Below are 57,671 nucleotides of genomic sequence, written 5' to 3' on the forward strand. Positions count from 1 at the left end.
GAGTTAGAAGAAATTCTGTTTGAGCGTTGTCAAGTTCTTTTAACACAGCAATTTGCAATCAAGGCTATAACCCAGTACCATTGGTGGCCGAAAATTCAGGTTTAATTACTCCGATGCTACCGGATTTGATATGACTGATGGTTTCTGCTTCTTCTTGTGTGCCTCCAAGGGGTAGAAATACGCGATTGGATAAGTCTATGGAACGGTAATTTTCAAGGGCGACTTTTTCTCCCTGTTGTTGATATTTTAGGTTGGCGATGACTAGGGGAGTTTGTCTGTTATTTTTGGGGTTTTGTCTGAGCAAGTCGCGTCCAGAGGTGAGATAGGTAATTTGATAATTTTCGACTAAATATTGGTTGTTTTCATCCACTAATGCTTCAAAGGGGATTAGGTTGAGAGCAGCATCGGGAGATAAGAGAATGGTTTTAGTATCTCCAAATAATTGCCGTACAGGTTGCATTACCATTTGGTCGAGTTTTCTTGCAGAGCGTTTGAGTTGTTTGAGACGAACTTTGGGGTTCCGGAGGTAGATAGAGAGGTTCCGCCTCTGTGTATCTCCCTTGAGATTTGTAAAGTCCTGCCAGACTATTCAGACTCGTTGCCACATCGGGATGATTATCTCCTAATTTTTCCTTCCAGATAGCTAAGGACTCTTTATAGAGAGGTTCCCCCTCTGTGTATCTCCCTTGAGATTTGTAAAGTCCTGCCAGACTATTCAGACTCGTTGCCACATCGGGATGATTATCTCCTAATTTTTCCTTCCAGATAGCTAAGGACTCTTTATAGAAAAGCTTGATAGGCAATTCCCAGATTTCCAAGCGCATATCCTTCTTCCATTCTATTTTGAATCTTCAGCGCGATCTCTAAATGTTTTTGATGATAATCAATAGCTGTGTTATACTCCCCCAAAGCTTGATAGACAATTCCCAGATTACTAAAAGCCTGTCCTTCTCCTCGACGGTATTGAATTTCCTGAGTGATCGCTAAATGCTGCTCGTGGTAATTGATGGCTTTTTTATATTGTCCTTGGGCATGATAGACAATTCCCAGATTTCCTAATACATATCCCTCTCCACGACGATCTTGAATTTGCTAAAAAAATTCAAGATCGTCGTGGAGATAACCGATGCCCTGATCGAAATCACCTAGAGTATAGTAAGCAATCCCTCTTCTTTGAATACCTAGTCTTCCCAGAATAGTTTCAAAAGTTGCTTCTACTCTATTAAGTGCTTGTAGTTGCTGATTAGCTATACCTGCAATGACTCCAGCAATTATTGCTCCAATAAAAGAGATAGCCAAAACACCAGAACCAAAACGAATCATGCGATTAGCTTTCTGATTAGCTTTAGCCAAGATACGATTCTTGTCTTCTGATGTCTCAAAAGCTACTTTAGCTTCTAGCTTTTCTCGTTCTTGACGTTTTTTTTCCTCTTTATCTCTATTCCGCTCTGTCAAACTCATTTGACTGCTTTCCAGCGAACAACCCTTGCCTTAAGAATGTTTCCCGATGCAACTAGGGGAACATCTAGATAAATTGCCCTATCTGGCAGATCTAGAGTATTTAGTTGTTTTCCCAGTGCTGCATTAACCACATGAGCGCAGGTGATAATGTGCCGATTAGACACTAGAAAACCTGCGCCAACAACGTTTTTGTTAGGTTGACGAATGCGAACGATTGCCGATGTCCATTGAAAAGTCATTGTTAACTACAAATCACTTCTTCCACTTCAAGGTAATTTCATAGTTGCCTTCCACATTTGTCGAGGCAATAATCGCTCCCATTTCTGCCGTCATCTTTAGCCCAAATTTTACCTCTACTTCATCAGGGGAGTCTTTTAGTTCCCGAACTTTGCCAATAATGTTGGTAGCAATAGGCTTAATTGTCTCCATTGCTTCAGCAAAGGAGGTTTGAGCTTGAGCAACAACTTTTTGGCCAGGATAGTTAGCAACCAGTTCCTCATCTACCTCGGAAACTGGTAACTCCTCTACTTCTACAAGAATAGACTTGTCACCATCTAAGGGAAATTTAATTAAGGGTTTCACAGTTTACCTCTGCTTCTAAATTGAAGTTCTAATTAAAAAAATTTTACTATTACTATTATGTACAACAAGCCACCCCTGGATTCCGGATATGTTCCTGGTATTTAGAATTTTTAGCAATACCCATTTCAGGCAAAAGATAGGCTACATAATTATCATATAGCTTTAGTGCTTTTGCTTTAGGATGTGCTTTAGCAGGTATAGATATTATGAAATAAATATCAAAAACGAAACTTCTTCCTTTTATCCCAGATGCAATTTATTCCTTACAAACTGAGGTTGATAAATGTCGAAATGCCATAGAAGAAGCCAATAAAAATCCTAATACTGATTTTGCCGAAAAACTCCACCTCAGAGCAACAGCTATTAATTTAGCCCAACGTTGTACTGCTGCTGCTGTTACTGTTTCTAGTGGCGCAGCTAATCACAAAAATCATGGAGCACAACGGGTTTATCGCGAGGCTTTAGTATACACAGTTTCAGGTCAAACTACAGATATTATGGAAGCTACTCTCAAATGTTATAGCAGGGAATAGGGAACAGGGAACAAGGAACGGGGGGAAAAACATTTCCCTGTCTGAGGTTCACCATCAGCACAAGTCCTAATGGTACTTAGGGTTTGCGCTCAAAAATCTTTTAGTAGGGGTAGGAGACAGGAGACAGGAGAAATGGGAATGAGCGAGGAGGTAGAAGTAAGAATTGTAAGAATGATTTTTCTGCCCAACTATGCGCCTAAAATACTAACTTTTTGAGCATTTTAGACTGAAACAGGCGCACTTTTTTCGACTCCAAAAAGGCACTTGTCTTTATATGTCAATGCTTTTAGATTTAATCAGCAACCCCTACTTAGACATTTTTTGGTAGGAAAAATGCTTCAAAGTCAGTCTAGACAAGGGAATTATTGTTTGGGTTGGCGATCGCCTCTTTCCCTAATCATAATAATCTGTAGGGACGTTGCATGCAACGTCCCTACCTGTTCCCTGTTCCCTATTCCCTGTTCCCTGTTCCCTGCTCTATTAAATAGAATCCAATGGCACTCCTAACCATTCTGCAAAATTTTCTAATTGTTTGAGTGTGGTGCTGCTCAATGATACCACTTGGTAATTACTAGGACTAGGAGCTGCTAAAGTTACCTTATGGGTCAGAAGTTGATCGTGATGAAAAACCGTTACTTCAATTGAATCTCCTGGTTGATAATCTTTGAGGCGATCGCTCAACTTATCAGCACTTACCCGAAAACCATCTATTGCCAATAACTCATCACCCGCATCCAATCCCGCTAACTGTGCTGGCCCTTGGGCTTCGACAAATTTAATTATTTCTTTGCCATTCTTAGTGACAACATTCATCCCTAAATTAGGCCATTTATTGTCTTCTCTCTTAAGTTGTAATCCAAAAGGCTTGAGATACTCGTCAAAAGGCAACTCATCTACACCATCAATATACCTCTCAAAGAAATCATCCAAATTTACTCCTGCTACTTCTTCAATTACACTTTTCAATTGTTCGGGAGTAAAGCCTATTTCTGGTTTACCAAACTGCTCCCACATTCGGCGCATTACATCATCTAGCGAGTATTGATTTTGATGTTTTTCCCTAATTAATAAATCGAGCAATAAAGATACCATCGCTCCTTTTAAATAATAAGAAATCTGGCAATTATTGCTATTAGCATCCCGACGATAAAGTTTAATCCAAGCATCCCAACTAGACTCACTTAGGGGTTGTACCTTTCGTCCTATTGTTGTTAGGAAAAGTGTAATTTCTTTCCCTAATCCTTGTAAGAAAGTTTGAACATCATAAACACCAGCTCTGAAAGGAATTAATAAGTCATAATAGCTAGTTGTACCCTCACAAAACCATAGAGAAGGAGTATAGTTTTCCTGTTCATAATTAAATACTTCTAGAGCTTTAGGTCGAATACGCTTAACATTCCATAAGTGAAAAAATTCATGGGCGACTAATTGCATAAAGCGATCGCGTTTTTCCTTACTCCTAAAACTGAATCTAGGATAATTTAAAGTACAGCTAAATTTATGCTCTAAACCACCAAACCCCTGTCCAGATATATGCAATAAAAATAGATATTTTTCATAAGGTAAACCACCAAAAAACTTGGCTTCTACATCAATAATTTTTTTAATATCTGGAATTAACTTTTCTGGTTCTGCATTACCTGTTCCCCAAATAGCTAACTGATGTGCTTTTCCTTGTACTTCAAATTGATATAATTGATGAGTACCTATTTCAAAAGGACTATCTACTAAAGTATCAAAATCTACTGCCTCAAATGTATTATCAGAACCTGGAATTTCTGGTAAAGAAGTCGCTACTTTCCAATCAGGTTTAGGTGGAATAATCTTTATCCAAATGGAATTTTTCTCAGCTCCAGGAATATCAAAAAATAAAGCTGCACCATTAAAATAACCATGTGTAGAGTCTAAATGATTAGTGCGTACCGTTAATTCATTTGCAAATATCCTGTACTGTACTATTACTTCAGAAGTTCCTGAAGTTTCTATTTGCCAATGATTTTTACTGAGCTTTTGCCAATCTAAAGAAGATTCATTTTCACTATAAGCACAAAAATCTTGTAAATGTTTAGCATATTCTCTAACTAAGTAAGACCCTGGTGTCCATACTGGCATCTTTAAATCCAGTTTTCCAGCTTTTTGAAATGAAGGAGATAGCTGTTCAAGTTGGACACACAAACTAACCTCAAACAGATGAGATTCTGGATGAGGCATAAATACTTGATATTGAATTGCTGGTTTTTTAATTGTGGGACTGAGGGATACTGTTCTAGCTTCAGTCATGGTTATTTATTTTTGATATTAACTATTTCCATTTGATTTTAGTATTATATATTTTCTGTTAATTCATCACATATTAATTAATATTATTTTTTAGACAAAACTTTTGATTAAGTTTTTAATGTTTAAAACATTATTATTTATCTAGTCTATTGACTTGCTAAATGCATTAAATGTTTGAGATTAAGTAAGTGAATTACCTGATGTTCTGTATATCTATTCATCCACCCCTTAGCCTGTAGTTTTTCCATGATTTTGCTAGTTTCTTCGATTGTTATATCTGTAACATCAGCTAAATCTTGGTCAGAAATATTAAATATTTCACAGGTTTTGTCTGTGGTCTGACCGTAATTTTCTACTAATTCAACTAATGTATTAGCCAGTTTGACTGCAGGGGGTCTATGACGCAGTTGATCACGAATATTTGTTTGCCTTAGACGCTTGACCATAAGTTGAAGCATTCGATGATGTAACTGAGGGTCTTTGAAGAGAGTTTGAATAAATCTTTGAGCTGAAATACTAATCAAACGTACTGGTGATAAGGCAACGACATCATTTGAGCGTGGTGACTCATCTAGAATAGCCATTTCTCCAAAAAAATCTCCTCTCCCTAGAATAGCAAGTGCAACTGAGTTGTCAGGGGACAATCTGCGTCTAACTTTGACCCAACCGGATACCACGAAGTAAACTGCATTACCCCAAGCATCCTCCATAAGGACGACTCTATTTGAGGGATATTCGTGTTTGACTGCAACTGAAAGTAGCCATTCCAAGGTTTCTGGGTTTGCTCCCTTAAACAGAGGAAAAACCTCGCTGAAAGCTTCTGTCTGCATGAAAATTACTGCTCTTTGTCGTATCTTGATATTGTTCAACTCTACAGCTATCATAACTGGAGTTTTTTAGTTAAGCCAAATTATGTTTTTATTCTTAATTATCTCAACTAAGTTTGATTAAATTAAAATAGTACTATCTTATCATTATTCTTTGCTTATTGCAAACTTAATTTAAATTGAATATTTAATATAGCCATTGAAGGAAAGGTTATACCATTTCTCAAAAACTTTTCAACCCGTATCTTGAGCAGGGGAGTGGGGGACCCACCCTTAACCACTCCCAGGAGGGGAATAGGGGGACAAGTAAATATAATAATAATTAATGCACTCCTAGGGTGCTAATGATCAAAAAGGTGATTATATTTGTGTTAATTACTGAATAATTGAAGTGCTACCTAAGTTAAGCATTAATGCATAGTAATTGGTATTAGGATAGGTCAAAAGCTTAAAATTCAGACAAAGCAATATTTTTCCTTCTTCCCTCTTCCTTTTTCCTTCTTCATTCTGCCAAAATAACTAAAAAAACGGGCTAACCCGATCTTGGTTAACCCGCAAACTTGGGAACGCGCAAATAGATTACTTCTGCACAACCAACTTGACATTAGCGTTTTGCAGACCGCGTTGCTTAACAGCAGCTAAAGTCTTGTTAACGGCATATTTCTGATTGATGGAGTTGATCAACTCAGTTTGATTGTGCTTTTTAGCAACACCCCACAAGTCAGCGATTAGGTCAAAAGAACCATCACTATTGGAAGACCAACCTAAATCATATTCACCTTCGAGAACAGCAACGATATCTGAACGTACACGTTGGCCATTGTAGCCACGAACATCAGCGTTAGTTTTAACTGTGATACCCAAGTCACGCAGAGAAGCTTTTAAGATTTCAGAGTCAGAGATCTTGGTACGCAGTGTGCTGAAGTGAGACATTCGAGTTTCCTCCTAAAATTTTAACTGAAAACAGAAACAACAACGGTTTTTATGAAAAATTACCACTGCTCATCATCGTTAAGTTGATATCGAGTCAAAGTGGTTTTTTTAGGCACTGCTAGTAACTCTATACAGATTACTAGCCTTTACTCCTGTTTGGACCAGGAGAAAGCTTTTAGAACTCCAGTCTTTGATACTCGGCGACTGAAGCTGCAGCAGGCCGCGCACGTTGTCTTGCCCAATCTCGTAGTGCAGTCACCTGCTCTGTCATGGTTTTCGACAACGGTAGTGTAGCTTTAATCGCGGCAATAATATCTAGCTGTGTAAATTCTCTATCTTGAGCAAATGCCTCATACATAGCAGCGATTATGGCTTGCTCTATTTCTGCACCTGAAAAGCCTTCGGAAACATTAGATAATTGATCGAGATCGAAGCGTTCAATTTCTCGACGTCTTTTTGCTAGGTGAATCTTGAAGATATCTTGACGTTCCTGTTTGTTTGGTAAATCTACAAAGAAAATTTCATCAAATCTACCTTTACGCAAAAACTCTCCCGGTAAACGTTCTACTCGGTTGGCAGTTGCCATCACAAATACTGGGGAAGTTTTTTCTTGCATCCAAGTCAGGAATGAACCGAATATTCTACTTGAAGTACCTCCATCAGAGTCAGCTGAACCAGTACTACCAGCAAAAGCTTTATCTAACTCATCTATAAATAGTATAGCTGGTGATATTGACTCGGCTGTTTTAAGAGCATTTCGTAAATTAGCTTCAGAACGTCCTACCATTGAACCATCGTAGACTCGTCCCATATCCAAGCGCAATAATGGTAAACCCCACAGGCGAGATGTAGTCTTTGCTATTAAAGATTTTCCACATCCAGGTATTCCCAAGATTAACATACCTTTTGGCTGAGGTAGGCCATATTCTCTAGCTCTCTCTGTGAAAGCATCAGAACGTTGTCTTAACCAGTGTTTAAGTTCCTCTAGCCCACCTACAGCATTAATAGTTTCATCCTCTTCGATGTACTCTAATATGCCGTTACGCTTGATTAGCTGCTTTTTCTCAGACAGTACAATCTCAACCTCTTGTTCAGTTAGACGTCCTGCTGTTACTTGAGCTTTGCGATATACCTTTTCAGCCTCATCTTTTGTAAGACCTAAAGCTGCTTTGAGGAGCTTTTCCCTTGTCTCTGTGGAAATGTTACGCTTCCCTAGATATTGTGAGAGGACTTGATTCAACTCCTTCATATCTGGTAGTGGAAAATCAAGTACAACTACCTCCTTTTCTAGTTCTATCGGAACATTCTGCACTGGGGACATCAATATAATTGTCTTATTTGTGCCCTTGAAACTAGCGATCGCATCTCTTAACCACCTAGTAACTGGCGGTGAGTCAATAAACGGATGTAAGTCTTTGAATATATATATTCCAGCGTTGTTGCTAGTATCTCGCTGTCTGATTACCCACTCTATAGCTGCCTCTGGTGAGACTGTATTATGCTGAGTGGTATTTTTGCTTTGACTATACTCTACTATTCCGTGAGTTACTGTCCAAACAAATACTTTTTTCTGAGACTGGGGCTTCAGTTGAGCTATAGCTACAATTGCCTGCTCTGACCGCTCTTCCTCGGATGTTACGAGGTAGATCAGAGGATATTGAGCTTGGATTAGAATCTTAATTTCTTCTTTCATAGTCCTCGATCCAATAGAAACGGTACAATAGATTACGGCTTAATTGAGTTTATGCTTGCTACCCTTAGCAGTATGATGAGCAATTATTTAGAGGTTTAACTGTCATCTCTACTACTTTGTAGTCATCAGATGTAGTCATTTCTACATTCATTAGCAGGGAACTAACTCTTGCTCTCCCGGTTGAGCTTTAGATTTTTCTGTTTCCGGGGTTTCATGTACTGGAATATTTTGGTCTGCCAATACACTTGGCTGATTTTTCAGGGATGCCAGTTCTCCTTCTCGCATTACAACTGAACTCGTACACTCTGGACAAGTGTATACCCGGTGGGTTTGTCCATACATTGAACTTAGTTCATCCACTACTTCTGGGTTTTCCAGATAGAAAAGGATAGCTCTTTCTGCTATTGATGACATTGGTTCCGAGTCAACTGCTGCTCTGATTTTGAGCTTGCGATGCAGTTCTGGTTGGATGTATAACGTAACTTTTTGCTTGTCTTGCATATGACAGTCAACTTGTTTACCCGGGTATGTATATTACATTAACTATTCTTCTAGGGAATGTCAAGCAGTTAAACCGTTTTGACTCTAATATTGTAACATATATTTACATTTTATCAAAAGTAATTTACTGATAAAAAAAGCTAGACTCTACTTTGCATAAGACTTACAGCCTTATATAGGCTATCAAATGTTTTGCTTTTTTGACTAAATAATTTAAACAAGAATCGAAATTAGATTACATATAGCAGGGGACAGGGAACGGACAAGAGTGGGGAAAAGTACTTCCCTGTCTAAGGTTCATCATCAGTCTGTGTCCTAACCAACTCGTTCCTTGCTATCTGAATTTGGATTAATTCCTAACATACATTCTGCAAAACAGTAAAAATAATTTATATTTTTTAATATTTTTCATGGTTAAGCGGACTGGATGTTAAACAGAGGTAATTTTTCTACTATGTGCCCACAATCAGAACAAAGCTTAGAACTGGAAAAGAATCGATCAATCTTGATTAATTTCCGTCCATACCATTCCGCTTTAGAGCTGATTTGTAAACTTAGCTAAAACCCTTATGTAATCTGACTCTCAGGGATTTATTTTTGTTTGGTTATCACTTCCAAAACCCTTGTATTGCAAGGGATTTAGCCTCTTAATATTCACTTGATAAATCAGCTCTTATACTCTAATTGTCTAACTAACTCGGACTAGTTGGCATCACTCCCACCCCTCTTGCTCCCCTACCGGGAGCAGGGCTAATTCTTTGTCGTCAGAGAATATTTATATGGATATGAAATATAGCAATGTGCGCTGGTATATTTACAAATTGCAGGAGGTGTCCAATAGCTAAAAGTCTTATATTATCAGCTTTTTATTCCCCCAAATGAGCTGTTGCCTGCGCGCAGCGCTATAATTAAAACTCACATTCCGCACTTCAATTTGTAACATTAAAAGTAGTAGAAGAATCCGTAACTTGGTAAGTATTTATACTATATAGCTCCTACATTATGACCTTTCTCAGCAGTCAGATTCTCAGGAAAATATTAAGTATAAATACTCAATTACTTACTCCTATTGACCACTATAATTGTCTCCTGTCTCCTATCTCCTATCTTTATACTACAAAAGTAGTATAAATGTAGGTTTCATTGTGCAAATATAAGAATCTCCCCATCTCCCCACACTTCCCACACTCCCTATCAATTATTCTATAGCGTGACAATAAATTAACCCTGTTTCCCGGGAGGGGATGGGGGTTGGTTATGATTCTTGACCATATTCTTTACTGCTAAATCCTCAACCACAACAGTTTGATTTTCTCTGATTAGTTGTAGGGAAGCCGTCGGATTGGCGACTTATGTTAGGTTGTGTGTATAGTCAAGCCTTGAATCTTTAATTTTGACGTGGATCTTTGCTATTTTAAGTCTGGCTTTTCGATCAAAAATTAATATCAGAAGAATTTAGTTAGCTATTTGCTATATTTAGTTTATGGGGTATTGCTGCAAACAATATCCTTAGTTAATCCCTAAATCCTTACTCCTATTCCTGCCTAGCGCTTAGGCAAATGGGGTATATTTGAGTTTTTTTTTGATGAATCAATACCTGTTATCTCTAGCTTGTGCAGGTTAGTAACCTATCAATTACTAGCAATAATATTAACAGCACAAGCTCAAATAGGCACTAACTATATATATCTAAGCCTAATATCATAGTAGTTCAAGAAAATAAACCTAAAAAGGCTCAAACGAGTATTTCTACTCACTCTCCTAATAGTCAAACTACAGGTTATAGTCGTCGTGCTATTAGATACCGATTTGAATGTAACTCAAATAATCAAACAGTTTTAGCTATTTATCAAGCACGACGAGACCGTAGAGGGAATATATTATCTTTGTGGAAAAAATTTACCGAACCAGAGGGAGGTTGTAATCAAAATAATGTTCTGTGGACTCTGAGACATGACAATCAAAATTCCAATGGTTCAAATTATTCGACATTCGACAATTACTGAGCACACTTCGAGGTAAAGCGAGCAGTAGCATAATTATGGAAAGTCAAAATGATGAAGAAATAGAAGCATCTTCAGAAGTTAACATGGAAAATATAATTGATGCCATTATTGAAGAACAAAGCGAAAAATTTGATGAGGAATACGAATTTCCTGAATAATAGAACAGAGAAAGGAAGGATGAAACAAACAGCAAACTTAAAGTTTTTGCTGAACCATAAGCTAGGAAATATTAATTATGGAACACCGAAAAATATTACCTATGGTCTGTGCAGTAGCGATCGCTGCTCAACTCTTAGTTATCAAAGTACAGTCCAGTTTTGCCCAACTCACAAACTCAAATACTACAGTTACTCAACTTAGTACATCTGATGACGAACCAGATAATAATCCCACTCCTTCAGTCAACCCTAAAAAGATACGTTACAGTCGCCGTTACGCATACAAATATAAGTTTGATTGTACACCAGAAAATCAAACTGCGCTAGTCATATATCAAGCACGTCGTAGTCGTCAGGGTGAAATAGTTACATCCTGGAAGGAAGCGACTAAAAGACCTCTAATTCAATGGACAAAGGGAGGTTCCGTAGAATTTGGTGACAAGTATACTCCGGAAGTTCGTTGTCAGGCAGTTACAGATAGATTTAATCAGCATTTTATACAGGGAGAGAAACCAAAGATGCCTCCTTTAAGTGAAGGAGTTGTTAATGGTATGGCTGTAGTTTGTGCTGCTAAAGCAGGAGGTTGTAACTCTAGTAATTTGTTGTGGACTCTCAGAAATAATAATAGAGCTACTAACGGTAAAATTCTGATGAATTTAGTAAGTTCTCTCAGAGGTAATGCTAGTGCTTCGTTAATAATTGAAAGTAGCGATGTTGTGGAAAATCAAGGCCTTGAATGGGTAGAAAAATTAGCAGTTATTGATGGGTTGAAAGCATCATCAGTGAATCAGGAAAAAATGCTGGAGGTGGATATGGAAAATTTGATTTATCAAGTTATAGAAGAACAAAAAAAAATGGAAAATCAGGAGTTTTAAGGCTGGAAATGAGAATTGTTAAACAAAAATTTTAGGGACAAAGAAACTCCTACTAACTCAAATGAAACAATTGATAAGTTTAATGGCAATAATTCCTACTTTTTGGGAACTTTGCCTTTCTCAGGTAGCATCAAACTCCTTCAGAGTTAATCTCCCGCAAATTCAGGCAGTTTCTGTTTCTACTATTAAGTATAATCCAACTGTGGAAGCGATCGCTAGACCTCTGACTGTTAGATTGATCGGGAAAAATATTGCTGGCTCAGGAGTGATTATTTCTCGGAAAGGTAGCGAATATTTTGTTCTAACTTGCGCTCATGTACTTGATTCAAATCAAGAAAATAAATTCGCAGTTTTAACTGTAGATGGAAAAGAATATACTGCTCATAAAGATACTAGATTTAATTTTAGAGAACTGGATTTGGCAATAGTTAAATTTTCCACAAATAATGAGTATAAAGTTGCTGTTGTCAATGCTAATTTTAACTTAAGTTTAGGAGAACAAGTTTATGTGGCTGGATTTCCTAACTATGAAAGGAAGGCAGTAAATTTAGTTACTACTGTAGATTTAGGAATTAAACCATATAATTTGACTAAGGGTAAGGTTATTCATCTACTTAATTTATCCTTGGAGAGAGGTTATAAAATTGGCATGAGTAATGAGATTGAAATTGGGATGAGTGGGGGACCAGTTTTGAATCAAAATGGTGAGTTAGTTGGGATTATTGGTCGGGCAAAATATGCTTTTGGTGGCTTTGATGCTTATCGATTTTCTGATGGTAGTCAACCATCAGAAGAGCTACTGGATGAATTCCTGAGTGCTAGCTGGGCAATTCCTATTGCTAAGTTGAATCAACGGGATGATTTTGCAGAGATAGTAAAGACAAATATTAGTGATTTATCGGGTGATTAAAATTAGTTATTTGAGATTTTTTTTGACACAAAAATTTGGAATAGGTGTGAAAAAATATGATAAAAAAAAGACATATATTTACTGCCTATCTGACTGGAATTATTCTCAGTATTGGTAAGGGAGTAGATGCAGTTCCTAGAAAATTAACAGTAGAAGAAATTAACTCCATATCTAAACAAACTACTGTTCTAATTGCCCCCAGGTTAAGTGAACGTGAAAAAGATGATTTATTAAAAAGAAAACCTGTAGCTAGATGGACAGTAGGTTCAGGAGTAATTATTGCTAAACAAGATAAAACATACTATATTTTGACAGTAACTCATAACTTTAGTCAGGAACAAGTAAGTCAAGATGCACATTATGGCATACTAACAAGTGACAAAAAAGTTCATCAAGTTACAAAAATCAACGATGGTAGAGAATGTACTAATAGATTCTTAGAAGCAATAAAAAATAAAAAAGTAGAAACCGCTTTAGTAAGATTTGGTTGTTTTAACAATCAAGAAATAAATGGTTATGATTTAGCAATAGTTAGTTTTGAAAGTAAAAAAAACTATCCTGTTGCGACCTTAGGAGATGCTAGTAAATTACAAGAAGAAGATATTGTTTATATTTCTGGTTGGCCGAAAATTGAAGCGGAACCGAAGCTAAAACTTGATGGAACTATGCAATTAGATTCCGAAGGAAAAATAATTTGTAAAGATCCTGCACCTGAAAGGCAAAGACACCTAGCATGGGGACCATTAAAAGCTTCTATTCCTGTTACTGAAAAGGATAATGGTTATAGCTTATATTATACAGATTATACTCGTCCAGGAATGAGTGGTGGTCCTGTGTTTAATAGTGGCGGAGAGCTAGTTGGAATTCACGGACGAGGCTCGACAAATAAACCTATTTGCGGACAAATATATGAACCAATATCTAATAATAATTCTACTTCAAAAAATAAATTTGAGGCAGAAAATAATTCAGACCCTTTTAACGTGTTTGAGTCTGAAAATACTAGGTTGAAAAATGAAGAGCAGAAGAGGCAAGGTGATTTCCCAGGATATCCAGAATTTGAATCTCAAAAGAACTTAGAGAATGGCTCAAATAAAAATCAAAATAATTCTACATTAGACTTGGATGATACTTCAAAATCAATTTATGATTTACAGAAAATGTATAGTAGTGCCCAAAATGTTAATTATTCTCGAAAGTTGATTCAGGAGATAGAAATGAATTTATCTTTTAAATTAGAGGCTCCTTCACAAAGGATAATTCAATCAGAAATAACAAAAATTCCTCAAATTAAGATTCCTGGTGTAAGTAGCCAAATCGAAAATTCTATGTCGAGAAATTCAGATATAACAAGACTAGAAAATCCTGAATTGATAACTCCAAACCAAACACCTGAATTGATCGATCCAAATCAAACAAAAGAGGGGTGGTTTGAAGACCCTAATGATAAGATAGACAATATATATGAAATTTTTAATTTTGATCTAGAAACTCGTATTCGGGATAAAAAACCAGATCTATTATAGGTAATTGAAACATCATAAAATATAAAGTAGGTTTAATGAAAAAAATTATGTAATAGATGCAGGCAGGGCAAATGCTATATTTTTTCATAAAAAAAACTCAAAAATTATCTATCTTTATCGGTGGAATCTTCCTTAGTTGTCTAGCATCAACTCCTGCTGTGGCAGAACTTTCAATAGAGGAAATTAATTCTATAGCTAGACAAACAACTGTATTAATTGCTCCTGCACTAACCCCTGAATTACGACAAGATTTAGAAGAAAATCGTAATAACCCATTACAAAAATCAGGGATTTGGAATCCAGGTTCAGGGGTAATTATTGCTAAAACAGGAAATAAATATTATGTCTTAACTGTAGCTCATAATTTTATACAAAGACACCTTGATAGTAAACAGTATTGGCAGCAGTTGGGAGGTATTCCTTATTATGGAATTAGAACTTATGATGGGAAAGTTCATATTGTTAAAGATGTTAATGACTACCGAGGGTGTCCTCTAAAAGGCAATCCGAAATTAACAGTATTGGTGAGATTTGGCTGTCGCGATCGCTTTATTGCAGGTACAGATATAGTTGAACGCAGCATTGGTACAGATCAAATAAGAGGTGTAGATTTAGCGATCGTCACCTTTAAAAGCACAAACAATTATACAGTTGCTCCTTTAGGAGATCCAGATAGTGTCAATATCAACGATAGAGTATATATTTCCGGTTGGCCTGACCCAGAAAGAGAGCAAGACCCGCAGACAGGTAGATGTCGTAACAGAGTAGCTCGCAGACAACGCCGTTTAGCTTGGGGTTTAGTTAGGGGAAAGATTAACCCTGCTCCTGAGCATCTGGGTTATAGTATTTTTTATACTGATGAAACTGCTGCTGGTATGAGTGGGGGACCTGTGTTTGATAGTAATGGTCGTGTAGTTGGCAGTCATGGGTTAGGTAGTCAGAGTAAACCTTTATGTGGCGGGAGTCTTGAGGCAGGAGGTGAATCTGATTCTAGTTCTGATTCTGATAATGTTTCGAGTGGTGATAGTCTTGATTTTAATAAGTTGCAAAAGCGTTATAGCAGTGGGCAAAATGTTAATTATTTTGAGAGTTTGCTCAAAGAGTTTGATTTTGATTTGACTTTCAGACGAGAGTTACCTAGACCTGAAGTTATAAAAGCTGGTATTACATACATTAAAAATTTAGAAGTTGCTAGTAGTAGTGGTCAAGTAGAATTTGACGCAAGTGAGGATGTATTTGATGACCCTAATGATGTTGTTGATGATATTTATAAACTGTATACGTTTGAGTTAGAGAACATGATTAGGGATGAACCTTCTGGTGGTCCTGAGAGTATATTGTTAGATTGAGAAGGAATCAGAAGGAAGAAGGAAGAAAGAAGAAGGAAGAAGGGAAATATTACGTTGTCTGAGTTTTACAGCATATTTCAGGTTAATGAGGTACAAGTATGAATGGTAAAGTGCTTGTAGTGCGGACATCTTGCCCGCGTACTGGTGTAGTAAATAGGGCTTGCTGATTAAATATCAAAGCATTGACATATAGAGACAAGTGCCTTTTTAGGTCTTTAAAAAGTATAAGGTTTTCGTTGTAGGCAGCTCAAAAAGTTAGGATTTTGGACTGACTATGGCAGAAAAATCAAGGGATAATTCTTACTACTGCCTCCTCGCTCCCGACCCTTTTCTCCTGTCTCCTGACTCCTACCAAAAGACTTTCCATAAGCAAACCCTAAATACCAAATCCAGTTATCATGCATGACCTTTTTCGCCAATGAGATATGAAATACGCTGGCTTCGGAGTGATATATATGATGACTCAATCACGGCAGCTATGATTTTCTTCTAAAATTCTGTCTACTGTCTCCTGTCTCCTGTCTCCTGACTCCTTCTTCTTCTTATAGCTTAACTCCTCGAATTGAATAATCTAATAACTCTATTGGATGCATTAAAATCATTTTCTTTCCTTGCAATTCTAAATGCTTTTTAATCTGCAAAGAACATCCAGGATTAGCAGAAGCAATTAATTCTGCACCTGTATTCAACAAATTTTCTACTTTTTGTTGCCCCAACTCATCAGCTATTTCCGGTTGCAACATATTATAAACTCCAGCACTACCACAACACAAAGAAGCATCTATTGGTTCGCGCAACTTCACTCCGGGAATTTTTTGTAATAGTTGTCTGGGTTGCAAACTAATTTTTTGACCGTGTAATAAATGACAAGCATCTTGATAAACTATAGTCAATTCTTCCTCTTCAGTTAAAGGAGAAAGTTTAGCTGTTAATTCTACATTTGCTAAAAATTCTTGCACGTCTTTAACATTACTAGAAAACTCTTTTGCTTTGTCAGAATATTCTGAATCATCTTGGAGAATATTGCCGTATTCTTTCAGAGTATGACCGCAACCCGCAGCATTAATAATAATGGCATCAACGCCAGTATTAGCAAAACTATCTATCATTTGTTTTGCCAAAGTATGAGCTTGTTTTGTTTGCCCTTGATGTTCTGGCAAAGCAGCACAACAACCTTGACTTTTAGGAATCAAAACTTCGCAACCATTAGCAGTTAAAACTCTAATTGTTGCCTCATTAACTGGTGAGAAAAATATTCTTTGTACACAACCTAAAATCAAACCGACTCGATAACGTTTTTCTCCTTGAGCAGGAATAACAGTAGGATAATTATCCTGGAAAGAATCAGCAGTAATTTCTGGTAAAATAGATTCCATTGCTGCTAATCTGGGGGATATTTTTTTCAGCAGTTCAGTGGCACGAAAAAATTTCTGGAATCCTAATTTTTGATACGCTAATAGAGGGATGAGTAATGGTCGTAATCTCTGAGGATATGGGAAAATATTAAAGATGAGATTGCGAATAAATTTGTCAGGTAATGAACGTTTAATATTTCGTTCTACTTGCGGACGAGTTGCAGCAATTAATTTGTCATATTTAACATTAGATGGGCAAGTAGTTACACAGGCAAGACAACCTAAACAAGTATCAAAATGTTCAGAGGTAGTTTCATTGAGAGGTGCTTCTCCTTTGTTAATAGCATCCATAGCATAAATTCTGCCCCTGGGAGAATCCATTTCTTTACCAATTACCCTATAACTAGGACAGGTTGACAAACAAAACCCACAGTGAACGCAAGCATCAATTAATTCAGGTGATGGTGGTTTTTGAGAGTCAAAACTAGGGTTATCTGTTAAAGATTTTAAATGTGGATTTTGCTGTAAAAAGTTGCTTTCTTTAGCAGGAATTTCTCGATTATTTTCGGTGTTTATGTCTTTTATCTGCATATCTTATATTCAAATATTTGTTGATACTAACTTTAAATTATCGTGCTATACATCAATCTTTTTGTCAATCAATAAATAGTAGGTAAGCATTTCCTACGGAATGCTGCGAAACAGGTGTCAGCTTTCAGCCATCAGCTATTAACTTAATTGCCCTTGAAGGAGGAATCAGAGTTGAAAGATTTAACACAATTAAAAGTCCCAAATAAATTAACTACTTGCTCACAACTCAATATTACTCAAATCCTCAAACTACTAATTCCGCCAAAGCTGACAGCTAATGGCTGTTTGCGCAGCATTCCGCAGGAAATGCTTACAATAGTAGAGAGCAATTACTAGCTCACTTGTAAATTTTTATTATAGCATTTAATAATATTTAATAAAACCAACTTGTTGTAGAGAATTTACCTATAAATAATGTAATTTATGAGTATAACTATCAAAATAAGACAAGCTGTCATATTTGTTTGCAAAAAGTAAGAATTATATACCAAAAAAATTTTATATTTAAAATAAATATGATTATTATAGTTTAGTATTAACCATACTGAAAAATTACAGAGATTAATAATGACTACTTATTTATTTGACAACTTCTTGGGGCTTTCTTTACCAATGTCAGAACTACAAGAAGTTCCCCCAATAGCAGATGGTCCAGCTTTAGGAAGTTTCAATGCTTTTTTACCAGGAAATACATTACTAATAGAGGGACTCTATGGTGGACTATCAAGCCCTTTATTTCCTGTAGGAGCAGCAGACTCAGAGGGAAACCCTCAAAGCGCAATTCATGTTCATCAGGCTGAAGCAGGTCAGAATGGAGGTATTATCCGCAACTTAACTGTATCAGAATTTGATGATACTACAGGTATATTTCATGGTGCTTTTACTCTCACAGATGCAGAAACAGAAGCAGCAGCAGCAGACGAGTTTTATATAAATCTACACACAGATAATAATCAAAGTGGAGAGCTACGAGGACAGGTTCTTTTAGACGATCTAGAAGCAACAGTTGGTCTAGGGTTGCCCATGTCAGAAGCTTTTGAAGTACCACCAGTAGCAGATACCCCCGCTGAAGGAATAGTAAATGCCATTCTGACTGGTAATAACCTATTAATACAAGGAACTTTTTCAGACTTATCAAGCGATTTATTCCCGGTTGGAGATGAAGACTCAGCAGGAAATCCTCAGAGCGCCATTCATCTGCATCAGGGATTAGCTAATTCTAATGGTGGAATTATTCGTAACTTCGATGTAATTGATAATGGTGATGGATCGGGTGGATTTTTTGGTGATTTTACTTTAAGTCCCGATGAAATAGTAGCTGCTGAGTCTGGAAATTTGTACGTCAACCTCCATACAGAAAATAATCAGAGTGGAGAATTACGCACCCAAGTTCTGCTCAACGAAATAGACCCAACAGGAAATGATCTAGCAACATTTTTACCGATATCAACCGTTCAAGAAGTCGATCCAGTAGGACCTAGTGACGGTTCAGGAACTTTTTATGCAGTTCTCTCTGGCAATACTCTCAATATATCCGGTGATTTTTCTGTTGTATCAAGTGATTTGTTGAATGTCGGACCCTCCGAGGACTCAGAGGGGAACCCTCAAAGTTCAGTTCACCTTCATTTGGGTGGACTTGGTGAGAATGGCGATATTTTACGCAACTTGACTGTGGTTGAAACTGATGGTGTTGGTGCAGGTTTCTTCTCTGGTAGTTTTACTCTGGATGAAACTGAAGTTGCAGCAGTAGAGTCAGGAGGAGTTTATATTAACCTGCACACAGTAAATAATCCGAGTGGTGAGTTGCGCGGACAGGTGATTTTAGAAGATTTGGATACTGTAATTCCTCTTGATGATGTAGTGTTCAATGGAGACAACCGGGATAACAATATTGATGCAGGTTTTGCTAACGATATAGTAAGAGGTTTTGCTGGAGACGATCGATTAAATGGACTCGCAGGTGACGATCGCGTCATTGGTGGTGATGGTAATGACAACCTGATTGGTGCTAGAGGAAACGATACTCTATTAGGCCAGGATGGTAATGATGTTTTAGAAGGTCGCCCTGGGTTCGATATATTGCTTGGTGGAGACGGTAATGATATTCTCAATGGTGGTCAAGGTCGCGATCGCCTGAATGGTGGTGCTGGAGACGATGAATTGATAGGTGGGGCAAGTATAGACCGATTTATTTTTAACACCAACGAAGAATTTGATTCTCAAGATATAGGTATAGACCAGATTAATGATTTTAATAGTGGGCAAGATAGAATTTTGCTTGACTTGAGAACCTTTACTGCTCTAGATAGTTCTCCTGGTATTGGTTTATCTACAGATGATTTTGCAATTTTCTCTAGTGAAGTTGATGCTGCAACTGCTGAGGCTAAAATTGTTTACAACTCTGCTAGTGGAGCGTTGTATTATAATGCCAACGGTACTGAAGATGGGTTTGGTAGTGGCGCTCAATTTGCCACATTAGACGGCAGTCCAGAGTTAGTAGCTAATGATTTTCAAGTTAGATAGATAGGAATTGCCACTCTACCTGTACGCTCAGTTGCAACGCACCTTACACCATTCCTGCCTGTTTGATCTGAAAACTAATTCATATCATGTCCGGATAATTAGCGATCAAAAAAAACTTTCTCCTCTTTCTTTTTCTTTCTTCCTTCCTGACTTCTGACTCCTCCGTCGTTTATTTATAACTGTTCAACCGGACATGATATCATATTATACTCCCTGTTAAATTCCACCAACAAAAGAATGAGGATTAAAAATATTTTGTGGGTCAAATTGTTGTTTAATTCGGCGCATTATCTCAAGACCATTCTGATTATAACCCCAAACATCTAGTTTTTCTTTTATCTCTAATGGTGCTGCTAAAACTGTGAGAAATCCACCTTTAGATTCACACCAATGCCGTAATTCTAGAAGAGTTTCGGGAGTAACAGAATTAAACTTTAATTCTCCCAAACCACTCCCTGCATGAATTAATCCGAAACCAGTTTCTATGGCCGATCGCTCTAAAGTTTCTACAGCTTCGGTAGGAATAACTCCTATTTTACAAATTATTTCATTTGGCTGAGAATGCCATATTTGTTGTTTTAATTTTTGCCATAATTCTGCTTCATAATCATTGTAACGGGTGGAATTTAAACCTAAGCTGTCTCCCACTTTTAATAATTGATTAGATTGCTCTTCAACACTCTCTATTATGCTTTGAAATCTAACCATTAATCCCACACCTTTACCTAAGTCTAATTGTTCTACTAATTTAGTTGAAAGTAAGTCAATAGCAACGGGTGTTAATGCTGAAGATAATAAAGTTTGAGTTGCTTTGGCAATGTTATTTTTTTCTCCTACTAAAACAACGGTACCGGATGCTTGTTGTTGAGGATAAACTCTCAGAGTAACTTGACTAATGATACCTAATGTGCCATAAGAACCTGTAAATAATTTCATTAGGTCGTAACCTGCCACATTTTTAACTACCCGTCCTCCCGCTTTAGCAATTTTTCCATCCGATCGCACAAAACTTATACCCAGTAGCATATCTCGTACACCCCGGTAGCGTTGACGTAGGGAACCTGTATCAGCAGTGGCAATGATACCGCCAATAGTAGCAGTTTCTGAATAAGCAGGGTCGATAGCGAGAAATTGACCTGCTTTTGCTAAGGTTTCCTGTAATTCTGCATATTTCATCCCTGCTTCCACAGTAACAGTTAAGTCACCCACAGCGTGTTCGATGAGATGGTTGAGGCGATCGCTACTGACAACTATTATTCCTTGTTTGTGAGTAGTTCGGTCTACTTTCATTAACCCTCCCCAATGAACTTTGCTACCGTTACCACAAGGTAATATTGCCCAATTATTTTTAGCACAGCAAGTAACTATGGTAGAAAGTTGTGCTTGAGTTTCTGGATAGACGATGCAGTTGATGGTAGTGTCGGGAGCGATCGCCTGTGATATTTGTTGTTTTTTTGTTTGGTCTATATCTTGCCACAAACTAATATTGTCTTTGCGGACAATAGTTTCTAATTCTTGTATGTTAAATGTATTTTCTTGGGAAATCACTATGATTAATTATGAATGGTATTAAGGAACAAGGAACAGGGAACAGAGAACAGGGAATAGGGAATGAATAAAAATTCTAGACTAACCTAAAACTGTACCTCACGCTTCCTGAAATTTGCTGTATATGCTGAACTACTTATTTTTATCATACTTTTAGATTTATATTTATTGCGAACTTCAATTTATTCTTTTTTAAAAAAAGCAAAGAACGAGTTGGTGTTTGACATAGACTGATGATCAACCTTAAACAAAGAAGTGCTTTTCCTACTGTTCCCTGTTCCCTGCTATATAAACTATAAATGTGCAACCCCCCTTTCCCGACTATAGTCTGATATAGTATCAAATTGTTTAACCCCATAGTCTGATAAATCCTGATGGGAATAAGGACAAATCTAGGTTCAATTATTTGAATAAAGGAAAACAAAAATATGCTGACAGAATTACAAACAAAAAAATGGACAGGTCTGTTTCAAGTCTATGATGCCGATCAAAATGGTGTAGTAGAAAAAGACGATTTTGAGGAAATATTCCAGAATCTTGCTAGAGCGGGTAATTTAACTCAGGGAACACCACAAATTATTAGAGATTATCAGAGAAGATGATCTGGTAGGAGTTAGATAGTTAAAGAAAATGTAAGTAAAAAAAACTTTATTTTTACCTATAAAAAATACTTATTTAACTTACTAACTACCCCCTAAAACCGATCGCTTAATACTAAACCTGACGATAAGCAATTACAGCATAAAAAGGGTCGCCTCCTCCTAAACCGAACATCTGTAAAAAACTAGGTACATTTGACTTCTGATAAATTACCTCTACTTGACTAAAACCTGGAATTTCATTAGCACTTTTTACACTGTCAAAATAACGCTTAACTAACTCTACTCTTGAGGTTTCTGAACCATCTCGCCAAGCACTAATAGCCTTTTGATAAAACATCCGATTAGAAAAGCTAATAATTGCTATCCCGCCAGGTTTCAAAATTCGATAAATTTCATAAAATATAGCATCAGGATATTGCAAATATTGAATAGAAACACAGTTAACAACAGCATCAAAATCTTGATCGGGAAAAGGTAGTTTTAAATCCTTATTTAAATCTTGAACAAAGTAATGATTTAATTGACGATTTTTAGCCAACTCCTCCTCATTCATACCATGTCCTTCAACATGAGCAAATTCCATATCCTGTGGTAAGTGAGAAACCCAACTACTCATCATATCCAAAATCCGAGTATGAGGTTTCAGGCGATCGCGATATAAATTTGTCAACTGGTCAATAAACCCTTCATCCACATGAGTAACAAACCTAGGGTAAGAATAAAACAGGCGATCGTCAGAGTCATCTAATTTCGTGCGTTGATTAGCTTGTAGTAACATAAATAGTCAAGGTGGGTTTACACTACATAATTATTTTATCTGAATATTACGAATTGTAAAGTAAGCTATAGAATAAAATATATATAGCAATAGTTAGAGCGGTTAGAACAGAGACTGATAATAATCTTTAGACAGAGAAATGTTTTTCAATCTGTTCCCTGTTCCCTGTTGCCTGCTATGCAACTTCAGCAAATCAAATATTCAACCAAAATATGACAACAACAACCGCAGAAAAAATTACAACTAAACTCCCTCCCCTTATTCCCCGTGAAATTTTGTTTGGCAACCCCGAACGTACCAGTCCCAAACTTTCCCCCGATGGCAAATATCTGGCATATATTGCTCCAAATGAAAAAAATGTCTTGCAAATATGGGTACGAACAATAGGTCAAGAAGACGACCGCCAACTTACTGCCGACAAAAAACGGGGCATTCGGATGTATTTCTGGACTTACAACGAAGACCAACTAATATATCTTCAAGATGCTGATGGGGATGAAAATTATCATCTCTATCAAGTTAATATTCAATCAAATATGGTGCGCGACCTCACCCCATTCCAGGGAGTCAAAGCAGAAGTAATAGATTTAGACCATAATTTCCCTGACCAAATATTAGTGGGTCTGAACCTGAAAAATCCCCAAACTTTCGATGTTTACCGCATCAACCTCAATAATGGTGCAGTAGAATTTGACACCCATAACCCAGGTAATATTGTTGGTTGGACTGCTGATGCAAAATTCCAAATCCTGGCTGCAGCAACCATCACAGAGGATGGAGGTTCGGATTTACTGTATCGCGAAACCACAGAAAAATCTTGGGAAACTATCCGTCACTGGGGGCCAGATGAAGATGGAGGCCCGAGTTTCTTCTCCAATGATGGCAAAACTCTCTATATATCAGCTAACCATGATGCTAATGCTATACGTTTACTTGCTCTCGATCTTGCCACTCGCGAAGAAAAAGTAATTGCTGAAGACTCCCAATATGACATTAGTGGCAGTTTAACTCATCCTATTACTCGTGCTATTGAAGCAGTGGGTTTCTACAAAGATAAATTAGAATGGCAGATTCTAGATGATAGCATTGCTGCAGATTTTGAATTTCTCAAGCAAGCGCACAAAGGCGAGTTTCGCATCGTTAGTCGTACCCTCGAAGACAATAACTGGTTGGTAGCTTATTTTACTGATGACGGACCTGTTTATTATCATACTTACGACCGCACTGCTAAAACTATAACTTTTCTCTTTAGCAACCAACCCCAACTCGAAGGTTTACAGTTGGCACCAATGGAACCCATTTCCTACGCTGCTAGGGATGGTCTAACTATTCATGGTTATCTGACTAAACCTGTAGGTGTTCCAACTCCAGCACCAGCAGTGCTTTTAGTTCATGGGGGACCATGGGCACGAGATACCTGGGGTTATAGATCGCAAACTCAGTGGTTAGCTAACCGAGGTTATGTTGTATTGCAAATTAATTTCCGAGGTTCGACTGGTTACGGTAAAGATTTTCTCAATGCTGGTAACCGGGAATGGGGAGCGAAAATGCACGACGATCTAATTGATGGAGTTAACTGGTTAGTTGAAAAGGGTATTGCCGACAAGGATAAAATTGCTATCATGGGTGGTTCTTATGGTGGTTATGCAACATTGGTAGGGTTGACTTTCACCCCGGAAGTGTTTGCTGCTGGCGTGGATATTGTCGGACCGAGTAACTTGATCACTTTAATGCAAACTATCCCTCCTTATTGGGAACCTTTGAAGAAAGTCTTTTTCCATCGTGTGGGAAATTTGGAAACTGAAGCAGAGTTTTTGCAGTCGCGATCGCCTCTGTTTTTTGTAGATAAAATTGAGAAACCTTTATTAATAGGTCAAGGAGCAAATGACCCACGGGTGAAAGAGTCAGAAAGTACGCAAATTGTTAAGGCCATGGAAGACGCGGGTAAACCGATCGAATATGTACTATATAAGGATGAAGGACATGGTTTTGCCCGTCCAGAAAATCGTTTACATTTTTATGCGATCGCCGAGGAATTTTTAGCAAAATATCTGGGTGGAATATTTGAACCAGTAGGGAATATAGAAGGTCACTCTGGTTTAGTTCATTAGAGTAGAGGAGCGGGGGAGATGGTGATTGGGGGAGTAGGGGAGTGTTGGGAGATGGGGAGATGGTGATTGGGGGAGTGAGGGCGAACTAAAAGTTTAAAACTCACACAACGCAATATTTTTCCTTCTGTTCTAGATAACTAAAGCTTTTTTCCTTAAAAAAATACTAGGCACGTAAGCAAGATGCTCCCACTGCCATCTCTGGTAACAAACATTGCCGGACAATGCACAACCATCCAAAAGTTTCAAACTAACACAACAGCAGATTTTTCCTTCTTCTTCTTTCTTCCTTCTGCCTTTTGCCTTCTTTAAATTATTAAGAGACTTCCAAGAAATAAATTATCCCAAGGCTATCCAGAATTAGTATCTATCAGGACTTACGCAAAGACACTATATAGAACCCCTAAGTGTATCTTCATAAATATTAAATTTTTTTAGCTAGGAGACAGGAGACAGGAGACAGGAGACAGGAGACAGGAGACAGGAGACAGGAGACAGGAGACAGGAGACAGGAGACAGGAGGGAAGAGGGAAGAGGGGAGATGTGGGGGGAAATAATATAAAAAATTCAACACTCCTTTTCAGATTTTTCTGAGCTCATTGATGCGCCAAAAGACTTGGCTACCATAATTATATAGCGATCAAATGGGTTCTATATAGGGCATGGCAAATAGAGCGATCGCTAAAAAATTAAGCGATCGCCCAGCCTTACTGATGATAAACCAATACGATTCAGTTCAGGATTTTTTTTGCAGTTCTGTAGTCTGAAAAGCCTATCTAATCGTTCCATATCATAGGAGTTTTCGTCTTAACTGAACCGTGCATAGCTAGAAAATTAAAATTTAATTTATATTTTACCATTACTATGGAGGACTACCGTTTTTCAATTAGTTATAATATTATCAATGTGATATTAAAAAACAATTTGTATCCACTATATGGACATTCCATGACTGCTTCAACTATTGATATTTATATTGTTGTTTCTATTACCAAATACTTACTTGGGACAATTGAAAAATAGAATATAAATTTTTTCTAAAGTTCTAAAAATTTGTATCCCTTGTAAAAGATTATGAGTTTAGTACAGTTTAATAAATGCTTTCATACTTGACTACTCCCCGGACTTAAGTAATAATAACACAGGACAACTAAAGTTGTCTAGTCTAAGCGACTCGCTTGTTTTCATCCCCCGGTTAAAACACGGGGGCCTTCAACGTCGCTTTTCGGTAATAATTATCAAGGAGAATGGGTTATTGGAGATATTCCAGGATATGGTGCACCAGAAACTAAAATTTGTGTTCGAGGAACAGCTAAAAAGTCTTCTGATGACTTTTTCGTTTCTAAAGGAGATTATTGTTATAAAAAATCAGAGGATAACAAGTCTTATCTATCTAATGTTATCGAAAAAGATGGAATTTATGGTTGTGGATACTCTGAACCTCAGTATTTTTCTAGGGTAACTTCTGTAGATGATGATGATATTGCAGTTGTTTCTCCTAAAAATTCTGTAGAACAATCTTGTCTTAAAAATGGTGGTTATGTTTTGTTTGCAGATGAATCTATAGTGCACTGTCAATTTTCTCCAGATCCTACAAAATATGATTTATCAAGTTCATTTGAAGAGGCTTGTGCAAAAGTTAAAGGTGAAGCACACGCTTTTTATGGTGAAGCTGTTTGTTTATTTGATTAAAAAGTGAAAAATTTTTACTAAAGTAATAAAATCAGTTACCCTAACTTTACAATAGTTAGGGTAATTTAATTTATAGTCATTTTAAATAAGAGATAGTGTCTTTGCGTAAGTCCTGATAGATACTAATTCTGGTTAGCCTTGGGATAATTTATTTCTTGGAAGTCCCTAATTATTCATTATTAATTATTCATTATTAATTGTTAAACCCTACTATTCTTCTTCATAAAAACTATAAAAAAGATATTCATTTTTAAAATCATGTCTATCTAAGACATGATGAATTAACCCACGGTTAATTAATAATTGACCAATCGAAATTGCTTCTTGTAAATTCAAATTTTGAGTCCTCATTAACCATTTTACTGCCTCAGAACCAACAAAACATTTTGGGTAAATACCCCACCGATGTCGGCGGTCTTTTATTGCTACTCCATGAGAACCACGCATTTCCTGAATCAAGGTATCTATATCTATATTATTAAGAATTTCACTGTCGATATTATTGATGGTTGATACAGTTAAATTATCCTCTTCATCTAGCTCTAAATCAGAAATTTTTCTTTCCAGTTTATGTACAAAACTATCAGGATAATAAAGTTCTGCAGATTGGGTAGTATTTTTCTGAATCCAAGTCTGAATCATTTGCTCTATTTCTGGAGATTTTAAATGCAAATCTCGCTGAGGAAAAGGAATTTCAATTCCATATTTTCTTAGACTTACTTCAATACGGTAATTTAGTTCACTTTTGAGCTTACTTTTTTTCTGAGGTTCTCTAATCCAAACAAGCAAATCAAAGTTTAGAGAACTATCACCAAATTCTTGAAACCATAGTTGCGGTGATGGATGTAATAATACTTCTGGATGACTTTTAGCTACTTCTAAAATAGCTTTTCTAACTAACCTAATTTCAGAACCATAGGCAACTCCTATGGGAACTTTTACCCGAGAAATCGGATTATTATGACTCCAATTTAAAACTTCATTTTCTAGAAAACGAGAGTTAGGAACAATTAAAGAAATCTTGTCTAAAGTAGTAATGTAAGTGCTGCGTAAACCAATCCGTTTAACAATACCTTCTAAATTTCCAACTTGAATAAAATCACCCACTTGAATAGGCCGCTCAAAAATTAGAATAATGCCACTCATAAAATTGTTAGCAATATTCTGTAGACCAAAACCGATACCTACACCAAGGACACTAGCAATAATTGCTAAAGAACTAACATCTACCCCCCAAAGTTGCAGAATAATTAGTATACCTAAGAAAATTAAGCCATATTGAACTAAGAAACTAATTGTATCTTGAATGCTCTGCTCTGCTCCTGTTAAGCCAATAATTTTACTTCTGAAGATGCTAATAAAATATCCTACTCCTTTCCACATTGCAATGGTTAATCCGACTAAAAACATTATGTCTAAAATGGAAAAACCTTTGTTACCTAGATTAAAAATAGTAGAAGTAAAGCTCTCTTTTAAAATATTTAATACTTTGTCGCGATAGTTGCTAAGAAATGGTATTAAATCGGTTATATAGAGGACAACTACTATCCAGACTATGACTCTAACAGCAATTCCAGTTAATGGCAAAAGTGTAGGGAAATAATTGACAAGTTTAGGATATCTTTCCTCAAATAAATTGCTAATTTTGAATTCAAAAAAACCATAAGATAACTGTAGAGTAAAAGCAGTTAAAATTAGAATAATACTGATGATTAATACTTGGAAAATATAACGTGGCTGACGTTCTGTTTGAGCTAATTCCAAAGCTTCTTCAATTCTATATTTCCAGATTACTGCTTGCTCTTCTATCTTCATTCTTCCTTTGACATCTGTCGCAGTTACTGTGAGTAGATATTTACTATTAACACCCAGAATTGTTTCTTCATTTTTCTGGTCTATATCTACCTCTATAGATTCACCTGAGCTTAAGATATTTTCTAATGTTGAACTGATGATTTCAGCTCGTTTAGTAGCTGTCAAATTTTTATCATCATTACCTGATACTTTAAATAATATTTTACCATTAAGTACTACTGGAGCTGTTTTGAAATTATTATTAGTAGCAGTAGATTGCCCCCAAGCTGGTACTATGAAAAATAATAAAGGTAGCAAAAAAGCAATTATTAATATTTGAATAATTTGTCTTTGAGCTATTTTTCTCCTTAGTGGAAAAATCAAACTATTCTTTGTTGCTAGAGAGCAATTTGTTCGTTCACATCTTGCTACTTTTCTCAACTTTAGCCATAAATATTCATACCACATAGCAACCTTTTAAAACCTCAATGAACATTTAATTATCGACTGATTTGCTGTGGAAAAATTGACGCACTAAATTTGTTAACTTATTGGTACTTTCTATTACTGCTAAATTTTGTTCTAGCAGATTTACAGCGCTTTTGCCGCTAACGCCCCTACTGTGGTCTACTGAAATGAAAACCGCTGTAAGTTTTTTTATTAGGACTTACTAATTTTTTAATTTTAATATGAAATACTAAAAATTATGTTATTTAATACTCTCCTTATCTCCCTTACTAATTATTGATATCAAAACAACTTTTGCAAGAGATTATAGTTGTAACTTACTATCATATAAGCTTTTGGCTAAGTTCTCTGAATGGTATAATTATTGTTTGAAAAACGCAGAAGGCATAAGGGAAAATTGCTTATGGATAGTCTTCGACACACCACTCCCTGTCTTATAACCCCAAACAATTTTAAGCATCACCGTTGACGGTGGAGTATTAAACCCGCCACAGAAAAGATAATATCATGAACTTTAAAGTAATGAGGAAAAATGAAATTATTACTCAAGCAAACTAGAGCTACTATTCGTAAATCCCTAGGAGTTATTCGTAAGGGTTTATCGTTTGGAGAAATTTTAGATAATAAAGCTTTGATTGGAACTCACCACAAAACAGGTACTGTTTGGATGTTAACTATATTCAGTGCTATTGGTTCTGATTATGACTTAAAATTTTGCCGGGAGAAAAATAAGGCAGCTCTTAGGGGTTCATCTAAGAACTTTGGGCATTGGTGAAAATAGGTATGACATTTGTCCGGATCAGAGCGCAATAGAACTCTATTCCGCTTACGCGACCAAAAAACTTTCTCCTTCTACTCGGGGTTTGTTCTTCTTTCTTCCCTCCTGACTCGTGAATTCTGACCTCCTGGGAGGAGTTAGGGGTGGGTTGACTCCTAAGTAATGCGCGATTAATATCATACACGCTATTCAGCAACGCCGAACTTTGATATTTTTCTTGACGATCATTCAAAGTTTGATTTTGACATACTTTCTAATTACAAAGGATTACATATTATCAGAGACCCAAGAGATGTAATTGTTTCTACTTGTTTCTATCATACAAAATCATCAGAAAAATTGTTACATATTAACAGAAAATATTTTTGTGGATTGACTTATATCATGTCCGGTTGAACAGTTATAAATAAATAACGACGGAGGAGTCAGGAGTCAGGAGTCAGGAGTCAGGAGGGAAGAAAGAAGAAGGAAGAAGAAGAACTGGAGTTGAAGGAGAAAGTTTTTTATCACTAATTAGCCGGACATGATATTACCAGGAAAAACTAAATTATTATTCATCCTGTGATGATCAATTGATATTTGAAATGGAGAATGCAACTAGGAATGTAATTGAAGATATCAAGTGTTAGAATTATGATAATCCTGACTTTATAGAGAGAAAATATGAGGATTTAATTCCAGATACTAACCTAACTTTATTCAGAGATTTTTTTCAGTTTCTATGGTTCAAGGAAAGAATTATTCCTAGTCTATTCAGAATAGCCTAAAGAAAAAGTTTTTTTCTGGACGGGTTTCAAACAATAAGCATATCAGAACGGGAAAAAAACAGCAGTGGAAAGAATATTTTAAGCCCATTCACGAAGCAAAAATTTTCGATCTATTTGATGATGTTTTACTCAAACTAAATTATGAGTAATCATTCAATAATTTATCGACTAAATTTGCTAATCTCTTAGCACTATCATTTACTGCTAATTTTTCCGAACCCTGATTCATTTTTTCCAGTTTTTCTGGTGAATTTAATAACTCCAAAACTACTGTTTCAAGTTTTTCAGAAGTTAATTCTGATTGAGGAAAAACTATTGCCGCTTCCTGATTTGCAAATACATTAGCATTATAAACTTGATGATTATCAGCAGCATAAGGATAAGGAATTAAAATAGAAGGTGTATGAGTAACTGCTAACTCTGTTAAAGTACCCGCCCCTGCTCTACCAATCACTAAATTTGCCCGCTGAAATAAACCAGCCATATTATGATAAAATGTCATGGGAAAATATTGGGGATGTTCTACACTAAAAGCATCTCTGTCATTTTCCCCAGTTTGGTGAATAATCCAAGCACCAGCATCAACCCATGCAGGAACACATTCTCTCACTAATTGGTTAACCGAAACTGCTCCTTGAGAACCCCCAACAACTGCAATCACAGGGACATTATCTGGAATAGGTATATCTAACACTTGAGGAGACAAAAATTGCTCTCTGACAGGAGTACCTACATAAACCGTCTTACCATTAGGGAGATATTTTGCTCCTTCCTCAAAACCCACTGCCACTACATTACATAAACGACTAAACCAGCGCGTCACCTTCCCAGGCAAAACATTAGACTCATGGAGAATAACTGGTAAACCCAAGGAACGAGCAGCAATAATGGCCGGAGCAGCAATATAACCGCCAGTGGTAAACAATCCTTGAAAGTTTCCCTGCTTAAGTATATGTCTTACCTTTAGAATAGAGCCAATAAGTCCACTCAAAATTTTTAAAGTCCCCAGGCCCAATTTCTGCTGAAAACCTTCAACTGATATAGTATGGAGAGGATACTGGGATGGGACTAACTTAGTTTCTAAACGATTAGGTACTCCTAACCATTCGATCTGATAATCCTTTAATTCCTTAGCAGTGGCGATCGCTGGAAATAAATGTCCGCCAGTACCACTGGCCGCGATTAACAATTTAATTGGTGTATTGGTCAAGGTTTCTTTACTCCCTGGTATAACAATGAAATAAGTCAAAAATTTCAAATCAAAAGGCCAAAGTTTAAGAGAAATTGATAATTTGTGTATTTTAATTTATCTATAGCAGGGATCAGGGAACAGTGGTAAAAGCTTTTCTCTGTCTCAGGTTTATCATCAACATAAGTTCTAATCAACTTGTTTCTTACTATAATTTTCAGTTTTGCAGAAGGTCTAATATTTCATAATTAGTCTTTAACGCAGTAACATTAGGCAAAAATCAAACCTATCAAAATAATTGGGTCTAAAACCCCGCCTTTTAAGGCGAAATATTTTTGGAGCGAAGCTCAAATCCCCGTTATAGCAATGAGCGCTCAAGTATTTACAATGTCCAGCTCAAAGTGCAGTAAGCGAAAAGGTGTACAAAAAATAATGTGTAAATATGCCAGCGCACATTGCTATACAAAAATAACTTCTGACTTCTGACTTTGTTAAGGCCATATAATTCGATTCTGACAACCAACAAATCTTTAACTAACAACTTTTATAAGTTAAAAATGATTATTTCTCAAATCATATTTCGTACCCAAAGCAAATTTTTGATTAAATTTCATAAATTATCAACAACATTATTTAGTTCTTTATTACTAGGTTTAACTGTTTCTTCTGGAATAGTTTTATCTCCTAATTTTACTTTAGCTCAAGATAGAGATAAAACCCCTGATGAACTGACCGAAATTTTGAAAAAAATAGACCGAGCTGCCAGTCGTCAAGACTTAGAAGATGTAATGGATTTCTATAGTAATGATTTTACTAACTCTGATGGTTTAAATCGGGAAAGTTTGTCAGAAGCTTTATCTAAATTCTGGCAACTTTATCAATCAGTTAAATATCGTACTGAAGTAAAATCCTGGGAAATAGATGGCGATGCAATTGTGGCTGAAACTGTTACTTATATTACTGGTGTTCAGCAAATGAACAATAGAAATATAAGATTAAAGTCTACTATTACTTCTCAACAACGTTATGAAGATAAAAAAATTGTTGAACAAGAAATTTTAGCCGAGCGTAATCAACTGACATCCGGCAAAAATCCACCTACTATTAATGTTAATTTACCACTAGAAGTAGAAGTAGGTAAAAAGTATAACTTTGATGTGATTGTTGCAGAACCTTTGGGCGAACAAATTATGTTAGGAGCTGCTTGGGAAGAACCAATTAATGAAAATTCTTACGATCTTGAACCTGCTAATTTTCAATTAGAACTATTGCCTTCTGGGGGAATTTTTAAAATTGGTGAGGTCATAGAAAATTCTCAGGATCAATGGTTATCAGCAGTTTTGATGCGAAAAGGAGGTATTACTATTAGTACCTATCGTTTAAGAGTTTTGGATAAGTGATGATTTATCTAAGGAGTCAGGAGTCAGGATTCAGGAGTCAGGAGGGAAGAAAGAAGAAGAAAGAATAAAAAGGAGGAAAAGGAGAAAGTTTTTTGATCACTAATTATCCGGACATGATATAATATTGCTTTATAGCAGCCGAAGGAAAGGTTAGGACAGTTCAAAAGTTTAAAACTCAGATAACGTAAGACTTTTCCTTCTTTATTCTTCTTTCTTCCTTCTGCTATACTGCTTACCGTATAAAACCTTCTTCAACAAACAGCAAAATAGATATCTCCAAAAATCAAAAATAAAATCAATTATCGTACATAAATTATCAATTATTTCCCCCTATTCCCTATTCCCTCTTCCCTCTTTTATGGAGATGTCTAATAGTGTAAATAATTAAATCAAACTGGTAAATCTATAGAATAGTAAATATGATTTCTGTTGAGGATAAAATAGTCTTAATTACAGGTGCTAGTAGTGGTATTGGAGAGTCTTGTGCAAATGTATTTGCTCAAGCAGGTGCAAATCTAATTTTGGCTGCTCGTCGCCAAGAAAAACTAGAAAAACTTGCTGATGAATTAACTAAAAAATTTCAGTGTAAAACTTATTTATTAAAGCTAGATGTACGCGATCGCCTAGCAGTAGAATCAGCAATAAATTCTTTGCCTGACCCTTGGAAAAATATTGAGATTTTGATTAATAATGCTGGTTTAAGTCGCGGTTTAGATAAACTCCATGTTGGGGACTTCAATGATTGGGAAGAAATGATTGATACTAATGTTAAAGGATTACTATATATGACTCGCTATGTGGTGCCAGGAATGGTTAATCGCGGGGAGGGTCATGTAGTTAATATTGGTTCTATTGCTGGTCGTGGTGCTTATCCCGGAGGTAATGTTTATTGTGCATCTAAAGCTGCTGTTAGAGCAATTTCTGAGGGGTTAAAACAGGATTTATTAGGAACTCCTGTGCGAGTAACTGAAATTCAACCAGGTTTAGTAGAGACAGAATTTAGTAATGTCCGATTCCATGGGGACACAGAAAAGGCTAAGAATGTTTACAAAGACTTGACACCATTAACCGGAGATGATATAGGAGATTTAGTATTTTTCTGCGTTACGCGATCGCCCCACGTCAATATCAGCGAACTATTAGTAGTACCCACAGATCAGGCTAATGCAACAATGGTTCATCGACATCAATAGGACGATCGAGAAATATAGAAAATTTTTCAGAATTTTCCAGAATGGTTCAATTACCTTGAGAAATAAATGGTAGATGCACCCTGATGGATAACCTCCGCCGTAATTGGTGGAGGTTTTTTTTGACAATAAAACAATAGAAAATCAAATTGATAATTTCCGGATTAAGTATGGGAGTATGGGAAACAGAAATGGTAGATGCACCCTGATGGATAACCTCCGCCGTAATTGGTGGAGGTTTTTTTTGACAATAAAACAATAGAAAATCAAATTGATAATTTCCGGATTAAGTATGGGAGTATGGGAAACAGAAATGGTAGATGCACCCTGATGGATAACCTCCGCCGTAATTGGTGGAGGTTTTTTTTGACAATAAAACAATAGAAAATCAAATTGAGAATTTCCGGATTAAGTATGGGAGTATGGGAAACAGAAATGGTAGATGCACCCTGATAGATAACCTCCACCGTAATTGGTGGAGGTTTTTTTTTGCACTAAAACAATAGAAAATCAAATTGAGAATTTCCGGATTAAGTATGGGAGTATGGGAAACAGAAATGGTAGATGCACCCTGATAGATAACCTCCACCGTAATTGGTGGAGGTTTTTTTTTGCACTAAAACAATAGAAAATCAAATTGAGAATTTCCGGATTAAGTATGGGAGTATGGGAAACAGAAATGGTAGATGCACCCTGATAGATAACCTCCGCCGTAATTGGTGGAGGTTTTTTTTGCACTAAAACAATAGAAAATCAAATTGAGAATTTCCGGATTAAGTATGGGAGTATGGGAAACAGAAATGGTAGATGCACCCTGATAGATAACCTCCGCCGTAATTGGTGGAGGTTTTTTTTGCACTAAAACAATAGAAAATCAAATTGAGAATTTCCGGATTAAGTATGGGAGTATGGGAAACAGAAATGGTAGATGCACCCTGATAGATAACCTCCGCCGTAATTGGTGGAGGTTTTTTTATTTAACAACTTTTCTTGATTTTGTCTAATGTATGTAAAAATATAATTTTATAGATGCACCCTGATTAATAATTCCTGGCCAAAACTGGCTGTTTTTTTTTGTATGGGATTAGAACAACTAAGACAACAAAGTTTTGATAATTGTTAATATTTGACTAAACAGATTTGAGGTGTAGATAAAATGTTTATAAACAAATTATAAACAAGATGTTTCACTAATATACATTAGCCAAACTTTTACAAAATCTTGACATTACTTACCGATTATTATACAGCTACCCTAAAATACAAATATTAATATTAATATTTCAAACAATTATGTCTGATTCCTCACCCAAAAATAACTGGTATCAAGACTTTAACCTGGAACAGAAATCCAATTGGTATGACCAAATAGCAGATGCTTACGATAGAACTAGACCTCGTTATCCCCAAATATTAGTCAACCGTGTCGTAGAAATAGCTCAACTTTCTTCTCATGCTAAGATTTTAGAGATAGGATGTGCTACAGGAACAGCAACAACTAGCTTTGCCGATCTTGGTTTTTCTATGGTCTGCGTAGAACCAAATTCAGAATCTTATAAAATAGCGCTGAGAAATTGCGATCGCTATCAAAGAGTTAAAATCATCAATACTACTTTTGAAGAGTGGGAATTAGAAAAGAATCAGTTTGATGTAGTGCTTGCTGCTACTTCTTTTCACTGGGTATCGTCTGAATTTCGTTATGCTAAAACTGCTGAAGCTTTAAAAACTAATGGCTTTTTAGTTTTACTTTGGAATACTCCACCCCAACCAAGTCAAGATATTTATCAGGAATTATTAGATTCAGTTTATCAGACCTACGCATCTGATTTAAAAGGGTATGAAGCGATCGCAATTCATCAAACAAATATTAGTAGTATAGGAAATGCGGTTATTGACTCTGGTAAGTTTCAAAACTTAGTTTCCGAAGAGTTAATATGTGAAGTAACTTATGATATTGATGATTATCTAGCACTTTTAAGCACCTTATCACCTTATATAGCAATGGATGCAAAGCAACGTAATACTTTATTTGAAAATTTGAGTACAATTTTAAAAAAATATCATGGCAATATCATTAACCTTTCTTACCTATCTGCGCTTCAGATTGCTCAGAAAGTATAATTTAACTGATCTATAAGTAAATTAGGTTAAGCAAAATTACAGCAGATTACAGGTAGATGAGGTACAAATATAAATGCTAAAGTCTTTGTAGTGCGGGCATCTTGCCCGCGACTGGTGTACTCACTAATATGAAATACGCTGTATAGCAATGTGCGCTGGCATATTTACAAATTACAAGAGGTGTCTAATAGCTAAAAGCCTTATATTATCGGTTTTTCATTCCCCCTTCCGGAGCTGTTGCCTGCGCACAGCGCTGTAACTGTATAGCAGTCGCCATTATAGTTATAGCAATGTGCTCTGGCATATTTACACATTAGACTTGTCGCTTTATAACTTCAAAAACCCCCAAAAACCTTGTTATATAAGGATTGTAGCTATTGGTGGCTAAAAAGGCCTTGAAATTATTGCTCTGTCTAGGTTGGAGCGATTTTTTCCCTCTATTTAGCGACAACTCTATTATTTTTTGTCAACCTTTTCCCTTACTGCACTTTGATCTACTAAGTTGTAAATACCTGAGCGCTCATTGCTATAGGACATCGGGTCATTATGATGATTTATGACGCGAGCAAGATGATCGCACTAATTGTCCTAACCAACCTGGCGGTTGCTATATATTTTATGGTCAGATTGATCGCTAGGCAAAATTATTTTTTGTTCCCTACTCCCCTACTCCTGTAGGAGCAAACGGCCGTTAGCTTCGCATAACTATCGTTAACGCCCCTACTGCCTACTACCTACTTCCCTAATGTTGTCTATCAAGGGTGAAAACTGCGATCGCTATAAAAAGAACATGGGTAGTTTTGAAATTCACCCACGCCCTCATCTCACTCTTCCTCAACCTGTATTCCGCATTCCGGCCGCAATACCATTGAGAGTCAACAAAGCACCTTGTAACAACTCACCCTTACTATAGCGAGAGTGAATCACTCCTGGAGTACCTGTATCATGCTGACGCAGGCGTTTCAACAAAGCTACCTGCAACATACCTAGAGGAACAATATTAGCATTCCGCAACTGCACAGAACGCTGCAAATCTGGCTCTCCATCTAAAGGTCGTTGATGGCCAGAAATTTGTAAAACTAAATCCCGCGTTAGGTGATATTCAGTAGCAATTTGCTCAAACAACGCCTCAAATCTTTCCCGGTCTTCTGGATTAGATAATTCTCGGACATAATAATGAGCCATTTGTAAATCTACCTTCGCTAGAGTCATCTCTACTTTAGAGATTGCAGTAGTGAAAAATGGCCATTTTAGATAAAAATACTGCAAAAGTTTCAGGTGTTCTTCTGGTTGCTTTTGCACAAATTCTTGTAAAGCTGTTCCTACCCCATACCAAGCAGGTAACAGGAAGCGACTCTGAGTCCAGCTAAAAACCCAAGGAATTGCTCGTAAACCAGAAATAGTCTTCTTTTTATCATTTTTCCTCCGAGCTGGACGAGAACTAATTTGTAGTTGACTAATTTCTTGGATCGGGGTAACTTGATAGAAAAATTCTACTAAGTCTGGTTGTTCATAAATCAGATGTCGGTAATGAGTGCGCGATCTTACCGCCAACTCCTCCATAATGTCATTCCAGGTGTCAATTTCATCAAACCCTGTATGTAGTAAACTAGCTTGAATAACTGCAGTAGTAACATTTTCTAAGTTATACATTGCCAACTGAGGCAAAGAATATTTAGAAGCTAGCACCTCACCTTGTTCAGTAATCTTAATCCGCCCACTAATACTCTTACCTGGTTGAGCTAAAATAGCTTTGTAAGCAGGACCGCCACCACGTCCTACCGAACCACCGCGCCCATGAAATATCCGTAATGCGATACCATATTCCTCACCAATTTTATGTAAAGCTTTTTGAGCTTTATGAATTTCCCAGTTACTACTGAGGAACCCAGAATCTTTATTACTATCTGAGTAACCAAGCATCACTTCTTGCAAATAAAGAGTCTTTAACTCAGATTGCATTTGAGAGTCTGCTGGTTCTTGTAATTGATTATATCCACCAGCAAGTGCTGCCCGATACAAAGGCAATTCAAATAAATTGCGCATCACCCTGGGAGCATTTCTCAAGTCTTCCACTGTCTCAAACAGAGGAACCACCTGAATCTCACTTTTTCCAGTTGCCGGGTCATACAGTCCTGCTTCTTGAGCTAGCAACAACACTTCCAATAGATCGCTGACATCACGACTCATACTGATAATGTAAGTTTGGCAAATTTCTGGGCCAAACTCTACCTGTAACTGTCGCAGCATTCGGAAAGTGTTAATGATTTCGCAAGTCCTCTCAGAAAAAGGTAGTTCTGTAGGAATTAGTGGGCGACGAGTAGGCAATTCTGTTGATAGCCACTCAGTTCGTTCTGCCTCTGACATTTCAATATAGGGTTTAGGCAGAATTTGTAAATATTCAGTAACTTCATTAATCACAGCCTCATGGACAGAAGATTCCTGGCGGATATCTAGTCGTGCTAAATTGAAGCCAAAAATTTCTACCTGGCAAATGAGATTTTCCAAGTCACTACAGCTTAAACCAGTTTCGCTCAAGTTACGTTGAATTAGTTGTAACTCTTCTAGAAATTCGCCACCAGAACGATAAACTGCTGCTGTTTCTCGACGTTGGGAGAGAACTTCCATTTCTCTTTGGAGAGAATCACCATTATACAAGCGCCAGTTGCGATCGCGAGTATTTTCCAAACGCTTTCTCACATAAGACAACTTCAACCTATATGGTTCTCGCCGATAACGAATTGCCCATTGGTCATATACTTCGGGCATTTGCAATTGGTCGCGGTCTAACGAGTCCAGCAGTTCTGGTAAAACATCACTCCAATGCAACGACAAACTTAAAAGTTCGATCAGGGAATCAATAATATCAATATACTTATCTAACGCTATCTTCCGTTGATAGCAAGCTGTTTGCCAAGTCACCTCTGGTGTACAAAAAGGATTACCATCCCGGTCAGCTCCCACCCAAGAGCCAAACTTACAGAAATTGAAAGTAGGTGGTTTTAAGTAAGGGAAAGAACTATGCAGAGCTTGCTTAAACCTTTGATATAGTTTGGGAGTAGCTTCAAACAACACTTCTTCAAAGTAATGAAGAGTCGTTTCTACTTCATCAAGTACAGTAGGTTTAAATTGGTGTAGTTCGTCTGTACGCCACCACAAACGAATTTCTTCTGTTAACTGTTCCTTGAGAGATTCTGTTTCCCAGGATGAAACCATTGAATTTTCCTGTTCTCCATCTACAGAGAATTCTGAAAAACTTTCTTCTACTAGATCGAGCTGTTGGAAAATTTTGGCAATGCGTCGCTGTTTTGTTCTAATTGTATGACGTACAATTTCTGTAGGATGTGCTGTAAACACTAGACGGATATCTAATTGATCAATTAATCGTTGAATTAATTGAGATGGCACATTCAGAGTCCGCAATAGGGGAAATAGATAATGAAATGTCCCCTCTCCTTCAGGTTTATTTCTGTTATCGCTCCAGACAGGAATACTTCCCATCCGCAATGAACAAGCTTCACCATCCTTAACTTCATCATCTTTAAAGATTAGTTTTCCCAGACCTTTGTTGTTAGAGTAGGCTAGTTGTTGAATCCTTTGTTCATAATGTTGTTCAACAATATTGATTAGCTGAAAATATAAAGCAAAAGCTCGGGCGGCCCGAATTGCATCTTTGAGTTCTAACTGTTCAATAAGTTGTACAATTTCTGAATCTAGAAAGTTAAAAGCTTGTCCTTCTGGAGAATTAACCGAGCGCATTTTCTGGAGTATACTTACCAATTCTTGGCCACACTCTTGCCTTAGCACTAATTCCCATAAATCTTCAATTATTTTAATTCGATTACCCAGAAACATACCTGAAACTTTAGTCGGGGGATTATTAACCCCTTGTTCTAGCGTTGTCTGTTCTGACTTTAGTAGTGAACTCATATTACCTATTCCTTAGTAGATACTGATATCAAAATCAATATATTGTTTGATACTTTTATACTCGTTCAATGAGATTTAGTAGTACCAAATTATCAAAATAGCTATTGCTAATAGGGGATTTTTCAACTATTGTTGGTTTATTAGGCATTGGTAAATTACAGGATGAAATTTGTAGGGGCAGTCCCCCAATGATTAACCGGGGTAGGTTACAGAGCGGTACCCCAAAATATAAATCATCCCATCAATTACCAACGCCGTTTATTAAAAAAATATATATTCCTCATTAAATACCTCTTTTTCCACCCTTTCTTTTAACAATAAATAACTTTTTGCTTCCCACTATTAAAAGGAAGCGAGAGTCATTAATCTTTCTCTATAAATTTCGTGAGTCATTTTTCATCTACAAGTTAAACCGCCTAGCTCTTATCTGCCAAAATTTTTGTAGGCTATTCAGTAGCTTAAATTTAGTCATAGGCCTAGTGTTAAAATACTTCTAAGTTCTACATCACTAAACCAACTATCTGGTAATTTTGTTTTTGTTAATGTTTTTATAACATTTTGGTGATTTTCCCAATCGTTAATCAGAAAAATGCCAAATACTAAACAAGCATCATGGAATAAATGTGCTTTTTTGACATATTCCACTTGCTTCAAGGAGTAGGGATAATGGCTCCTGCGAGACCGCTTAACTATGCTCTACTATTGCGGTAGTATTGTATAGGTTGTGCTGTCCCCTGTCATTCAGGTGGTTAACCTCAGTTGGCGGATGCCGTCCGCTACTGTTTTATTCACTGAATCTTATTTTATTAGATACTTTGGTTTGCTCTAGTTTTTTGCTGTTTTTTCGCCACCGCAAGTTCGGATATTTTGACCTTCTGAGAACACTTTACCTATATTTAGTAGGGGGTTGCATATTTCAACTAACATTACTGTATCATACACCTGAGAGTAAAGTAGGCCTTTGAGAGCTAGGCTTTCAGCAATGTTTTTTGTTAATTAATCACATAGTAGTAGAGGCTTTGAGCTAACCTATAGAAAAGGATGGGAGTTGTTGCACCCTTAATCTTAAGTTTAAAAAATCTTAGGAATTTGTTGAAAGAAACTATAAATAGTCAAATAACAAATAAAATTAGGAATCTGATGAATTTTGGGGAAAATTAAGCATTGGTAGACGATCGCCCCGAAATATTTCCTCACTATAGAGGCCAATTTCTGGTAATAATTCATTAATGGCTTTATTACCCAATAATCCTAATAAAACAGGACCAGTGGCCAAGCTAAGTAAAATATCTGAGGAAATTTTCCAACTGGGAGCTTTTATTGTAGGATTTTCAGAGGAATTTTCTCGAAAGGATTGCATTGATTTTACCTTAGTAAGTTTATACGCTAGAACTTAATATAGCAAGCTTAACAAGACTCAAGCATATTCAGCCACTCAACAAATTTCGATAATATTAAAGTTTGGTTGAATATTAATTGTTAAGATGGCAAGACAGCTAAAAGTGAGAAATAATTAATAAGTTTGATATGATGATATAGCATTTTTCATCATTCAAAGCTAAAATCAATAGAAATTTTTCTTAATTTATTAGTCCGTGGCTCCTCAGAGACTGTTTGCCAACAAAAGTAAAAATAGGGCCTGTGACTAAATACTTACCATTTCTGGAATAATGGTCAGTTTTAAACCTCACGCACCGCGTGCTTGGGAAGCGTGCGTTACGTAACACGCTTTGCACCCTACGCGATTTAATATTTATCTTTTCTGTGGCTGATTTAATACCCCACCGTCAACGGGGGTGCTTAAAATTGTTTGGAGTTTAAATCCATAAGCAATTAGACCTTCTGCCTTCTGCCTTCTTCAATTGATAAATACTCTCTAAATTTTCGCTCATATCATCATATAGTATAATAATATACGAATATACCCATGATTTTCAACTATATTATATGAATTTTAGCAATAGGCTTTCCTTTATATATGTTTATACGCTACAGTCCAAAATGTCACTAACGAATAGTTAAGCCGAACAAGGGAGTCTCCCACAAAAAGGAGAAGATGAAAGGGAATAAAACTATATTGACGGAAAATCGCTCTCCTTTAGGAGATTGGGCACAAGAAGCTTTGGGACTTCCAGAAGTGCAAGTACAGGTAAGATTGCGTGGCAATCATTTACATATTCTCTGTGAAGCCGAAAAATGTCCAGAAATGAACTTTGCACTAGCCCAGTTTTCCCAGGCACTGGGTCAGGTCGATCTAGAATCTCTACTACCTCCTAATCAACCTCGAATTTACCAGATGTTTCTATGTGGCCGAGCTTTAGGTCGCAGGAGACCTGACTGGACAGTAAAACTTGATGGTAATAAGGTAGGAATTCAGAGTCAACAGGTAAATACTCCTTCTCCTTCCTCTGGTTCAGAAGTTAATGCTCTTTTGAGGTCTAATTATGTTGTTCCTGCAAAACACCCACAAAATCAAAATGATAGTCAAACTTTACCGGAAGAACATCTGAGAAAAGTCACTGTGGGACAATCTCCGAAACTAGATATTAATCACAACGCCTCTGAATTACTTTCAACTCCCCACAAGTCATCTGTGTTGACAAATGACACATTAGACCATTCAGAACTGGTTTCATCACCAAGATTAGATTCAGAAAAATCTTCTGTTACTGAATCAACACAACCCAATGAATTAGAAGCAGACTCAGAGAATACAGAAGAATTAGACCAATATTTACTTGATTCTCCCCTGACAGTTTCCTATCAAAGATTGGCAAAATATGGCCATCCAGATGCAATTGCTAGTTATCTTAGTGAAGTTTTAGGTGAGTTAGGGGTTTCTGTAAATGTAAGTATTCGAGAAAGACAACTTAAGGAAAAATTAACAGAAACTACCCAACAATCAGAAGATTCTGCCAAAAGTCCTGAATTGAAAACCCAGAAAATTTTATGGGTCTCCTGTGAAGCAGCTTATAGTCCAGCTCCATCTCTATTGGCAGAACCGATCGCCCAAAAGCTCCGAGACTTAAAGCTCAAAGATTTCCATGAAGCTTTAATTTCTCTACTTGTTCAGGGTGAAACTGCACCTGACTGGATGTTGCGGGTGGATCTAACTCCACCCGATCTGATGCTACAAGAATGGGCAAGTTGGGGAGATGTGGCAGCAATTGAACGTTTGCTACAACAACAATTTACTACTCTTGAAATCAAGATTCGAGCTACTCTCAAAGAATCTACATTACATTTATTCTGTACTAATACTAATAACTCAAACCAAGAAGCTCCAGATAAAAAGAAGACAAAAGAAGCGATCGCCTCTACATTATCTACTATTCTACCTAGAGGTATCCAAGCTGCTACTATCTATGGTTGTATTATTAATGAACCGAAACAAAAATCGGAGTCACCTCTTTGGATCGACTGGTTGAATTTACCAGCATCAGAAAATTCAGAGATGGCAGCAAGTGCTAAAGTTTTGGCAAGTCAGGGAAACTATGAAGCTATTAGTTTTCTGTTAAACAAATTACTTAATCCAGACCTCGATCAAAAATTACAAACAGGTGGTATTCGAGTACTAATATTACCTAAGCAGGAATTATTGCACGTTATGAGTGAAGCTCCTACTTGTCCTTCTCAATCTCAAGTAGGACCACCCATCGCTCAGTTTTTGCGTCAACTTCAAGTTCCTGGAATTAGTGGGGTCAGGGTGTATGGACGTCGTGCTGGTCAAAAATTGCCTTTGTGGCGCTATGGTATTAATTTTACTGCCAGAAGTCGTCAGTATTCGGAACAACCTCCGGAGTTTGCTGCTTCTGCAGAAATGGATTTGTTATTAGGAAAAAGAGCAGATCGTGTTTTTCTCAAGTTAACACCACAGAAAACTGAAAAATTTGACTCAAAGCTGTTAACTCCTCATAATAATTACACAGTTACAACACAACTTTTTACGGCTATTCAACAGTTACTTATTACTTCTCGTTTGTTCATTCCTAATGAAGAATACTCTACACAAATGGGTAATTCATTGACATATAATACTTTTAATTCCGGTAAATGGGTTACTGCTTTTGCTTGTGCTGCTATGGGTATTTTGTTGACAGTTCAAACCGATCTAAAATTAGGTGCAATATTACAGCAACTTCCAGATATTTCCCGGTCTGGAAGTATTTGTCAGGGTCCGAATTGTCAAACTCCTACAGAAGTGAATGAAGATGCTGTGGAAGCTCCTGAATTTTCTACTTATCCTAGTTTTAATAGTCCGCAATTAGATGAACAGTTAGTTCGTTATCAACAATATTTACAAGTAGAAAAAAAACTACCAGATATTTTAATAGTTGGTAGTTCTAGAGCATTGAGAGGGGTTAATCCTACAGTACTTGAGGAAAGTTTAGCAACAGCAGGATATCCAGATTTAAGAGTTTATAATTTTGGCATAAATGGGGCAACAGCTCAGGTGGTAGATTTAATTGTACGTCAGGTTTTACCAGCAGAACAACTGCCGCAATTAATTATATTTGCTGATGGAGTTCGCGCTCTTAATAGTGGCAGAGTGGATCGAACTTTTGATATTATTGCGAGTTCTGAAGGTTATCAGGAAGTAGATGCTGGCACATTTACTATTGAGACAAATACATCAGAAACATCTGTTAATTTTGACATTAAAAAATACCAGCAAATATTTAAAAATATCCAGGGAAAAATTGAGGAAATATCGGTGACTTATCAACAGCGCGACCGCCTCAAAAGTTTAATAAATTCAATCATAAATAATCCGAAAAATTGGAATTTTTTGCAGCAACAAAAAGACAAAGATTTAGCAGTAGAAGATATTGATAAATTAGACCAATTTCAATCTAACGGTTTTCTACCAATTTCAATTAAGTTTGAGCCAGAAAATTACTATCAAAACTATGCTAAAGTTTCAGGTAAATATGATGCAGATTATGCTAACTTCCAGTTGCCAGGAAAACAAATAACTGCACTGAAGAATTTACTACAGTATACTCAGTCAATAGGGATTAATTTTGTATTTGTGAATATGCCTTTAACTACAGCATATTTAGATGAGGCGCGAACTACCTATGAACAAAAATTTCAGGAATATATGCAGCAGTTATCTCTAGAATATTCAAACTTTTTATTCCGAGATTTAGGTGGTGCATGGCCAGATGCTTATGACAAATTTTCTGACCCTAGTCATTTGAATCTTTATGGAGCGATCGCTGTTTCTCAACAGTTAGCTGAGGATAATATTATCCCTTGGTCAGAACCTTAAAATTTAGGTTTTAGGTTTGGGGTTTTAGGTTTTTAGGTGGAATTTTATTAGAATTATACCAATTTGATAAATGTTTGCTACAAATAGTTAGGCTATTTCTTAGGAGTCAACCCACCCCTCGCCCCTCCCCCTCCCAGGAGGGGAAGTCAGGAGTCAGGAGTCACACGGGAATTGCTTCAATACCAGTTTGAACGGTCGTAAATTCTATTTTTCGTCAAAGGGACATTTGCTGCAAAATCTTTTGATCGCACTTATTATTCGTAACATTATTTTTTCAAATCAGTATTATAGCAGAAGGAAGAAGAAATAAGGAAAAATCTTGCATTATCTGAGTTTTAAGCTTTTGAGATGTCCTAACTTTCCTTAGACTGCTATAAATCCCTAATATAGCAATGAGCGCTGGTATATTTACAAATTGTAGTAGGGGCAAAAGAGCTAGAAGTCTTATATTATCGGCAATTTATTCCCCCTGTTCCCTGTTCCCTGTTGCCTGTTCCCTGCGCACAGCGCTATAAGTTTGTAGAGACTGCCCATGAATTTAGGGTTTTTCACAAGGTTTGCTATCTATAGCAATCCTATTTTATTCGTGTCAAAAATCTTACTGCTTTTTAGGGAACACTTAACTGGGAACACTTAACTGGTAAGAGTTTCAGTTTTTTTATTTACTTTTTGATTACCCGCAACCTATTTAGGATTGCTATATCTCTAATAGTGCAATAGTGCTGTTGAAAAATCTGTTTACTATAGCAGTACGTTCTTTGGTTAGGACAATCAATTTGAGTGAAAAGGGAGTAGGAAATAGAGAAATAGAGGGATTTCCTCACCTATTTGTGTCGTGCTATAAAACCCAAGATTTAACATGCAACGGAAGGGTGACAACGATAAATTTTATTGCCAAATATGAAATTTTTGCAACTTTTTTATAGTCTAAACTACAAAATCAAGTATTCTTTTACAAATTCCTCAAAATAATGCTCTTCTTCTTGAAGACTTCAGTTATTAAGTAATAAGTCAGGTTCAGTAATGTTTTTAGCAATTATTTGGTAGCAAAAATGCGTGATATTTGGTATGACTGACTGAATTAAACTATCATCAATTTTATCCTTCTTATTTTTGATAAATTGCTAATTATTACTTGAGTTTATCAATAATTTTAATTAGAGTTTTTCCAGGCTTTAAATAATCTTTAAGAGTATCTAAATAAGTGACAAGGATTTGTAAGATAACACAACATATCGACAGTCTTTGCCCAGACGACTATACTTATCCGCACTATTGGCAGTCGATAAATTTTCGGATTATCATAGAGAAAAAAGAAGCTTGAATTCATCAAACTAGGTAAGGTGGACAAAAATTACAAAACTTACTATTAGTTATGAATAATATCAAATCCGTTTAATCGCGCGATAAAAAACTTTCCTATCCTCTTCCTTCTTCTTACCTTCTGTACGTCGCCAATCCGACGGCTTCCCCGACCTAAGGACTTACTCCTCCGTCGTTATTTATCAGTATTCAACCGGACATGATATAACTTAATATTTGCTAATTGTACTATACTTTTTCCTTATTCTTTAATTAATTATGTGGACGATCGGTCAAAATAAAACTCATAAACAGAAAAACTGTATAGGCAAAATAATCTCGCAAAAAATCATTCAAATTACAAGCATATTACTATTATTTTGCTTATCATTTCTACTGGTTATATTTATCATTCCTACAACTAGAGCTTCAACAACCAATATTTCAGCAAAGCCACAACAAATTATTAGTGCTGAAGAAAGAGATGATTCTTATGAAAAATTAATTGATGGATCTGAGAAACTAGAAGGGATATTTACCATTTATAGAGATGAAGAAACAGGTAAAACATTAATGGAAGTTAAACCAGAACAACTTAATCAAAACTTCCTTTCTGTAATAACTTTAGAATCAGGTATTGGCGAGGCAGGTTTAATTAGTGGTATACCAATCAGAGATTTTGTATTTCAGTTGCGCCAACATCAAGATAATATTCAATTTGTCCTGCCCAATCTTAATTTTCGGACTAACGAATTAGACCCTCAAGCTCGTTCAATTCAACGTTCTTTTAGTGACTCAATTTTATATTCTTTGCCCATTGAAGCAACTCATCCTCAAACAAAAACATTGTTGATTGACTTGGAAAATTTATTAATAGGAGAAATGAATTTACCATCACTAGAAGAAACTTTACCTAATGACTACTCAATAGACCGAACAAAATCTTATATTAGTGATGCTAAAGCATTTCCTTTAAATATAGAATTGGAGTCAGTTTATAGTATTTTAAATAAAGATAATACAGCATATTTAGAATCTTTGGCAGATAGCCGTGCTTTTAACCTCAAAGTTCGCTACAGTTTTTCTGAATTGCCAATAAATAATGGTTATATTCCTCGATTAGCAGATGAAAGAGTAGGTTATTTTATTAGTGCTTATAAAGATCTTTCTGATAATAATCGTAGAGAACCTTATGTTCGTTACATTAAGAGATGGCATCTAGAAAAACAAATTCCTAGCGCACCTTTATCACCTCCCCTAGAACCAATAACTTTCTGGATAGAAAATACAGTACCAATCGAATATCGTGATGCCATTCGAGAAGGAATATTAATGTGGAATAAAGCTTTTGAAAAAGCAGGATTTATTAATGCGATTCAAGCCAAACAAATGCCTGATGATGCTACTTGGGACCCGGCCGATATTCGTTACAACACAATTCGTTGGTCTACTATTTTTGACTCTTGGCTTGCAGGTATTGGACCTTCCCGTGTCAATCCATTAACAGGGCAAATTTTAGATGCAGATATTATTCTCAATGCAGGTATTATTAGAAGTATTAAATATGGCGGAGTAGGCAGTATAATTTTACAAAATCAATCTCTGCCTGAAGCTTTTCAAACCAAGGATGGAAAAAGTTACAATCCCTGCGTATTAGATATGTATTCTCGCTATTTAGGAAATCTAAAAACTGAGACGGAACCTAATACTTCAAATAACAGTATAGAATCCATTATTCCTCAATCTCTACAAGCAAAATATCAATCTTTTCGGAAGTCGTCATTATCAAACTCTCACTCATCAGAACATCTTTGTTTTGATTGGGAGTCATCTCAGCAGTTGGCAATAGGGGCGGTGGCAATGGATGCTTTGCAAAACATCAGACCCCACAGTAAAGAAATGGATAGGTATGTAAATCAATATTTAAAATATCTTACTGCTCACGAAGTTGGACATACTCTTGGTCTGAGACATAATTTCCACGGTAGTACAATGCTCGAACCAGAACAGTTAAACGATACAACTATTACTCAAACAAAAGGGTTAGTAGCATCTGTAATGGATTATGTACCAGTTAATATAGCTCCACAGGGAACAATACAAGGAGACTATTTTCCCACTATAGTTGGTCCTTATGATGATTGGGCAATTGAATACGGTTATAAACCCAGTGGCACCACTAGCTATATAAGTGAAAAAGGATTCTTACAAGAGATTGCTAGACGAGCGTCTCAACCAGAATTATCTTATGCCACAGATGAAGATTCTTATGATATTCTCGATCCAGCAGCAAATACATTTGACCTTAGTAGCAATACATTAATTTATTCCCAGTGGCAACTGGATAACGCCCGGAATATTTGGAAAAGTCTAGAAAAGCGCGTTCCTCAAAATGATGAAAGTTATAGCGAAATCAGGGTAATGTTTGATACGGTATTCTTCTATTATATCCAGCAAATAATGGATACTACTTTGTATGTAGGCGGTCAGTCATTTAATCGGGAGAGTACAAAAAATACTAATGGGCGATTACCATTTGAAGCTATATCTGTAGAGCAACAACGCCAAGCATTAGAAATTATAGATAAATATATTTTTGCTGAAGATGCGTTTCAGTTTGCACCAGATTTACTTAATAAGTTAGCACCATCACGTTGGCGACATTGGGGAAGCTCTGTTTTAGTTTTTCCTTTAGATTATCCCATTCAAGATAATATTTTGTTTCTGCAAAGGATAGTTTTACGATCGCTCCTTTCTGATATTCGTTTGACTCGTCTACGAGATTTGGAGTTGAAGACAACCCCAGATAATGCGTTGAAACTACCGGAACTTTTTGAGATTCTGCAAAATAGTATCTGGACGGAAGTTTTAGAGTCTAGTGGTGGAGAAGTTGAGATTTCTAGTATGCGTCGCTCTTTGCAACGGGAACATCTAAATTTACTTATTTCAATGGTATTGCGTAATCGTACTGTACCTGAAGATGCTCGAAGTTTAGCTTGGTATGAATTGCGACAACTGGATAAAGATTTGGAGAAGATAATTAAAAAGCGAGGTAAGAAAATGGATGAGTATACCATAGCGCATTTGGAGGAAATACGCGATCGAATTGTGAAAACTTTGAATGCACAATTACAGTCTAATTAGTAGGTGGCAACACATATGGTAGGGTATAGTAATAGTTAGGATAAACTAGAATCTTAGCCAATTTTTAAGATTTTATAGCCTCTTGCAATGGCATAATTTTTTTAACCGTTCAGCTTGTCTATCTAGAATTATCTTTGTTTTGTGCACTGGAAACTCTTGCATAAATGCAAGCTATCACATCTGGTTTAGAATTGTAGTCATCCGTGATGATAATTGTACGAGAAGGCAATTGATAACCTGTTAAATTCCCTTGTTTCCACCACCTCCAGACTGTTAATAACTTATTCCTACTTTTTTCACATAGTCTGAGAGTTTCATGTCTATAGATTAACATGAATGACTATATTTGTGTTAAAATTTTGCAATACCAAATCCACGCAAAGGTAGTTATATCATGTTCCCCCTCTGAGGGAGCTACGAATTGCGGACGGGTCAGTTATAAATAAAATTTAAGGACTGACAGTACCGAAAGTACCAAAGAAATACTGAAATTATCAATACCCCCAATACCAATATTTCCTCTTTTTCTCCTTTCTTCCCTCCTGAGGAGGTGACTTCCCCTCCTGGGAGGGGGAGGGGCGAGGGGTGGGTTGACTCCTGAGGACTCACAACAGTTATTTATAAGTATTCAACCGTTAGCGTAGCTCCCCCGGAGGGGGAACATGATATTATATCAAATCCGGTTAATTGCACATAAAAAAATTCTCCAATCGTCATAAGTAGGCCCATCTTTGTAATCCTCTCTCCTCCTGACTCCTGACTCCTGACTCCTGACTCCTCCTGAGTTAACCATTCTATAACTGTTTAACCGGACTTGATATTACATCTCTCTTTGTCGATTGGATATAGCAAGGTCTCCTCGCCATTCCACCCTTCGGGAAGCTCCCCTAACAACCGCTTAATCTATATTTTTGGCCTTAAGTATAAAATTTTATCGCTCGCAGATATTGTAAATATTGAATCTTTTTTTTTCTTTTTTTTTATGCTTCTCTTCTTCTACTCCTGCGTACAATGTAGCAATATTTTATGAAATTGGGATAATATCATGTCCCTTTAATAGCGCGATAGAACTCCGTTGGATGCTCCGTGTTAGATGTCGCAGTTTGCGATTCGCATTCGGTGACCAAGAGCGTTAACGGAAAGCAGTAGCATGACCTTAGCGCAGCTCCGACCAAGGAGATAGGATGCGTTGTGCGCCAGCTAAACAAAAACTTTCTTCTCCTCTTCCTTGTTTTTTCCTCCTGACTCCTCCCTATGGTTTCTCAGAAGCAATGATAATTACAGTGGTTTACAGCGCTTTTCAGATTGGTGAACTACATATTCAAAACAATAATACTTGTAGGGACGTTCCATGGAACGTCCCTACTATGGTCGATTCAAATGAAAACTGCTGTAATCAGACATGATATCAATCTATCTATGTCCTCAGCAATTCTTTCTTTACTATAAGTAAAAAATATTAATTGAAGAAGGAGACAGGAGACAGGAGACAGGAGACAGGAGGAAAATTACATGGGGATTCTAACCCCAAGTAATTTTGAACACCGTGTAGACGGTGGGGTATTAAACCCACAAAGAAAATGATAATTGTAAAAATTATAAAAATAATATAAAAGACGCGATCTAAACTGCATTTATCAAAATTTTACTTTAGTAAAGCGACAAATAAAATCACGGGAATCCATAATTACATATAAAAATGACTAGATAAATGTATATCATAATTTTTACAAAAATATATAAAGATAGAAATTAATAGATTAAGTAGGTAAACACGAAAAAAAACAAAGTATGTAACAAAAATTCAAGTAGCTCAGAAGCCTCTTTCCTTCGGCTTTCTGCTCTCTGCCTACTGCCTTTCTCTAACGAAAAATTTTAACGTTTACCTACTTATATTAAAGTTGATTGACAAATGTGCCATGATGTACGATGTAAATTACAGGGTGGCATAAATATTTGTTGTGCAGTTAGTATTAGGGCTAAGGAAAAATAAGGATGCAGCCAATTCGACAAGGTGATGTAATATTACAATCAGTTAAGCTAGCTTTAGGTAAAAAACTATCTCACCTGACTTTAGCAGAAGGAGAGGTCACTGGACACTCTCATAGGATTACTCGTGGAGATGCAGAGCTACGCGAAAAAGATGGCACTCTGTACCTGAAAGTTTTGTCAGAAAAAGTAACTTTAACCCACGAAGAACATAAAGCCATCGAGATTCCTCAAGGAAATTGGATGGTACGCATTCAGCGAGAATATGAACCTCTTGGGTGGCGCTATGTGGCAGACTAAAATTGAAAACCTCACAGCAGAACAAAAAACATTAATACCAATGTATCAGGAAAAGTGGCACAAGAATATGGTGTCAACTGACCCGATAGATAGGCAAAGGGCAACAAATGCAGTGAAAGCAGCTTATTCTGCTATGGGAAAACGAGAGCCAGAGATTCTATTTATCAGTAGTCCAGATGCGATGAAAGAGATAGTAGGATCGCGTTCGCCCCAACGTTTAGTGCAAATGTTGGGCACTCCCTTACTAACTTCCTTACAAGTTCAACTCTCAGAAGAAATAGAAAGCCAAATTGATGAACAACTCTGGCTGAAACTGGAAAATGATTTGCCCAATGAAGAATTACTACAGCTAATGTTTATCTGGCAAGATACCTTAGCTGAACACGCAGAATTATTAGAGGAGCTGTGGGTACAATGGCAAGGTGGCATTATTAGGCAAATCTGGGAACAGCAGCAAAAACAGTTGCGACAACAACTAATAGAGTTTCCTGGAGGAAATCCTTTAATTCGATTCGGAGATTTAATTTGGCAACAAGTTGGACAACCCCTATCACAACATATAGAAGTGAATATATGGGAGCATCTGTCTAGTCAACCCCTGATACGAGAGTGGGAGGAACAGATTAAGCAACCCCTGCAACAAATAGGCGATGCAATCGGGTTAGTCTCAAATATTAGCCAAAATTTGATGGCAAGTTCCATTGAAATGATCGATTTCTGTATCTCTGTACTTGAGTGTAGTTGCAACCAAAAAAAATGGCAGGCACTTCAAGAGTTGGTCAAAGAATGCGGGTTTGTGTTACAATTAGAGAATATCTGTTTGGTATGTGACCGCCCAATTAAGCTATCTCTGGACGAACAAAACCGTTTTCATGCTGAAGGGGGATCGGCAATTAGATTTATTGATGGTTATCGGATCTATGCTTATCATGGGGTAAAGCTGCCAGAAAAATATGGATTATTATATCCCGAACGATGGCAAGTACGGTGGTTACTGGAAGAAGAAAATGCCGAACTACGACGAGTATTAATTCAGGGAATAGGTTACAGTAGAATTTGTCAGGAATTGCAAGCAGTAGAATTAGATAGTTGGCGAGAGTATACTCTGTTGAGAATAGATAATTATATTGATGTTGAACCAATTTATCTATTAAAAATGATTTGCCCTAGTACAAATTATATTCATGCCACAAGAGTGCCTCCAGATATTAGTAAAGCGAGGGAGGCTATTGCTTGGGTAAACTGGGGGGTTGATCCAGAAGAATTTATGGTGGAAACTTAATAGATGTAGATTTGATTTTTCCTAGGTACTAACTAAGGAGTCAGGAGTCAACCCACCCCTCGCCCCTCCCCCTCCCAGGAGGGGGAGTCAGGAGTCAGGAGGAAAAAACAAGGAACAGAAGAAGAAAGTTTTTAATCGCGCTATTAAGCGGACATAATATAATATAGTCAGGACTTACAGACCTGCAGCGTATTTTTGTCTTAAGCAACCTACAGGGCAGCAATTTCAAATCATAGTTTTTCGTACCTCATGCATAACTCCTGATAGTGTTTTTATTTGAGATGTAAATCTAGATTGAGGTTTTTCTGATCAAAAAAGCGCACTGTTCCAGTACCCTATATCCTGATGTTTTCCCACCTTTACTATTCCCTATTTAATAGTACTTGGTTTCCATATCCCAGATAAAAAGGCTATAAGTCTCATGTCCGATCTGCAGAAATATTTTGCTCAATTGCTTGATAACATTCAGATACAGAAGCTTTTTGTGTCATCGCAGTCACTAATGCTTGATAAGCAGATTGATGATTTTCGATTAAACTTCGTGCTTGCAAGGATGCCCAACTTTGTTTAAGTTTAGATTCTGTAGAGCGCTTTAATTGTGTTAAGATTACTGTAATTTTTGCCCGGTCTTCTGCCCCACCCTCAGCGTTACCATAAACTAAATCTTCTGCAGCAATACCCGCCATCCAGACCGTAAAATATTGGTCTATAGCTTGTTCAGAAACCATACCCCTCTGTAACTGGGCAGCCAACTTTTCGTCATTAAACCTAACCCCACCCTGAGCAGACTGACCTTGCCGAAATGCCTCCCATGCACTGAGAGCATACCCACTAACAGGGATATCTAACAAATAAGCTACCAAAAAATGTCCAGCTTCGTGACTAATAATCCGGTCGCGTCTTTCTGAGGATGTACCTTCCACTAAGTCTACAATAATCATACTTGCCTGACCTTGCCATCCTAATGTATCTATAGCAGCTAGTACCATCACAGAAAAAGTAGCGATCGCTGGTATTACTGGGGATATATTAAAAATTGGTCCTAGTAAAGCAGACATTGTCATTATAAAAATACTAATCGCAATAATATTCAGGGAAGTTTGTCTCATATATTGAATTTATAGTAGTTATTTCTCATTATTATAAAACAACATTTAAGTTATATTCTATATTTTTTAAATACTATAAAATCAACAAGAATTAGGTTTTCAGAGTAAATTTTTAATGACAACTAACCAAGGTTTGCCCTCTACCTCAATGTTCAATTCAAACTACTCAATCCCTAATTTTCTATAAGTTTCAGGACCAACAACCCCATCAACTGTAATTCCTTCATTGGTTTGAAATTTCCTGACAGCAGCTTCTGTTATTGGTCCATAGATACCCTCAACGTCACTATCATTATTAAGATAACCACCTTCTTTCAATTTCTTCTGAACTCGACGAACGTCTCCACCCCTCATAAAAGGACTAGCTAATCGCAGAATTCGCAGTCCTGGGTCTCCTCCAAAACCTTCTGAGGGAGAAATACTGAGTTTACTTGCCGTTTCCAGTCCATATAAGCCATCAGCATCAATTTGATCGTTGAGATGGTTCTTGTTCCAAAGAGTTTGAAAGGCTTTAATTTCTATATTCCCGATGGGAATTCCAGGAAAACTAAAATGAACTACATTCCCCTGACCATAGCAAGTCCAGCCTTGAGCTTCTAAATAAGGTCTCCAACCACTCCAGTCAGCAACATCTAAAGCTAAACCACTTTCATGACTACTACTTCCTGGTTGTGCAACAGCTTAAAAACCGCAGGGATTTCCATATTCAAACCAGTAACGCAATAGATATTGTTGAGCACAAGTGCGATAGGCTGAGTTAATCCCCATTGTGGTGCCTCGGTTTTGGATTGCTCTTCTTAGTGCATTTTTGGCAGCTGGCTGTAATAAAGGAAATTGCTTTGGATAAATGGAAATATTAAGGTCTGAAAAATCTACGAGAGTTCCTGGGACAACGTTATTCACTTCAGCCAGAATTTGACGGGATAACTCATAAGCAATTTTTGTTCATAGACAAGGCGTAACGTTTTTTAGCATTTGCATTTTGTGTTTTTCCTTTATTCAATTGTTTCTAAGTGTAATAAACCTAATGCGTGCAAGGCCATTAAACTAACAACTCCGTCAGCCGCTAACCCATCAGCATCTTGAAAAGATTTAACAGCTACTTCTGTTGCTGCATCAAAATTACCAGTAATTTCTCCTTGATAGAAAGAAAATTCTTTGAGTCTTTCTTGAAGACGTTTTACACCTTCACCTGATGAACCCATTGATAAAATTCCCATTAGTTTTTCTCCTTACTTAATCCAAGTTTAATCATTATCTATACCTAGTGCTGAACGGGTTGCTGAACCAACAATTCCATCAACTACCAACCCATTTTGTTGTTGAAACTTTTTAATGGCTGCATCTGTTTGAGGACCGAAAACGCTATCAATTCCATCTTCTAGATAGAAACCGCGATCAACTAATGCCTGTTGTACTTCTCTAACATCTCCTCCTCTCATATAAGGTTCTGTTAAAAATAACAGAGGTCTACTTACTACAGGAGCAACAATAATATCTGGAATTAATGTTTCTTCACTGATTATTAAACTCCTCACATTCAAAGGTAAGTTTAAGCTCCAGTTTCCTATGTCAATTATTTTCCGGAAAGCATCCATTCGATCAACGGTTCTATTTAGAATTCTGATGGAATGATTAGCTAACCATTCTCGTCGAACATTGATGTAGTTAGAAATCCAAGCTTGCTCTCCAATCTCAGAAGGACGACCATGCCTTTCGATTGTGCGATCGCGCATTCGTCCCCAGGAACCATGAATTGTACTGTCATAAACAACTGCAGTCCCTAAAGCAGTTTCAATACCAAGTGAAGTCGCTCGGTTAATCGCAGAAGTCCAATAAACCCGATCAAAGAAAGCATCTTGTGTGTCTATCATCACATCGTCTTGTTTGCCTGCTTGACGCAAAATTCTATGTAAATTTCTATCGTCACAGAGAGTTCTATCCTGTTGTTTTAAACTTTTTAGATAGGGAGACAATTCATCAGCAAACTTTGCTCCATCTGCTTCTGTATAAGCTTTGATTAACAAGTAGAGATTACCACTATTGATCGTGGTCTGGGATTTTCCATAGGTTAATCCACCAGGGTCTCCTGGAGCACAAACAACTAAAGAATAATCTCCCACAACCCTGCTAGTTTCAAAGATATTGATGATAGCTTGGGCTGTTCTTTTTTGCAAATTACTCAGCATGATTTACTGTTCCATAAAACTGATATAAAGCTTCACATCAAGTGAATTTTTAATGCTTACTTCCTGCTGCAACCGATGCTGTCAGCGGTATCTTGTCCATAGAAATTTACAGTCAAGCCAACCGCATTTTTGAGATCGATAGAAGCTCAAGTTTCTATCAACCGACAGTCCGAACTCAGGATAGTTATATTTTCTGAAGTTGAAGAGAATATCCGGAACCTGCCCGCTAGTATTTTGTAAAGTTAGTTTTGATGGGTTAATTTTCCTCTGCAGTCTCTATCCTTTCTGCTCCCCCTGCTCGTCTCAACCCATCAATTCAAAGCTGACAGACCACTAAGAGAACCGTTTACCTATAGCGCTACGCGCATAGGGGAGCCGTCGGATTGGCGATGTACAGAAGTTAGTAGGGGCGTTAATGTAGTTGTGCGCTAGCTAATGGCCATTTGCTAACGTAGAGCTGCTGCTTTACATGTTGCGGATAAAAACGCCCGTACAAAAGTCAGAAGTAATCCCTGACGCTCGTTTGAGCATTTATAGCGCTGTGCGCAGGCAACAGGCAACAGCTCCGGAAGGGGGAATAAATTGCCGATAATATAAGATTTTAGCTATTTTG

General features: G+C 36.8%; 45 protein-coding genes. 19 read left to right on the top strand and 26 right to left on the bottom strand.

Annotation, left to right across the window (positions count from 1 at the left end; translation table 11 throughout):
- Nucleotides 1-64: 64 nt before the first annotated feature.
- Genes F6K06_RS19195 through F6K06_RS19215 form a run of 6 tightly spaced genes read right to left on the bottom strand, consistent with a single transcriptional unit; the run spans nt 65 to nt 2,043 of the window.
- Entirely contained in the window at nt 65-466 is a 402-nt protein-coding gene (locus F6K06_RS19195) for a CHAT domain-containing protein (RefSeq protein ID WP_287242787.1), read from the bottom strand.
- Nucleotides 426-824 (bottom strand): tetratricopeptide repeat-containing protein, encoded by a 399-nt coding sequence (locus F6K06_RS19200; RefSeq protein WP_287308802.1) that lies wholly within the window; start codon nt 822-824, stop codon nt 426-428. Before F6K06_RS19200 ends, F6K06_RS19195 begins: the two co-directional genes overlap by 41 nt.
- On the bottom strand, nt 781-1,089 hold the full coding sequence (locus F6K06_RS34080) for a tetratricopeptide repeat protein (protein ID WP_353734842.1): 309 nt from the start codon (nt 1,087-1,089) through the stop codon (nt 781-783). The genes F6K06_RS19200 and F6K06_RS34080 overlap by 44 nt, the downstream gene beginning before the upstream one ends.
- Before the next feature lie 3 nt (nt 1,090-1,092).
- On the bottom strand, nt 1,093-1,461 hold the full coding sequence (locus F6K06_RS19205; protein WP_287242790.1) for a hypothetical protein: 369 nt from the start codon (nt 1,459-1,461) through the stop codon (nt 1,093-1,095).
- A complete protein-coding gene (locus F6K06_RS19210; RefSeq protein ID WP_124144548.1) occupies nt 1,458-1,700 on the bottom strand; it encodes a hypothetical protein in 243 nt (80 codons plus the stop codon). The genes F6K06_RS19205 and F6K06_RS19210 overlap by 4 nt, the downstream gene beginning before the upstream one ends.
- Nucleotides 1,701-1,713: 13 nt before the next feature.
- Complete coding sequence (locus F6K06_RS19215) at nt 1,714-2,043, bottom strand: CU044_2847 family protein (protein WP_192901102.1); 330 nt, start codon at nt 2,041-2,043, stop codon at nt 1,714-1,716.
- Between the two features lie 254 nt (nt 2,044-2,297).
- Here F6K06_RS19215 and F6K06_RS19220 point away from each other — a divergent pair, with 254 nt between their 5' ends.
- Nucleotides 2,298-2,576, top strand: a complete 279-nt coding sequence (locus F6K06_RS19220) for an acyl-CoA dehydrogenase family protein (RefSeq protein ID WP_275670346.1) — start codon at nt 2,298-2,300, stop codon at nt 2,574-2,576.
- Nucleotides 2,577-2,645: 69 nt separating this feature from the next.
- Nucleotides 2,646-2,792, top strand: coding sequence for a hypothetical protein (locus F6K06_RS19225; protein ID WP_161564467.1), 147 nt, complete (start codon nt 2,646-2,648; stop codon nt 2,790-2,792).
- A 264-nt stretch (nt 2,793-3,056) separates the two neighbouring features.
- Here F6K06_RS19225 and F6K06_RS19230 read toward each other — a convergent pair whose 3' ends face one another.
- The 6 genes from F6K06_RS19230 to F6K06_RS19255 form a co-directional block, all read right to left on the bottom strand.
- The gene (locus F6K06_RS19230; RefSeq protein WP_124144549.1) at nt 3,057-4,856 is read right to left on the bottom strand and encodes a M61 family metallopeptidase; all 1,800 of its coding nucleotides are present in this window, start codon (nt 4,854-4,856) and stop codon (nt 3,057-3,059) included.
- Nucleotides 4,857-5,002: 146 nt separating this feature from the next.
- Entirely contained in the window at nt 5,003-5,686 is a 684-nt protein-coding gene (locus F6K06_RS19235) for a Crp/Fnr family transcriptional regulator (RefSeq protein WP_124144584.1), read from the bottom strand.
- A gap of 576 nt (nt 5,687-6,262) precedes the next feature.
- Complete coding sequence (locus F6K06_RS19240) at nt 6,263-6,616, bottom strand: DUF1257 domain-containing protein (RefSeq protein ID WP_124144550.1); 354 nt, start codon at nt 6,614-6,616, stop codon at nt 6,263-6,265.
- 175 nt (nt 6,617-6,791) lie between these two features.
- A complete protein-coding gene (locus tag F6K06_RS19245) occupies nt 6,792-8,309 on the bottom strand; it encodes an AAA family ATPase (RefSeq protein WP_287242795.1) in 1,518 nt (505 codons plus the stop codon).
- A gap of 150 nt (nt 8,310-8,459) precedes the next feature.
- A complete protein-coding gene (locus tag F6K06_RS19250) occupies nt 8,460-8,810 on the bottom strand; it encodes a hypothetical protein (protein ID WP_124144552.1) in 351 nt (116 codons plus the stop codon).
- A 414-nt stretch (nt 8,811-9,224) separates the two neighbouring features.
- A complete protein-coding gene (locus F6K06_RS19255; protein WP_338043168.1) occupies nt 9,225-9,356 on the bottom strand; it encodes a zinc ribbon domain-containing protein in 132 nt (43 codons plus the stop codon).
- Nucleotides 9,357-10,851: 1,495 nt separating this feature from the next.
- Between F6K06_RS19255 and F6K06_RS19260 the strand changes: the two genes are divergently transcribed.
- The 5 genes from F6K06_RS19260 to F6K06_RS19280 all read left to right on the top strand — a co-directional run bounded on the left by F6K06_RS19260 (nt 10,852) and on the right by F6K06_RS19280 (nt 15,634).
- Nucleotides 10,852-10,974 carry a hypothetical protein gene (locus F6K06_RS19260; RefSeq protein ID WP_275670343.1) on the top strand — a complete coding sequence of 41 codons (123 nt, stop codon included), beginning with the start codon at nt 10,852-10,854 and terminating at the stop codon, nt 10,972-10,974.
- 77 nt (nt 10,975-11,051) lie between these two features.
- Nucleotides 11,052-11,849, top strand: a complete 798-nt coding sequence (locus F6K06_RS19265) for a COP23 domain-containing protein (protein WP_287242797.1) — start codon at nt 11,052-11,054, stop codon at nt 11,847-11,849.
- A 61-nt stretch (nt 11,850-11,910) separates the two neighbouring features.
- A complete protein-coding gene (locus F6K06_RS19270) occupies nt 11,911-12,759 on the top strand; it encodes a serine protease (RefSeq protein ID WP_124144554.1) in 849 nt (282 codons plus the stop codon).
- Between the two features lie 56 nt (nt 12,760-12,815).
- A complete protein-coding gene (locus tag F6K06_RS19275; protein WP_124144555.1) occupies nt 12,816-14,285 on the top strand; it encodes a serine protease in 1,470 nt (489 codons plus the stop codon).
- Nucleotides 14,286-14,356: 71 nt separating this feature from the next.
- Nucleotides 14,357-15,634: a serine protease gene (locus F6K06_RS19280; RefSeq protein ID WP_287242800.1), complete on the top strand. Its 1,278-nt coding sequence runs from the start codon at nt 14,357-14,359 to the stop codon at nt 15,632-15,634.
- A 272-nt stretch (nt 15,635-15,906) separates the two neighbouring features.
- Here the strand turns inward: F6K06_RS19280 and F6K06_RS19285 are convergent, their stop codons facing one another.
- Complete coding sequence (locus tag F6K06_RS19285; protein WP_275670344.1) at nt 15,907-16,038, bottom strand: hypothetical protein; 132 nt, start codon at nt 16,036-16,038, stop codon at nt 15,907-15,909.
- A 138-nt stretch (nt 16,039-16,176) separates the two neighbouring features.
- Nucleotides 16,177-17,580, bottom strand: coding sequence for a (Fe-S)-binding protein (locus F6K06_RS19290; RefSeq protein WP_287242802.1), 1,404 nt, complete (start codon nt 17,578-17,580; stop codon nt 16,177-16,179).
- A gap of 567 nt (nt 17,581-18,147) precedes the next feature.
- Here F6K06_RS19290 and F6K06_RS19295 point away from each other — a divergent pair.
- Nucleotides 18,148-20,103: a CHRD domain-containing protein gene (locus tag F6K06_RS19295; protein ID WP_287242804.1), complete on the top strand. Its 1,956-nt coding sequence runs from the start codon at nt 18,148-18,150 to the stop codon at nt 20,101-20,103.
- Between the two features lie 216 nt (nt 20,104-20,319).
- Here the strand turns inward: F6K06_RS19295 and F6K06_RS19300 are convergent, their stop codons facing one another.
- Nucleotides 20,320-21,657 (bottom strand): FAD-binding oxidoreductase, encoded by a 1,338-nt coding sequence (locus F6K06_RS19300; RefSeq protein WP_375340277.1) that lies wholly within the window; start codon nt 21,655-21,657, stop codon nt 20,320-20,322.
- Between the two features lie 422 nt (nt 21,658-22,079).
- Here F6K06_RS19300 and F6K06_RS19305 point away from each other — a divergent pair, with 422 nt between their 5' ends.
- A complete protein-coding gene (locus tag F6K06_RS19305; RefSeq protein ID WP_161564468.1) occupies nt 22,080-22,253 on the top strand; it encodes an EF-hand domain-containing protein in 174 nt (57 codons plus the stop codon).
- A 112-nt stretch (nt 22,254-22,365) separates the two neighbouring features.
- On the opposite strand, the gene F6K06_RS19310 is transcribed toward F6K06_RS19305, so the two are convergent.
- Nucleotides 22,366-23,031: a class I SAM-dependent methyltransferase gene (locus F6K06_RS19310; protein WP_287242808.1), complete on the bottom strand. Its 666-nt coding sequence runs from the start codon at nt 23,029-23,031 to the stop codon at nt 22,366-22,368.
- 212 nt (nt 23,032-23,243) lie between these two features.
- Here F6K06_RS19310 and F6K06_RS19315 point away from each other — a divergent pair, with 212 nt between their 5' ends.
- Together F6K06_RS19315 and F6K06_RS19320 are read left to right on the top strand one after the other, a co-directional pair.
- On the top strand, nt 23,244-25,142 hold the full coding sequence (locus F6K06_RS19315) for a S9 family peptidase (RefSeq protein ID WP_287242809.1): 1,899 nt from the start codon (nt 23,244-23,246) through the stop codon (nt 25,140-25,142).
- Nucleotides 25,143-26,684: 1,542 nt separating this feature from the next.
- Nucleotides 26,685-26,831 (top strand): hypothetical protein, encoded by a 147-nt coding sequence (locus F6K06_RS19320; protein WP_287242811.1) that lies wholly within the window; start codon nt 26,685-26,687, stop codon nt 26,829-26,831.
- A gap of 210 nt (nt 26,832-27,041) precedes the next feature.
- Here F6K06_RS19320 and F6K06_RS19325 read toward each other — a convergent pair whose 3' ends face one another.
- Nucleotides 27,042-29,093, bottom strand: coding sequence for a mechanosensitive ion channel domain-containing protein (locus tag F6K06_RS19325; RefSeq protein WP_287242812.1), 2,052 nt, complete (start codon nt 29,091-29,093; stop codon nt 27,042-27,044).
- 532 nt (nt 29,094-29,625) lie between these two features.
- Between F6K06_RS19325 and F6K06_RS19330 the strand changes: the two genes are divergently transcribed.
- Entirely contained in the window at nt 29,626-29,868 is a 243-nt protein-coding gene (locus F6K06_RS19330; protein WP_124144574.1) for a hypothetical protein, read from the top strand.
- Here the strand turns inward: F6K06_RS19330 and F6K06_RS19335 are convergent.
- Nucleotides 29,846-30,103 carry a hypothetical protein gene (locus F6K06_RS19335; protein ID WP_124144575.1) on the bottom strand — a complete coding sequence of 86 codons (258 nt, stop codon included), beginning with the start codon at nt 30,101-30,103 and terminating at the stop codon, nt 29,846-29,848. The genes F6K06_RS19330 and F6K06_RS19335 overlap by 23 nt on opposite strands.
- A gap of 674 nt (nt 30,104-30,777) precedes the next feature.
- On the bottom strand, nt 30,778-31,848 hold the full coding sequence (gene murG, locus F6K06_RS19340; RefSeq protein WP_287242813.1) for an undecaprenyldiphospho-muramoylpentapeptide beta-N-acetylglucosaminyltransferase: 1,071 nt from the start codon (nt 31,846-31,848) through the stop codon (nt 30,778-30,780).
- Between the two features lie 536 nt (nt 31,849-32,384).
- Between murG and F6K06_RS19345 the strand changes: the two genes are divergently transcribed.
- The 3 genes from F6K06_RS19345 to F6K06_RS19355 all read left to right on the top strand — a co-directional run bounded on the left by F6K06_RS19345 (nt 32,385) and on the right by F6K06_RS19355 (nt 36,538).
- Nucleotides 32,385-33,227, top strand: coding sequence for a nuclear transport factor 2 family protein (locus F6K06_RS19345; protein WP_240038911.1), 843 nt, complete (start codon nt 32,385-32,387; stop codon nt 33,225-33,227).
- Between the two features lie 419 nt (nt 33,228-33,646).
- The gene (locus F6K06_RS19350) at nt 33,647-34,420 is read left to right on the top strand and encodes an SDR family oxidoreductase (protein ID WP_124144577.1); all 774 of its coding nucleotides are present in this window, start codon (nt 33,647-33,649) and stop codon (nt 34,418-34,420) included.
- 1,290 nt (nt 34,421-35,710) lie between these two features.
- Nucleotides 35,711-36,538: a class I SAM-dependent methyltransferase gene (locus F6K06_RS19355; RefSeq protein WP_287242816.1), complete on the top strand. Its 828-nt coding sequence runs from the start codon at nt 35,711-35,713 to the stop codon at nt 36,536-36,538.
- 834 nt (nt 36,539-37,372) lie between these two features.
- Here F6K06_RS19355 and ppc read toward each other — a convergent pair.
- Nucleotides 37,373-40,468: a phosphoenolpyruvate carboxylase gene (ppc, locus tag F6K06_RS19360; RefSeq protein WP_287242818.1), complete on the bottom strand. Its 3,096-nt coding sequence runs from the start codon at nt 40,466-40,468 to the stop codon at nt 37,373-37,375.
- Between the two features lie 1,129 nt (nt 40,469-41,597).
- Nucleotides 41,598-41,828, bottom strand: a complete 231-nt coding sequence (locus tag F6K06_RS19365; protein WP_124144258.1) for a hypothetical protein — start codon at nt 41,826-41,828, stop codon at nt 41,598-41,600.
- Between the two features lie 696 nt (nt 41,829-42,524).
- On the opposite strand from F6K06_RS19365, the gene F6K06_RS19370 reads away from it, so the two are divergent.
- The 4 genes from F6K06_RS19370 (at nt 42,525) to F6K06_RS19385 (ending at nt 53,760) form a co-directional block, all read left to right on the top strand.
- Nucleotides 42,525-45,743, top strand: a complete 3,219-nt coding sequence (locus F6K06_RS19370; RefSeq protein WP_287242820.1) for a DUF1574 family protein — start codon at nt 42,525-42,527, stop codon at nt 45,741-45,743.
- A gap of 1,581 nt (nt 45,744-47,324) precedes the next feature.
- The gene (locus F6K06_RS19375; RefSeq protein WP_287242822.1) at nt 47,325-50,189 is read left to right on the top strand and encodes a zinc-dependent metalloprotease; all 2,865 of its coding nucleotides are present in this window, start codon (nt 47,325-47,327) and stop codon (nt 50,187-50,189) included.
- A gap of 1,995 nt (nt 50,190-52,184) precedes the next feature.
- Nucleotides 52,185-52,478, top strand: coding sequence for a hypothetical protein (locus F6K06_RS19380; protein WP_124144256.1), 294 nt, complete (start codon nt 52,185-52,187; stop codon nt 52,476-52,478).
- Complete coding sequence (locus F6K06_RS19385; RefSeq protein WP_124144255.1) at nt 52,465-53,760, top strand: DUF6745 domain-containing protein; 1,296 nt, start codon at nt 52,465-52,467, stop codon at nt 53,758-53,760. The genes F6K06_RS19380 and F6K06_RS19385 overlap by 14 nt, the downstream gene beginning before the upstream one ends.
- A 419-nt stretch (nt 53,761-54,179) precedes the next feature.
- Here the strand turns inward: F6K06_RS19385 and F6K06_RS19390 are convergent, their stop codons facing one another.
- The 5 genes from F6K06_RS19390 to F6K06_RS19410 form a co-directional block, all read right to left on the bottom strand.
- Nucleotides 54,180-54,869, bottom strand: coding sequence for an ATP-dependent Zn protease (locus F6K06_RS19390; RefSeq protein WP_124144254.1), 690 nt, complete (start codon nt 54,867-54,869; stop codon nt 54,180-54,182).
- Nucleotides 54,870-55,031: 162 nt separating this feature from the next.
- On the bottom strand, nt 55,032-55,223 hold the full coding sequence (locus F6K06_RS19395) for a peptidoglycan-binding protein (RefSeq protein ID WP_205127318.1): 192 nt from the start codon (nt 55,221-55,223) through the stop codon (nt 55,032-55,034).
- Nucleotides 55,224-55,550: 327 nt separating this feature from the next.
- Entirely contained in the window at nt 55,551-55,772 is a 222-nt protein-coding gene (locus F6K06_RS19400; protein ID WP_124144252.1) for a hypothetical protein, read from the bottom strand.
- A 92-nt stretch (nt 55,773-55,864) separates the two neighbouring features.
- Entirely contained in the window at nt 55,865-56,089 is a 225-nt protein-coding gene (locus F6K06_RS19405) for a peptidoglycan-binding protein (protein WP_124144251.1), read from the bottom strand.
- Between the two features lie 27 nt (nt 56,090-56,116).
- Nucleotides 56,117-57,058 (bottom strand): peptidoglycan-binding protein, encoded by a 942-nt coding sequence (locus F6K06_RS19410; RefSeq protein ID WP_287308801.1) that lies wholly within the window; start codon nt 57,056-57,058, stop codon nt 56,117-56,119.
- Nucleotides 57,059-57,671: the final 613 nt, after the last annotated feature.

The organism is Okeania sp. SIO1H4, from assembly GCF_010672695.1.
Classification (GTDB): Bacteria; Cyanobacteriota; Cyanobacteriia; order Cyanobacteriales; family Microcoleaceae; genus Okeania; species Okeania hirsuta.

Bases quoted from the DNA above. Each gene is read 5' to 3' on its own strand.
- F6K06_RS19225 (WP_161564467.1), top strand. From the start codon at position 2,646: ATGGTACTTAGGGTTTGCGCTCAAAAATCTTTTAGTAGGGGTAGGAGA.
- F6K06_RS19370 (WP_287242820.1), top strand. From the start codon at position 42,525: ATGAAAGGGAATAAAACTATATTGACGGAAAATCGCTCTCCTTTAGGA.
- F6K06_RS19365 (WP_124144258.1), bottom strand. From the start codon at position 41,828: ATGCAATCCTTTCGAGAAAATTCCTCTGAAAATCCTACAATAAAAGCT.
- F6K06_RS19325 (WP_287242812.1), bottom strand. From the start codon at position 29,093: ATGTGGTATGAATATTTATGGCTAAAGTTGAGAAAAGTAGCAAGATGT.
- F6K06_RS19285 (WP_275670344.1), bottom strand. From the start codon at position 16,038: ATGCATGATAACTGGATTTGGTATTTAGGGTTTGCTTATGGAAAGTCT.
- F6K06_RS19305 (WP_161564468.1), top strand. From the start codon at position 22,080: ATGCTGACAGAATTACAAACAAAAAAATGGACAGGTCTGTTTCAAGTC.
- F6K06_RS19385 (WP_124144255.1), top strand. From the start codon at position 52,465: ATGTGGCAGACTAAAATTGAAAACCTCACAGCAGAACAAAAAACATTA.
- F6K06_RS19275 (WP_124144555.1), top strand. From the start codon at position 12,816: ATGATAAAAAAAAGACATATATTTACTGCCTATCTGACTGGAATTATT.
- F6K06_RS19315 (WP_287242809.1), top strand. From the start codon at position 23,244: ATGACAACAACAACCGCAGAAAAAATTACAACTAAACTCCCTCCCCTT.
- F6K06_RS19375 (WP_287242822.1), top strand. From the start codon at position 47,325: ATGTGGACGATCGGTCAAAATAAAACTCATAAACAGAAAAACTGTATA.
- F6K06_RS19410 (WP_287308801.1), bottom strand. From the start codon at position 57,058: ATGCTGAGTAATTTGCAAAAAAGAACAGCCCAAGCTATCATCAATATC.
- F6K06_RS19395 (WP_205127318.1), bottom strand. From the start codon at position 55,223: ATGAGGGGTGGAGACGTTCGTCGAGTTCAGAAGAAATTGAAAGAAGGT.
- F6K06_RS19405 (WP_124144251.1), bottom strand. From the start codon at position 56,089: ATGGGAATTTTATCAATGGGTTCATCAGGTGAAGGTGTAAAACGTCTT.
- F6K06_RS19350 (WP_124144577.1), top strand. From the start codon at position 33,647: ATGATTTCTGTTGAGGATAAAATAGTCTTAATTACAGGTGCTAGTAGT.
- F6K06_RS19345 (WP_240038911.1), top strand. From the start codon at position 32,385: ATGATTATTTCTCAAATCATATTTCGTACCCAAAGCAAATTTTTGATT.
- F6K06_RS19265 (WP_287242797.1), top strand. From the start codon at position 11,052: ATGGAACACCGAAAAATATTACCTATGGTCTGTGCAGTAGCGATCGCT.
- F6K06_RS19245 (WP_287242795.1), bottom strand. From the start codon at position 8,309: ATGAAAGAAGAAATTAAGATTCTAATCCAAGCTCAATATCCTCTGATC.
- F6K06_RS19390 (WP_124144254.1), bottom strand. From the start codon at position 54,869: ATGAGACAAACTTCCCTGAATATTATTGCGATTAGTATTTTTATAATG.
- F6K06_RS19355 (WP_287242816.1), top strand. From the start codon at position 35,711: ATGTCTGATTCCTCACCCAAAAATAACTGGTATCAAGACTTTAACCTG.
- F6K06_RS19240 (WP_124144550.1), bottom strand. From the start codon at position 6,616: ATGTCTCACTTCAGCACACTGCGTACCAAGATCTCTGACTCTGAAATC.
- F6K06_RS19250 (WP_124144552.1), bottom strand. From the start codon at position 8,810: ATGCAAGACAAGCAAAAAGTTACGTTATACATCCAACCAGAACTGCAT.
- F6K06_RS19330 (WP_124144574.1), top strand. From the start codon at position 29,626: ATGAAATTATTACTCAAGCAAACTAGAGCTACTATTCGTAAATCCCTA.
- F6K06_RS19310 (WP_287242808.1), bottom strand. From the start codon at position 23,031: ATGTTACTACAAGCTAATCAACGCACGAAATTAGATGACTCTGACGAT.
- F6K06_RS19235 (WP_124144584.1), bottom strand. From the start codon at position 5,686: ATGCAGACAGAAGCTTTCAGCGAGGTTTTTCCTCTGTTTAAGGGAGCA.
- F6K06_RS19260 (WP_275670343.1), top strand. From the start codon at position 10,852: ATGGAAAGTCAAAATGATGAAGAAATAGAAGCATCTTCAGAAGTTAAC.
- F6K06_RS19195 (WP_287242787.1), bottom strand. From the start codon at position 466: ATGGTAATGCAACCTGTACGGCAATTATTTGGAGATACTAAAACCATT.
- F6K06_RS19280 (WP_287242800.1), top strand. From the start codon at position 14,357: ATGCTATATTTTTTCATAAAAAAAACTCAAAAATTATCTATCTTTATC.
- F6K06_RS19230 (WP_124144549.1), bottom strand. From the start codon at position 4,856: ATGACTGAAGCTAGAACAGTATCCCTCAGTCCCACAATTAAAAAACCA.
- F6K06_RS19205 (WP_287242790.1), bottom strand. From the start codon at position 1,461: ATGAGTTTGACAGAGCGGAATAGAGATAAAGAGGAAAAAAAACGTCAA.
- ppc (WP_287242818.1), bottom strand. From the start codon at position 40,468: ATGAGTTCACTACTAAAGTCAGAACAGACAACGCTAGAACAAGGGGTT.
- F6K06_RS19290 (WP_287242802.1), bottom strand. From the start codon at position 17,580: ATGCAGATAAAAGACATAAACACCGAAAATAATCGAGAAATTCCTGCT.
- F6K06_RS19200 (WP_287308802.1), bottom strand. From the start codon at position 824: ATGCGCTTGGAAATCTGGGAATTGCCTATCAAGCTTTTCTATAAAGAG.
- F6K06_RS19210 (WP_124144548.1), bottom strand. From the start codon at position 1,700: ATGACTTTTCAATGGACATCGGCAATCGTTCGCATTCGTCAACCTAAC.
- F6K06_RS19380 (WP_124144256.1), top strand. From the start codon at position 52,185: ATGCAGCCAATTCGACAAGGTGATGTAATATTACAATCAGTTAAGCTA.
- F6K06_RS19295 (WP_287242804.1), top strand. From the start codon at position 18,148: ATGACTACTTATTTATTTGACAACTTCTTGGGGCTTTCTTTACCAATG.
- F6K06_RS19270 (WP_124144554.1), top strand. From the start codon at position 11,911: ATGAAACAATTGATAAGTTTAATGGCAATAATTCCTACTTTTTGGGAA.